Origin of the sequence: Sphingomonas arabinosi (assembly GCF_036663715.1) — a bacterium.
Classification (GTDB): Bacteria; Pseudomonadota; Alphaproteobacteria; order Sphingomonadales; family Sphingomonadaceae; genus Sphingomonas.
In genome coordinates this window covers 115344-173014 of record NZ_JAXOJN010000006.1, presented here as the reverse complement: position 1 = coordinate 173014, position 57671 = coordinate 115344, and the positions used below count along the sequence as shown (strand labels likewise).

At 65.1% G+C, this 57671-nt stretch carries 52 protein-coding genes and 1 tRNA gene (2 of these 53 cut by a window edge); 23 read left to right on the top strand and 30 right to left on the bottom strand.

Going from position 1 to position 57671, the window contains the following annotated elements; all coding sequences use genetic code 11:
* A protein-coding gene (locus U1708_RS12110; RefSeq protein ID WP_332746021.1) for a carboxylesterase/lipase family protein crosses the window boundary here: on the bottom strand, positions 1 to 240 show its 5' end (the start). Its footprint begins 1422 nt before the window's first position; the window shows 240 of its 1662 coding nt (coding positions 1–240); it begins with the start codon at positions 238 to 240; the stop codon falls past the left edge of the window.
* 219 nt (positions 241 to 459) lie between these two features.
* On the opposite strand from U1708_RS12110, the gene U1708_RS12105 reads away from it, so the two are divergent.
* The 6 genes from U1708_RS12105 to U1708_RS12080 all read left to right on the top strand — a co-directional run bounded on the left by U1708_RS12105 (position 460) and on the right by U1708_RS12080 (position 9975).
* Positions 460 to 3021 (top strand): glycoside hydrolase family 9 protein, encoded by a 2562-nt coding sequence (locus U1708_RS12105; RefSeq protein ID WP_332746019.1) that lies wholly within the window; start codon positions 460 to 462, stop codon positions 3019 to 3021.
* Between the two features lie 8 nt (positions 3022 to 3029).
* Positions 3030 to 4697, top strand: coding sequence for a glycoside hydrolase family 43 protein (locus U1708_RS12100; protein WP_332746017.1), 1668 nt, complete (start codon positions 3030 to 3032; stop codon positions 4695 to 4697).
* A 159-nt stretch (positions 4698 to 4856) separates the two neighbouring features.
* Positions 4857 to 6005, top strand: coding sequence for a glycoside hydrolase family 43 protein (locus U1708_RS12095; protein ID WP_332746015.1), 1149 nt, complete (start codon positions 4857 to 4859; stop codon positions 6003 to 6005).
* Positions 6005 to 7450 (top strand): xylulokinase, encoded by a 1446-nt coding sequence (xylB, locus tag U1708_RS12090; RefSeq protein ID WP_332746013.1) that lies wholly within the window; start codon positions 6005 to 6007, stop codon positions 7448 to 7450. Before U1708_RS12095 ends, xylB begins: the two co-directional genes overlap by 1 nt.
* A gap of 8 nt (positions 7451 to 7458) precedes the next feature.
* Complete coding sequence (gene xylA / locus U1708_RS12085) at positions 7459 to 8766, top strand: xylose isomerase (protein ID WP_307088980.1); 1308 nt, start codon at positions 7459 to 7461, stop codon at positions 8764 to 8766.
* A gap of 360 nt (positions 8767 to 9126) precedes the next feature.
* Positions 9127 to 9975 carry a FadR/GntR family transcriptional regulator gene (locus U1708_RS12080; protein WP_332746010.1) on the top strand — a complete coding sequence of 283 codons (849 nt, stop codon included), beginning with the start codon at positions 9127 to 9129 and terminating at the stop codon, positions 9973 to 9975.
* A 19-nt stretch (positions 9976 to 9994) separates the two neighbouring features.
* On the opposite strand, the gene uxuA is transcribed toward U1708_RS12080, so the two are convergent.
* From uxuA to U1708_RS12055, 5 genes are all read right to left on the bottom strand, one after another.
* The gene (gene uxuA, locus U1708_RS12075; protein WP_332746008.1) at positions 9995 to 11167 is read right to left on the bottom strand and encodes a mannonate dehydratase; all 1173 of its coding nucleotides are present in this window, start codon (positions 11165 to 11167) and stop codon (positions 9995 to 9997) included.
* 121 nt (positions 11168 to 11288) lie between these two features.
* Positions 11289 to 12059 carry a FadR/GntR family transcriptional regulator gene (locus U1708_RS12070; protein ID WP_332746224.1) on the bottom strand — a complete coding sequence of 257 codons (771 nt, stop codon included), beginning with the start codon at positions 12057 to 12059 and terminating at the stop codon, positions 11289 to 11291.
* Positions 12060 to 12204: 145 nt separating this feature from the next.
* Positions 12205 to 14829, bottom strand: a complete 2625-nt coding sequence (locus tag U1708_RS12065; protein WP_332746006.1) for a glycosyl hydrolase 115 family protein — start codon at positions 14827 to 14829, stop codon at positions 12205 to 12207.
* Positions 14799 to 15161, bottom strand: coding sequence for a hypothetical protein (locus U1708_RS12060; protein ID WP_332746004.1), 363 nt, complete (start codon positions 15159 to 15161; stop codon positions 14799 to 14801). The genes U1708_RS12065 and U1708_RS12060 overlap by 31 nt, the downstream gene beginning before the upstream one ends.
* Before the next feature lies 1 nt (position 15162).
* On the bottom strand, positions 15163 to 18363 hold the full coding sequence (locus tag U1708_RS12055; RefSeq protein ID WP_332746002.1) for a TonB-dependent receptor: 3201 nt from the start codon (positions 18361 to 18363) through the stop codon (positions 15163 to 15165).
* Between the two features lie 673 nt (positions 18364 to 19036).
* Here U1708_RS12055 and U1708_RS12050 point away from each other — a divergent pair.
* The 11 genes from U1708_RS12050 (at position 19037) to arsH (ending at position 27602) form a co-directional block, all read left to right on the top strand.
* On the top strand, positions 19037 to 19336 hold the full coding sequence (locus U1708_RS12050; RefSeq protein WP_307088970.1) for a hypothetical protein: 300 nt from the start codon (positions 19037 to 19039) through the stop codon (positions 19334 to 19336).
* 34 nt (positions 19337 to 19370) lie between these two features.
* Complete coding sequence (locus U1708_RS12045; protein ID WP_332745999.1) at positions 19371 to 20231, top strand: hypothetical protein; 861 nt, start codon at positions 19371 to 19373, stop codon at positions 20229 to 20231.
* Positions 20232 to 20303: 72 nt separating this feature from the next.
* Positions 20304 to 20630 carry a Rap1a/Tai family immunity protein gene (locus U1708_RS12040; RefSeq protein ID WP_307088968.1) on the top strand — a complete coding sequence of 109 codons (327 nt, stop codon included), beginning with the start codon at positions 20304 to 20306 and terminating at the stop codon, positions 20628 to 20630.
* A 195-nt stretch (positions 20631 to 20825) separates the two neighbouring features.
* Positions 20826 to 22016, top strand: a complete 1191-nt coding sequence (gene nhaA / locus U1708_RS12035; protein ID WP_332745995.1) for a Na+/H+ antiporter NhaA — start codon at positions 20826 to 20828, stop codon at positions 22014 to 22016.
* A 111-nt stretch (positions 22017 to 22127) separates the two neighbouring features.
* Positions 22128 to 23195 carry a rod shape-determining protein RodA gene (gene rodA, locus U1708_RS12030; RefSeq protein ID WP_332746223.1) on the top strand — a complete coding sequence of 356 codons (1068 nt, stop codon included), beginning with the start codon at positions 22128 to 22130 and terminating at the stop codon, positions 23193 to 23195.
* Positions 23196 to 23281: 86 nt separating this feature from the next.
* The gene (locus U1708_RS12025; protein ID WP_332745993.1) at positions 23282 to 24316 is read left to right on the top strand and encodes a potassium channel family protein; all 1035 of its coding nucleotides are present in this window, start codon (positions 23282 to 23284) and stop codon (positions 24314 to 24316) included.
* Positions 24317 to 24492: 176 nt separating this feature from the next.
* Entirely contained in the window at positions 24493 to 24825 is a 333-nt protein-coding gene (locus U1708_RS12020) for an ArsR/SmtB family transcription factor (protein WP_332745991.1), read from the top strand.
* 26 nt (positions 24826 to 24851) lie between these two features.
* Positions 24852 to 25280, top strand: coding sequence for an arsenate reductase (glutaredoxin) (gene arsC / locus U1708_RS12015; RefSeq protein ID WP_332746222.1), 429 nt, complete (start codon positions 24852 to 24854; stop codon positions 25278 to 25280).
* Positions 25280 to 26566 carry an arsenic transporter gene (locus U1708_RS12010; protein WP_332745989.1) on the top strand — a complete coding sequence of 429 codons (1287 nt, stop codon included), beginning with the start codon at positions 25280 to 25282 and terminating at the stop codon, positions 26564 to 26566. The genes arsC and U1708_RS12010 overlap by 1 nt, the downstream gene beginning before the upstream one ends.
* Positions 26563 to 26886, top strand: coding sequence for a YnfA family protein (locus U1708_RS12005; protein ID WP_332745987.1), 324 nt, complete (start codon positions 26563 to 26565; stop codon positions 26884 to 26886). The genes U1708_RS12010 and U1708_RS12005 overlap by 4 nt, the downstream gene beginning before the upstream one ends.
* Complete coding sequence (gene arsH / locus U1708_RS12000) at positions 26886 to 27602, top strand: arsenical resistance protein ArsH (protein WP_332745985.1); 717 nt, start codon at positions 26886 to 26888, stop codon at positions 27600 to 27602. Before U1708_RS12005 ends, arsH begins: the two co-directional genes overlap by 1 nt.
* A 42-nt stretch (positions 27603 to 27644) precedes the next feature.
* On the opposite strand, the gene U1708_RS11995 is transcribed toward arsH, so the two are convergent.
* On the bottom strand, positions 27645 to 29402 hold the full coding sequence (locus U1708_RS11995) for a chloride channel protein (protein ID WP_332745983.1): 1758 nt from the start codon (positions 29400 to 29402) through the stop codon (positions 27645 to 27647).
* Between the two features lie 268 nt (positions 29403 to 29670).
* Here U1708_RS11995 and U1708_RS11990 point away from each other — a divergent pair, with 268 nt between their 5' ends.
* Positions 29671 to 30786, top strand: a complete 1116-nt coding sequence (locus U1708_RS11990) for a serine hydrolase (RefSeq protein ID WP_332745981.1) — start codon at positions 29671 to 29673, stop codon at positions 30784 to 30786.
* 42 nt (positions 30787 to 30828) lie between these two features.
* On the opposite strand, the gene U1708_RS11985 is transcribed toward U1708_RS11990, so the two are convergent.
* The gene (locus tag U1708_RS11985) at positions 30829 to 31551 is read right to left on the bottom strand and encodes a hypothetical protein (protein WP_332745978.1); all 723 of its coding nucleotides are present in this window, start codon (positions 31549 to 31551) and stop codon (positions 30829 to 30831) included.
* A gap of 353 nt (positions 31552 to 31904) precedes the next feature.
* Between U1708_RS11985 and U1708_RS11980 the strand changes: the two genes are divergently transcribed.
* Positions 31905 to 33212: an SLC13 family permease gene (locus tag U1708_RS11980; RefSeq protein WP_332745976.1), complete on the top strand. Its 1308-nt coding sequence runs from the start codon at positions 31905 to 31907 to the stop codon at positions 33210 to 33212.
* A 249-nt stretch (positions 33213 to 33461) separates the two neighbouring features.
* Here the strand turns inward: U1708_RS11980 and U1708_RS11975 are convergent, their stop codons facing one another.
* The 3 genes from U1708_RS11975 to U1708_RS11965 form a co-directional block, all read right to left on the bottom strand.
* A complete protein-coding gene (locus U1708_RS11975; protein WP_332745974.1) occupies positions 33462 to 34061 on the bottom strand; it encodes a hypothetical protein in 600 nt (199 codons plus the stop codon).
* Positions 34058 to 35248 carry an AAA family ATPase gene (locus U1708_RS11970; protein ID WP_332745972.1) on the bottom strand — a complete coding sequence of 397 codons (1191 nt, stop codon included), beginning with the start codon at positions 35246 to 35248 and terminating at the stop codon, positions 34058 to 34060. The genes U1708_RS11975 and U1708_RS11970 overlap by 4 nt, the downstream gene beginning before the upstream one ends.
* 179 nt (positions 35249 to 35427) lie before the next feature.
* A tRNA-Ser gene (locus U1708_RS11965) sits at positions 35428 to 35520 on the bottom strand.
* 347 nt (positions 35521 to 35867) lie between these two features.
* Between U1708_RS11965 and U1708_RS11960 the strand changes: the two genes are divergently transcribed.
* Entirely contained in the window at positions 35868 to 36644 is a 777-nt protein-coding gene (locus U1708_RS11960; RefSeq protein ID WP_332745970.1) for a DUF1134 domain-containing protein, read from the top strand.
* A 181-nt stretch (positions 36645 to 36825) separates the two neighbouring features.
* On the top strand, positions 36826 to 37170 hold the full coding sequence (locus U1708_RS11955) for a hypothetical protein (protein ID WP_332745968.1): 345 nt from the start codon (positions 36826 to 36828) through the stop codon (positions 37168 to 37170).
* Between the two features lie 30 nt (positions 37171 to 37200).
* On the opposite strand, the gene pyrC is transcribed toward U1708_RS11955, so the two are convergent.
* On the bottom strand, positions 37201 to 38238 hold the full coding sequence (gene pyrC, locus U1708_RS11950; RefSeq protein ID WP_332745965.1) for a dihydroorotase: 1038 nt from the start codon (positions 38236 to 38238) through the stop codon (positions 37201 to 37203).
* Between the two features lie 116 nt (positions 38239 to 38354).
* Here pyrC and ygfZ point away from each other — a divergent pair, with 116 nt between their 5' ends.
* Positions 38355 to 39092, top strand: coding sequence for a CAF17-like 4Fe-4S cluster assembly/insertion protein YgfZ (ygfZ, locus tag U1708_RS11945; RefSeq protein WP_332745963.1), 738 nt, complete (start codon positions 38355 to 38357; stop codon positions 39090 to 39092).
* A 5-nt stretch (positions 39093 to 39097) separates the two neighbouring features.
* Here ygfZ and U1708_RS11940 read toward each other — a convergent pair whose 3' ends face one another.
* The 18 genes from U1708_RS11940 to U1708_RS11855 all read right to left on the bottom strand — a co-directional run bounded on the left by U1708_RS11940 (position 39098) and on the right by U1708_RS11855 (position 56518).
* Positions 39098 to 39916, bottom strand: a complete 819-nt coding sequence (locus tag U1708_RS11940; RefSeq protein ID WP_332745961.1) for a shikimate 5-dehydrogenase — start codon at positions 39914 to 39916, stop codon at positions 39098 to 39100.
* A 616-nt stretch (positions 39917 to 40532) separates the two neighbouring features.
* A complete protein-coding gene (locus U1708_RS11935) occupies positions 40533 to 41624 on the bottom strand; it encodes an OmpA family protein (protein ID WP_307088938.1) in 1092 nt (363 codons plus the stop codon).
* Positions 41625 to 41743: 119 nt separating this feature from the next.
* Entirely contained in the window at positions 41744 to 42247 is a 504-nt protein-coding gene (locus tag U1708_RS11930) for a DUF2793 domain-containing protein (protein WP_332745957.1), read from the bottom strand.
* Positions 42248 to 42269: 22 nt separating this feature from the next.
* Positions 42270 to 44786 carry a phage tail protein gene (locus U1708_RS11925; RefSeq protein WP_332745954.1) on the bottom strand — a complete coding sequence of 839 codons (2517 nt, stop codon included), beginning with the start codon at positions 44784 to 44786 and terminating at the stop codon, positions 42270 to 42272.
* Complete coding sequence (locus tag U1708_RS11920; RefSeq protein WP_332745952.1) at positions 44783 to 45580, bottom strand: phage/gene transfer agent baseplate hub protein; 798 nt, start codon at positions 45578 to 45580, stop codon at positions 44783 to 44785. Before U1708_RS11920 ends, U1708_RS11925 begins: the two co-directional genes overlap by 4 nt.
* Positions 45581 to 45754: 174 nt before the next feature.
* Positions 45755 to 48031: a DUF2460 domain-containing protein gene (locus U1708_RS11915; RefSeq protein ID WP_332745950.1), complete on the bottom strand. Its 2277-nt coding sequence runs from the start codon at positions 48029 to 48031 to the stop codon at positions 45755 to 45757.
* Positions 48032 to 48202: 171 nt separating this feature from the next.
* Complete coding sequence (locus tag U1708_RS11910; protein ID WP_332746221.1) at positions 48203 to 48754, bottom strand: tail tape measure protein; 552 nt, start codon at positions 48752 to 48754, stop codon at positions 48203 to 48205.
* Positions 48744 to 48935 carry a phage tail assembly chaperone gene (locus tag U1708_RS11905; protein WP_332745948.1) on the bottom strand — a complete coding sequence of 64 codons (192 nt, stop codon included), beginning with the start codon at positions 48933 to 48935 and terminating at the stop codon, positions 48744 to 48746. The genes U1708_RS11910 and U1708_RS11905 overlap by 11 nt, the downstream gene beginning before the upstream one ends.
* On the bottom strand, positions 48932 to 49246 hold the full coding sequence (locus tag U1708_RS11900) for a gene transfer agent family protein (protein WP_332745946.1): 315 nt from the start codon (positions 49244 to 49246) through the stop codon (positions 48932 to 48934). The genes U1708_RS11905 and U1708_RS11900 overlap by 4 nt, the downstream gene beginning before the upstream one ends.
* Positions 49247 to 49419: 173 nt before the next feature.
* Positions 49420 to 49827: a phage major tail protein, TP901-1 family gene (locus tag U1708_RS11895; RefSeq protein ID WP_128453819.1), complete on the bottom strand. Its 408-nt coding sequence runs from the start codon at positions 49825 to 49827 to the stop codon at positions 49420 to 49422.
* Positions 49828 to 49925: 98 nt separating this feature from the next.
* Entirely contained in the window at positions 49926 to 50276 is a 351-nt protein-coding gene (locus U1708_RS11890; RefSeq protein WP_332745940.1) for a DUF3168 domain-containing protein, read from the bottom strand.
* Between the two features lie 29 nt (positions 50277 to 50305).
* Positions 50306 to 50659 carry a head-tail connector protein gene (locus U1708_RS11885; RefSeq protein WP_332745938.1) on the bottom strand — a complete coding sequence of 118 codons (354 nt, stop codon included), beginning with the start codon at positions 50657 to 50659 and terminating at the stop codon, positions 50306 to 50308.
* Positions 50660 to 50770: 111 nt separating this feature from the next.
* Complete coding sequence (locus U1708_RS11880; protein WP_332745935.1) at positions 50771 to 51772, bottom strand: phage major capsid protein; 1002 nt, start codon at positions 51770 to 51772, stop codon at positions 50771 to 50773.
* Positions 51773 to 51998: 226 nt separating this feature from the next.
* Complete coding sequence (locus U1708_RS11875; protein WP_332745933.1) at positions 51999 to 52379, bottom strand: HK97 family phage prohead protease; 381 nt, start codon at positions 52377 to 52379, stop codon at positions 51999 to 52001.
* On the bottom strand, positions 52367 to 52672 hold the full coding sequence (locus U1708_RS11870; RefSeq protein WP_183129183.1) for a DUF6127 family protein: 306 nt from the start codon (positions 52670 to 52672) through the stop codon (positions 52367 to 52369). The genes U1708_RS11875 and U1708_RS11870 overlap by 13 nt, the downstream gene beginning before the upstream one ends.
* Complete coding sequence (locus U1708_RS11865; RefSeq protein ID WP_332745930.1) at positions 52672 to 53793, bottom strand: phage portal protein; 1122 nt, start codon at positions 53791 to 53793, stop codon at positions 52672 to 52674. The genes U1708_RS11870 and U1708_RS11865 overlap by 1 nt, the downstream gene beginning before the upstream one ends.
* A gap of 476 nt (positions 53794 to 54269) precedes the next feature.
* Positions 54270 to 55739, bottom strand: a complete 1470-nt coding sequence (locus U1708_RS11860; protein ID WP_332745927.1) for a DNA-packaging protein — start codon at positions 55737 to 55739, stop codon at positions 54270 to 54272.
* Complete coding sequence (locus U1708_RS11855) at positions 55736 to 56518, bottom strand: hypothetical protein (RefSeq protein ID WP_332745925.1); 783 nt, start codon at positions 56516 to 56518, stop codon at positions 55736 to 55738. Before U1708_RS11855 ends, U1708_RS11860 begins: the two co-directional genes overlap by 4 nt.
* Before the next feature lie 557 nt (positions 56519 to 57075).
* Here U1708_RS11855 and U1708_RS11850 point away from each other — a divergent pair.
* Positions 57076 to 57671, top strand: the 5' portion of a protein-coding gene (locus U1708_RS11850) for a glycosyltransferase (protein ID WP_443030043.1). The gene runs 424 nt beyond the window's last position; the window shows 596 of its 1020 coding nt (coding positions 1–596); its start codon is at positions 57076 to 57078; its stop codon lies off the right edge, out of view.

The window sequence follows — 57671 nt, the reverse complement described above, 5'->3', positions numbered from 1 at the left end:
ATCCGCGCCGTAGGGCACGCCTTTGAAAGTGTAGACGCCGTCCGAGACATAGCCGCGAACCGGTCCGTATTGCGTGCGCGCGATCGCCGATTGCGGCGTGGAACAAGTGCCGGTGCCGGTGCGCGATGTGGATGACGCAGGAGCAGCACGCGCGCTACCGATCGCGGGCAGCATCAGCCCCGCTCCGGTGGCGAGCGATGCAAGCATCGCACGACGACGATCGACGGTTGGCCCGGTCATCCTCTTCTCCCTATCGGACTGCGTGCAGGCTGTTCTCCGACGTTCCGAAACCGGAATCGTCGCGTGCCCTTTGCGTCCTTGTATGAGTATTACGGTGATACCGCTACCCTGTCCATACGAGAACGGCGGCAACGGGTGGCGTCTGCCATTGTTAGCGCTATAGTCGCGGGAATAGCAGGCGAATCCAACGCTGCATGACGATACCGGAGAGGAAAAACCATGGCGGCCAAATCCGCATTCTGCCTGATCGCAACCCTGCTCGCGAGCGCCGCACCCGTGATCGCTCAGACAAACCCGCACGCCGCGCCGACTGACCTGACGCTTAATGCTGCAGGGTATTACGAGGCGCCGGCTGCCAACGTGCTGGTCTTTTCCAACTGGTATGACGGCCTGTTCGCCGACTCGAAGATCAGCGGCGTAGAGATCATTCAGCAGGGCGAACGGATCGCCACCAATGGCGACGTCCGTCTTTCCTCGACACCCGGCCAATGGGACGCGATCGGACGCCTCATCGATCGCAAGGTCGATGCCGCGACCGGCGCGATCACCGTCACGCTCGAATATCCCGACTATAAATGGCAATACCGCGTCCGCTCGGAAAAGCGCGGCGGCGCGGTTGCCGTGTCGGTGATCCTCGACCAACCCGTGCCGGCCGCGCTCGCCGGCAAGGCCGGGTTCAATCTCGAATTCCTCCCCGCCGCCTATTTCCACCACAGCTATATGGCGGACGGCGTCAGCGGCGCGTTCCCGGTCTATCCGGCCGATGCCATGATCCAGACGCCGCAGCGCAACGCGGCGAGCGGTCGCGCCGAGGGTCCCGGTGCCGAACCGACTGCGATCGCCAAGGGCAGCCGCTTCGTGCTCGCACCCGAGGACCCGGCACGCCGCGTGACGATCCGCTCGACCGCCGAAGTGCAGCTGTTCGACGGTCGCAACCAAGCGCAGAATGGCTGGTTCGTGCTCCGCTCGATGCTGCCGGCCGGGCGCACCGGCACCGTCCTCGAATGGACGATCCAGCCGAACAGCGTGCCGGGCTGGCTCCGTGCCCCGGTGATCGCGCATTCGCAGCTCGGCTACACGCCGGACGCGCGGAAGGTCGCGACGATCGAACTCGACCGCAATGATCGCCGCGCGCTGCCCGCGCGCCTCCTGCGCGTCGGCGAGGACGGCAGCATGACGCCAATGCCGACCGCCCCCGCCAAGCGCTGGGGCGACTATCTCCGCTACAGTTATCTGCAACTCGATTTCAGCGCGGTCCGCCAGCCTGGCACCTATGTGCTCGAATACGGCACCAAGCGCACCGCGCCCTTCCGCATCGCCGCCAATGCCTATGCCGGCGCCTGGCACCCGACGCTCGACGTCTATTTTCCGGTCGCGATGGACCATATGTTCGTCAACGAAGGCTACCGCGTCTGGCACGGCGACGCGCACCGCGACGATGCGCGTCAGGCGCCGGTGAACCACGAACATATCGATCTCTACGCGCAGGGGCCGACCACCGACACGAAGTTCAAGCCGGGCGAGCACATCCCCGGCCTCGCGGTCGGCGGCTGGTTCGACGCCGGCGATTACGACATCCGCACCCAGTCGCAATATCAGGTGATCCGCTCGCTGGTCGACAGCTGGGAGCGCTGGCGCCCGATGCGCGACACCACCGCAATCGACTGGACGCGGCGCAAGACCGAGATGCACGTTCCCGACGGCACGCCCGATCTCGTCCAGCAAATCCGCCACGGCACGCTGCAACTCGTCGCGCAGTTCGATGCGGTCGGCCATGCGATCCACGGCATCGTCGAGCCCGATGTCGCGCAATACACGCATCTCGGCGACGGCTCGACCAAGACCGACGGGCTGATCTACGACGCCGCCCTGAAGCTTGGTGAGGAAAAGAACGGACGCAGCGGGATGCCCGACGATCGCTGGGCGTTCACGACCAAGGCTTCTGCGCTGAACTACGGCTCGATCGCAGGGTTGGCGGCGGCATCGCGCGCGCTTGCGGAGGCCGATCCGGCACTGTCGAAGAAAGCGCTGGGGATCGCGACGCGGACCTGGGCGGAGGAACAGTCGCACGCGCCCGATCTGTACCAGCACGGCAACACCACCGGCGGACCGCTGGACGCGGAGCGCTTCTCCGCTGCGGTCGAACTGCTGCGGACGACGCGCGATCCTCGCTACGTCGCCGCGGTCCAGTCGCTTTGGCCGGCGATGGAAAAGACCTTCGCCTTCAATCTGCGCGACGCGGTGGCGGCGATCCCGTTCATGCCACCAGCTTACCGTGCAGCCATGGTCCCGGCGGTACGCGCCTATGCCACCGCCACCGAGACTGCGGCCAAGGCCAATCCGTTCGGCGTGCCGATCACGACCGGCGGCTGGGCGGGCAGCGGCACCGTGCTCGGCACTGCGTTGAACGCGTACACGCTACACAAGGCGTTTCCGGAGATCATGCCCGCCGACGCGGTGTTCCGCGGACTGGAGTTCCTGGTAGGCCACCATCCCGGATCCGACATATCGTTCGTATCGGCCGTTGGCACCGTCTCGAAGGAAGTCGCCTATGGCAACAACCGCGCCGACTTCTCGTTCATCGCCGGCGGCGTCGTGCCGGGCGTGCTGATCATCAAGCCGGACTTCCCCGAAAACCATGAGGACTGGCCGTTCTTCTGGGGCGAGAACGAATACGTCATCCCCGAAGGCGCGATGTGGATCGAACTCGCGCAGGCCGCGCAGGAGCTCGCCGCGGCGGCTGGGTCCAAGCCAACCCAGACAGCGAGCGCAACCAAGTGAGAATTGCCATGAAAATCCAGACGTTCGCACTGCTCGCCGGTCTTACCCTTGGAACGCCCGCCTTCGCCAGCGACGCACCGCGGTTCAGCAGCTTCAGCTATGACGGCCAAACGCAGGAAAAGGTCACCGTCGGCCCCGGCCAATATCGCAACCCGATCCTGTCGGGCTATTATCCCGACCCGTCGGTGACGCGCGTCGGCGACGACTATTACCTCGTCCTGTCCTCGTTCGCGCATTACCCAGGCCTGCCGATCTTCAAGTCGAAGGACCTGGTGAACTGGACGCAGATCGGCAACGCGATCGACCGGCCGGAGCAACTCGACTTCACCGGCATGCGGACGTCGCAGGCGGTATTCGCCCCCGACATCTCGTTCCACGACGGCGTGTTCTACATCGTCAACACCTGCGTCGAGTGCAAAGGCAATTTCGTCATCACGGCGAAGGACCCGGCGGGGCCGTGGTCGAACCCGATTTGGCTGCCGTTCGAAGGCATCGACCCGTCGATCTACTGGGAAGGCGACAAGGCCTATATCGTCAACAACCGCGCCCCCGCCGAGCCGCCGCGCTACGACGGCCACCGTGCGATCTGGATCCAGGAATATGACTGGCGCGCGGGCAAGATGGTCGGCGACAGCACGCAACTGATCAACGGCGGCGTCGACATCTCGAAGAAGCCGGTCTGGATCGAAGGGCCGCATATCTTCCGCAAGGACGGCTATTATTACCTGACCGCGGCCGAGGGCGGTACCAGCGTCAACCATTCGCAGGTCGCACTTCGCTCGAAGTCACTCCGGGGGCCTTATATCCCGTTCGCAGGCAATCCGATCCTGACGCAGCGCGATCTCGACCCCGCGCGTCCCAACCCGATCACGTCGACCGGCCATGCCAAGCTGGTCCAGACGCAGAACGGCGACTGGTACGCGACCTTCCTCGGCGTCCGCCCGTACGAGGGAGACTATTACAACATCGGCCGCGAAACGTTCTTGTTACCGGTAACATGGAAGGATGGCTGGCCGATCATCCTGCCGAAGGGCCAGCCGGTTCCGTTCGCCGCCACCAAGCCGAAACTACCCGCAAGCCCGCCGAGCCGGATCCCGACGAGCGGCAATTTCCGCTATGTCGACAGCTTCGACGGCAGCAAGCTGGCGATGCAATGGGTCGGCGTGCGCACGCCCAAGGCGCCCTTTTATCGGCTCGAAGGCGGTGACCTGGTCCTCGACCGTGGCGGACGTATCGGCGACCTGTCGCGCGTGCCTTCGTTCGTCGGGCGCCGGCAGCAACATCACGTCGCCACGATGTCGACGACGGTCCGCTTCGCCCCCGATACCGATGGCGATCGCGCAGGCTTGGTCGCAATGCAGAGCGACGCCAACTTCCTGTTTTTTGGCATTACCCGGGTCACCGGCAAGCCCGTCGTCGCACTTTATACCACCGACAAGGGCACGGAACGGTTGGTCGCCTCGGCACCCGTCACGGGCACGGGTCCCGTCACGCTGACGATCCGTGCGGACGGCGGTACGATGGCGTTCGACTATGAAGGTGCCGGCGACGGTGCGGGCGACAGTGCCGGCAGCAAGCGCACGCTGGCGCGCGACGTCGATGCCCGCTTCCTCAGCACCAAGACCGCGGGCGGCTTCGTCGGCACGCTGGTCGGTCCCTATGCGTGGATGAAATGAGCCACCCGAGCGCGAAACACGTCGCATGCGACCGGGTGTTGTCGACAGTCGCATGCGCCGCGTGCTAAGTGTTGACACGTTTCCTACGGTAGCGCTACCGGGGCACATAGACGTTCGACACCACATCAGATGGTGAACATTAGGAAGGACCACGCACCGATGCGTTTTAGCCTCGCGCCCACGCTCGTCATTGCCGCACTTGCCGCAACAGGGACGATCGCCCTCGCCCAGACCAATGGGGTCAACGCGCCGTCCAAACCCGCGGCGAAACCCGCGTCCGCCGGCAAGGAACCGCGCAGCCCCGACGGCAAGCGCTATCTGTCGCAGCCCCTGGTCACCAGCATCTACACCGCCGATCCGTCGGCGCATGTCTTCAACGGCAAGATCTACGTCTATCCGAGCCACGACATCGACGTGACGATCGCCGACGACGATCTCGGCAACCAATATGCGATGCGCGACTACCGCGTGCTGTCGATGGATCGCATCGGCGGCCCAGTGAAGATCAACGACGTCGCGCTCGACGTGAAGGACGTGCCCTGGGCGTCGCAGCAGATGTGGGCCCCCGATGCCGCCTACAAGAACGGCACCTATTATCTGTATTTCCCGGCGCGCGACAAACAGCTCGACAAGAACGGCCTCGGCACGTTCCGCATCGGCGTCGCCACCTCGAAGAGCCCGGTTGGCCCGTTCAAGGCCGACCCGAAGCCGATCGAGGGCAGCTTCTCGATGGACCCCGCGGTGTTCACCGACGCGAACGGCGCCAGCTACATGTATTTCGGCGGCATCTGGGGTGGCCAGCTCCAGCGCTGGAAGGACGGCAAGTTCGACCCCAACGGCTCGGACACCGATCTCGGCAAGGACGATCAGCCCGCGCTGTCGGGCAAGATCGCCCGCATGAACCCCGACATGAAGAGCTTCGCCGAGACCCCGCGCGACGTCCAGATCCTCGACGAAGCCGGCAAGCCCGTGCTCGGCGGCGACCATGAACGCCGCTTTTTCGAGGCGTCCTGGGTCTTCAAGCGCGGCGGCAAATATTACTACACCTACTCGACCGGCGACACGCACTTCCTGAACTACGCGACCGGCGACAACCCCTATGGTCCGTTCACGTACAAGGGGCATATCCTCAAGCCGGTACAGGGCTGGACGAGCCACCACTCGATCATCGAATGGAACAAGAAATGGTGGCTGTTCTATGCGGATACGCAGCTGAGCAACAAGAACCACCTGCGCAACGTCAAGGTGACCGAACTGAAGTTCGCCGCCGACGGATCGATCCCGACCATCGATCCGTTCGTCAACTGATGTTCCTCGGAATCGATATCGGCACCTCGGGTGTCAAGGCCGTGGTGCTCGACGAGCATGGCAGCGTGGTGGGTCAAGGTACCGCCGCGCTGACCGTGCAGCGACCGCATCCGCTATGGTCCGAACAGGATCCAGACGCATGGTGGAAGGCGACGATCGCCGCCGTACAGGCGATCGACCCGAGCGTCCGCCGCTCGGTGCGCGGCGTCGGGCTCGCCGGCCAGATGCACGGCGCGACGTTGCTCGACGCCGACGACAAGCCGCTGCGCCCCGCGATCCTGTGGAACGACGGCCGCTGCTTCGCCGAATGCGAGGCACTGGAACGCGCCGTCCCCGACCTGCGGAAAATCTCGGGCAACATCGCGATGCCCGGCTTCACCGCGCCGAAACTGCTCTGGGTCCGCGAGCATGAGCCCGAGGTCTTCGCGAAGATCGCCACGGTGTTGCTGCCCAAGGACTATGTCCGGCTGCTGATGACCGGCGACAAGGCGTCGGACCTGTCCGACAGCGCCGGCACGCTGTGGCTCGACGTCGGCGGACGCTGCTGGAGCGACGAGATTCTCGCCGCCTGTGGACTGACGCAGGCGCAGATGCCGGCGCTGTTCGAGGGGTCGGCAATCACCGGCACGCTCACTGCCGAAGTCGCCGAGCTCTGGGGCATGCCCCGGGTGCCGGTCGCGGCAGGCGGCAGCGACAATGCGGCGGGCGCGGTCGGCGTCGGCGTCGTCAAGGACGGCGATGCGCTGCTGTCGCTCGGCACGTCGGGCGTGATCTTCGTTGCCACCAACGACTTCCGCCCCAACCCGGCGCGCGCGGTCCACGCCTTCTGTCACGCGCTTCCGGGCATGTGGCACCAGATGTCGGTCCACCTTTCGGCGGCGTCGTGCATCGACTGGGTTGCGCGGATCACCGGAGCCGCCGGTGCCGCCGACCTGTTCGCACGTGCCGAGGCAGCGGGTCCCGCCAGTGGCCCCGAGATCTTCCTCCCCTATCTCTCGGGCGAACGCACGCCGCACAACGATGCGGAGGTTCGCGGCGCGTTCCTGCGCCTCGACAACGACACCGACGCCGGCCGTCTCTCGCAGGCGGTACTCGAGGGCGTTGCGTTCGCGCTCGCTGACGGTCTCGACGTCTTGCGTGAGGCCGGCACGACCGTCGAACGCCTCGCGGTGATCGGCGGCGGTGCCCGCTCGCGCTATTGGGGCCAGGTGATCGCTGCCGCGATGGAGGTCGAACTCGTCTACCTCCAGGGCGGCGAAGTCGGCCCCGCTCTCGGTGCCGCACGGCTAGCCCAGCTCGGCGTAGATGGCGGCGATCCCGCCGACATCTGCGTCGCGCCTCCCGTCTCGCACACCATCGTCCCGGACCCTGCCCTCGTCTCGGCGCTCGCCGAGAAGAAGGCCGCGTTCCGCCAAGCCTATTCCCGCATCACCCCCAAATCGTAGGAATCCCGATGTCCGACTTCTTCGCCGATATCCCCCAAATCAAGTATGAGGGTCCCGACAGCACCAACGAGCTGGCCTACCGGTTCTACGACAAGGACAAGATGGTCCTCGGCAAGCGCATGGAGGATCACCTCCGCTTTGCCGCATGCTTCTGGCACACCTTCTGCTGGCCCGGCTCCGACGTCTTCGGCGGCGGCACGTTCGATCGCCCGTGGCACCGCGGCGCCAACGACAGCGCAGCGGCTGCGATGAAGCGCGAGGTCGCGTTTGAGTTCTTCAAGACGCTCGACGTGCCTTATTACTGCTTCCACGACGTCGACGTGATGGCCGACGCCAACGACATCACCGAGCATCGCAAGTTCTTTGCCGAAGCCGTCGATCATCTCGAACAGCTCCAGGCCGCATCGGGCCGCAAGCTCCTCTGGGGCACCGCCAACCTGTTCAGCCACCCGCGCTTTGCCGCCGGTGGCGCGACCAACCCCGATCCGGAAGTTTTCGCGTTCGGCGCGATGCAGGTCCGCGACGCGCTCGAGGCGACGCATCGTCTCGGTGGCCAGAACTACGTGCTCTGGGGCGGTCGCGAGGGTTACGAGACGCTGCTCAACACCGACATGAAGCGCGAGCTGGACAATTTCGGCCGCTTCTTGAGCCTGGTCGTCGAGCACAAGCACAAGATCGGCTTCACCGGCACGATCTTGATCGAGCCGAAGCCGTTCGAGCCGACCAAGCACCAGTACGACTTCGACACCGCGACCGTGTACGGCTTCCTCAAGCGCTATGGCCTGGAGAACGAGGTCAAGGTGAACATCGAGGCGAACCACGCGACGCTCGCCAGCCACACGTTCGAGCATGAGATCGCGACCGCCGCAGCGCTCGGTATCTTCGGCTCGATCGACGCCAATCGCGGCGATCCGCAGAACGGCTGGGACACCGATCAATTCCCGAATTCGGTCGAGGAACTGACGCTCGCCAATCTCGAGATCATTCGCGCAGGCGGGTTCACCACCGGCGGCTTCAACTTCGATGCCAAGGTTCGGCGCCAGAGCATGGACCCGGCCGACCTGTTCTACGGTCATGTCGGCGCGATCGACGTCGTCGCGAAGGGCCTGCTCAACGCGGCCAAGCTGATCGAAGACGGCCGCATCGATGCGATCAAGACCAAGCGCTATGCTGGTTGGGACGGCGAATTCGGCGGCGCGATCGGCGGGCTCGACCTTGCAGGCATCGCCGACCTCGCGATCGAGCGTGGCATCGATCCGAAGCCGGTCTCGGGCCAGCAGGAGCGGATCGAGAACCTCATCAACCGCGTCCTCTAATCTACGACCGCCCGATCTCGCGCTCCGGCGCGGGATCGGGCACTTACGACATCGGCAACGCATGTGGCTAACGGCACTCGCGGCGCGATGGATCATTTGCCCGCTGATCCGGGTCCCCTGATCGAATGCAGCTGCGTTGCGATGCCGAGCGCAATGACTGGCCAGCCGCCCCTCATCGACCGCAGCGGCGTCGGGCCGAAAAACAAGCAGCCCTGACGATCACTGCCGCTGCCGCACGCCAGACATTACCGCGACGCATCGTTTGCAGCCCGTATCGGGGCGTTCCGAGCCCCATCACCGAAAATCTCTTATCGTCTCGCGATTGTCACGCGGCTATCACCTTGCGATGGGAGCTTGCCAATGACGAACATCAATCCGGACCAGACGAGCACGTCGTCGGATACGCCCGCGGAATCGGCTCCTGCGACACAGTCGGATGCCGCCACTTCTTCGGACAGCCTACCTGCGGATACCCCCCCTGCCGATAACACGCCGGCTCCTCGCCTGCCGCGCGGTACGGGGCGACGCCTGCACGGTGCGATCGCGCACAAGCTGGGCACCGCTATCCTTTCGGGGGAATATCTGCCGGGCGACACATTGTCGGGCGAAGTCGCGTTTTCGGAGGCGCTGGACGTGTCGCGCAGCGCCTACCGCGAGGCGGTACAGGTGCTGATGGCAAAGGGATTGGTCGAAAGTCGACCCAAAACCGGCACCCGAGTCCTGCCCCGCAGCCGCTGGAATCTGCTCGATCCCGACGTGCTCGCCTGGGCCTTTGCCGGCGAACCCGACATCGACTTCGTCCGCGGACTATTCGAGTTGCGCGCCATCGTCGAGCCTGCCGCCGCAGCGTTGGCCGCCGAGCGTCGCGATCGTGCCGACCTGACCGTGATGAAGGAATCGCTCGCTGCGATGCGCCGCCATACGCTCGCCACCGAAGCCGGCCGCGCCGCCGACCGCGAGTTCCATAACGCGGTGTTGCAGGCGACTCGCAACGATGCGCTCGTCGTCCTCAGCGCGAGCATCGGCGCGGCGGTAAGCTGGACGACTCAGTTCAAGCAACGCACCCGTTCGTTGCCGCGCAACCCGATCCCCGACCACGTCCGCGTCTACGAGGCGATCGCCGCGGGCGATCCCGTCGCCGCCAACGCCGCGATGCGCAAGCTGGTGGATCTGGCGCTGGACGATACGCAAGTGGCGATGACGCGGTAGGCTTGGCTCTACGCCGTGGTCAAACGGCACCCCGGCCGTGTGCGATACCCGTTTCCAGCCCGCGCAGTTCGGCCAGCCCGCGCAGCCGCCCGATCAGCGAATAGCCGGGGTTGGTGCGCTTGTTGAGGTCGTCCACCATCTGGTGTCCGTGATCGGGACGCATCGGCAGCGATCGCCCGGTGCGCGCCTGCAGCGCGACCAGCTCGGCCATGATTGCGGGCATGTTCGCATCGCCCTCCAGATGCGCCGCCTCGTGAAACGCGCCACCGGGCTCACGCTGGACCGAGCGCAGATGCACGAAGCCGATACGCTCGCCGAGCCGTCGGACCATCCCCGGCAGGTCGTTGTCCGCGCGCACGCCGAACGATCCGCTGCAAAAACACAGCCCGTTGGCGGCCGACGGCACGGCGGCGAACAGCGCGCTCACGTCCGCCTCGGTGCTGACCACACGTGGCAGGCCGAAGATCGGGAACGGCGGATCGTCGGGATGCACCACCAGCCGAATACCCTCGGCCTCCGCGACCGGACACACCGCCTCCAGAAACGCGACGTGGTTCGCGCGCAACTGGCCTGCGTCGATGTCGGCATAGGTTCCGATCTGTTCGAGCAACTGTGGCGAGCTGAAGCTTTCCTCGCTCCCCGGCAGACCGGCGATGATCGTCCGCTCCAGCGTCGCTCGCGCCGCGTCGTCCATCGCCGCGAACCGCTCGGCCGCGATCGTGACGACATCGGGCGCGTAATCCTGCTCGGCACCGGGGCGGCGCAGGATATGGATGTCGTAGGCCGCCAGCGCATGAAGCTCGAACCGCAGCGCCCGCGCACCGTCCGGCAACGCCCAACTCAAGTCGGTCCGCGTCCAGTCGAGCAACGGCATGAAATTATAGGTCACTACCTCGATGCCCTGACCCGCCAAATTCCGCAGGCTGGCGACATAGGCCTCGATCAGCCGATCCCAGTCGCCCGAGCGCCGCTTCAGGTCCTCGACGACCGGCAGGCTCTCGACCACTTTCCAGTCTAGCCCGGCCTCTTCGATCATGATGCGACGCGCGGCGATGGCGTCTGCGGTCCAGACATCGCCATTGGCGACCTCGTGCAGCGCCGTGACGATCCCGGTCGCGCCGGCCTGGCGGATGGCGTTGAGCGGCACCGGGTCGTTCGGGCCAAACCAGCGCATGGTCTGGGTCATCTTCATCAACCGGTCATCCCCGTTTTAGCGCGGCGGTGCGGCCACGTCCTTTCAGTATCGATAGCAACGATCGAATTGGTCTGACAACCTAGAAGCGTCCGGTGTGCCGGTCCGGGTGCTGAATCGTTCAGGCGCTCGGCGGCCCACCGTAACGCTGGCGAGTCGTTGCCAGCGCCAACCGCGCCTGCTCCATCGCCATCTCCTCGGTCTTGAACAGCAAATGGTCCATCACCGACGTCAGGTGCGCGCGCATCGCGCCACGCGCCGCCGCGGCGTCGCGCGCACGCAAAGCGTCAACGATTGCAGCATGTTCGGCGACGACCGGCCGCACCTTGGCGTTGCGCGCCTTGGCATGGAGAAGCGCGCACTCCGGCGAGGTCGAGCGCAGATGCCACAGGTCCTCGATCGTCCGGACGACCCCGGCATTCCGCGTCGCCTTGGCGATCGCCATGTGGAAATCGCGGTCCGCGTTCTCCGTCACCTCGGCGAGCAAGTTCTCGGTGGTCATCGCCTCGACCAGTCCGTCGAGCAGTTCGATCTCGGCGTCGCTGATCTGTACCGCTGCCAGCGCCGCGGCCTCGCCCTCGAACATGATCCGCGCTTCGGTAAGCTCGAACGCAGTGATCGCGAACCCCGGCTCTTCACCTTGCCCCGGCAATCGACAGACATAGGCCCCGGAGCCAACCCGAACCTCGATAAAACCCTGCACTTCCAGCGCGATGAGCGCTTCCCGCACGGCCGGCCGACTGGCGCCGTACTCGATCGCCAGTTCGCGTTCGGCGGGCAACCGATCACCGATCGCGTAGGTGCCCGCAACCAGCTCCTCGAACAGCCGCCGCGCCAACCGCTGGTACAAGCGATCGTTCGCGGGCGCGTCGTATCTACCGACCACGAACAACGCATTCTGGGAGGCGGGCTGGGAGGCGGGCTTTGCCACTGGACTTACCAATCTAATGTCTGCGTATTGATGCTACTACGCACACGCCGGGAGGGAAACGGGTATCGACGATTAAGTTGCGGTGCCTCTCCCCCGGCAGGTCGCATCATACGGCGGGAACGGGCCCGAGATAGGATGGCGGTACCGGTATGGTGGCGAGTACCAGCTTCTGTAGCACCATGTTGTCGTCGAGCCGCCAGATCTTGATCGTGTGACGCCCCGCAGCGATACTGCCCAGGCCGACCGACATAACTACGCCATTGTCGCGCACCGCGTCCGCCCATCGCGCCTTGCCGGCATTGTCCGTATCGCCGCCGGTAGGCTCCAGCGCGGCACGCACGACCTGGACGGCACCGCCGTCGATCGACACGCCGATGCGCGATCCCTCATGGCCGAACGTGTCCAGTGTCGGGACGAGGTACAGTGTCGCCGTCGCCGGCCCCGCCTTCGCCACGGTGACGTCGTATTCCAGGCAGACGCCGTCCTCTGCCCGCGTTGCCGGTCGCCCCTGCGGCATCGCGATCATCGCGCCCGCGGTACGGCCGAGATGCGGGATCGTCGTCCAGCGCAACCCCTTGCCGTCGCGCGCACGACTGAACGCCGGTGCTTCGACGGCAACGATACCCGCCTGCGTCGCGAGCGTCGGAACGAAGACCGGCTGCTGCCGGCGCTTTGCTTCGGGCGTATCGGCGCCGACCCGGACGATGCTCGGCATGGTCTGTTTGGTGGGGTCGTTCCAGATGACATAGCTCATATGGACCTGCCCCATCATGCCGTCCCACTTGCCGCCGTTGATACTATGGTACCGCTGCGTCAGTTCGCCATCGCGACGGAACGCGGTTTCCACCTGGTCGGCGAAGTAATTGGCGCGCGCGTCGTTCTTGGACGCCAGCCGCCGGTTCCACGCCGTGCCGTAATACATGCGGTACAGGTTCGCGACCGCCGCCACGGGGAACTCGATCAGCTGATAATAGGCGTCCCGCTGATCCGGCCGCAGCGTGGCGCGAACCGTGAGCATCCGTGCCTCCAGCGCGTCCCACTGCGCAACCATCGTACCGAACTCGCCGCCGTCGAGGCCCTTGGGCGTGACTCCGCCCAGCGGGAAACTATCCTGGTCGATCAACTCGGGTTTTCGGCGTGCCACATACTGGCTGTACTGCGTGACGATCTCGCCGATCGCGCGCGCCTGTTCGGGCCCGAACGTCGCCGTCGCCCATACCCGCGGATAGTCGGCAACCGCCGCCGGAGTCATCGCATCCGGGTTCCAGGCCTGCGCCAGGAAGAAGCCGAGCGGATACTCCATCGGCTTGATATCGCCGACGTTGACGATCCAGATCTGCGCCGCACCGCGCCGGTACGCCAGGTCCATCTGCTGCCAGGTCTTTTCGATCTGGTTGGTATTGAGCCATTTGTAGTTGCGCGGCGCGCCGACGTAATCGAAGTGGTAATAGATGCCGTACCCACCTTTGCGCGGCGGTGCGGCGGGATCGGGCAAGCGCCTGATCTGGCCCCAATTATCGTCCGAGAACAGCAACGTGACGTCGTCGGGCACCTTCATGCCGTGATCGTAATAATCCTGCACTTCCTTGTAGAGCGCCCAGACCTGCGGCGTCTCGCCCGCGGGTTTGCCGGTAACGTCGGCGATGATCTTGCGCTGTTCCGCGACCACGCGTTCCAGCAGCCCGGTCGCGGTTCCCTCGGCCATCGCCTCGTCGCCGTCACCGCGCATGCCGACGGTCACCACCGAATCGTAATGCCGGCCGCCGCCCTTGGCCATCATGCGCTCGATGCCGCCACGCCAGAATTTCCGCAAATTGGCGCCGTTCTTGTCGTAATCCCATGCGCCGCCGGTCACGCCCTGGTCCGCGTGCCGGTGCCATTCGGCCTGCGCACGCAGCATCGGCTCGTGGTGAGAATTACCCATCACGACGCCCATCGCGTCGGCCAGAACCATGCTTTTGGGATCGTCGTCGGCGAACGCCTTGCCCCACATTGCGGGCCACAGATAATTGCCCTTCATCCGCAGCAGCAGTTCGAAGACGTGCACGTACATCGCCGCGTTCACACCGCCGAACGCCTTCTTCGCCCAGCCGCTCAGACACGGATCCTCGTCGTTGATGAAGAACCCGCGATAGCGGACCTTGGGCTGGTCGCGCCTCGAGCCGGCCGGGATCAGCACGTCGCGCTGGCGACGGACGGGCACGTCCGCGAACCAGTGCCAAGGCGAAACGCCGATCTTCTCGGATACGTCATAGGTGCCGAACACCGCGCCGCGCCGGTCCGACCCGACGATCACCAGCGCCCGCGCCACGCCCGGCATCGGATCGTCGACGACGATCTGGCGAAACGCCTCCCATTCGCCGCGCAGGTCGGCGGCGGCGATCTTGCCCGCCGCGATCAGGCGATCGATCACGGCACTGTGGCCGAGCACGCCGATGATTACCACCGGCCCCTGCACGATACCGCTCGCGCCATCGATCAGTCGCGCCGCGGCACCGCTGACCCGCTCCAGATCCTTGGCGAAATTGGTCGCGACGTGCCGGACTGCGCTATCGGCGTCGGCATCGATCAGGACCGCGGCAGGAATAGCCTTCGCGATCAGGGGAAACGCAGTCCGGGGGTCGGGCGCCGTGCGCGGGTCGGCACCGAACAGCGGCGCGGGTAGAGTCGCAAGCGCAGCGCCACAGGCGGCACCGCCCATCAGCGTGCGGCGTGATACGGCGTGTGACATCGTCGTCTCTCCTGTGCTTGCAGCTTGCGAGCCACCCTAGGGCAAAGCTGGCTGGCAATGTTCGCCGACCCTGCGCCGAGGGTCGACCGCATCATATGCGACGCCATCGCCCGTCGTTCGAAGTCGAAAAAATATTGAGAAATCGACTTGCCTGATCGTCGCCGGGTACCGCCAAGTCGATCGACGTCGACCGCGACAGCTATCGTCCGCACGGTGGCGGGATCGGCTGCGTGCCTTACCGTGATCGCGGTTCGGCCTGCGTGGGCGGTCACGCCCACGTCTTCGCCCAATGCCGGCAGTGCGATCGCATCACGACCGCACTGCCGAGCCATACTAGAAGGTACCGCGCAGACCGACGAGGAACTGGCGACCCGGCTTGTACTGGGTGAAGGTCGCGTTCTCGAACTGGAAGTACGAGCGCAGCGTCGCGTCGGTGAAGTTCGCGACGTTGATCGTCAGCTGCGGTGCGCCGGCCAGACCGAAGATCTTGTCCAGGTCGAACGAGGACGAGAAATCGTACGTCGTATAGTCCGTGCCGAACAACGCCGCTGCCGGAATGCCGTTCTGCGCCGCGCCGCTGTTCTGCGACCCTTCGCGCGAGGTGGTCGATACCCGCAGCATCACGCCGTGCTTTTCGTAATAGCCGGTGATGTTGTAGGTGAACGGCGCCACGCCGAACGCGGTGGCCGCACCCTTGCTGGTCTGATCGACGACCGTCGCATTGGCGTTGAAGCCGAACCCGGTGATGCCGATATTCTTGGTCAGGAAGTCGAGCGGCTGGACCCACTGGAATTCGAGCCCGTTGATGGTCAGCTTGTCGGGCACGTTGACCTGCGACGTGACCTGAACCTGCGCGGCGCTAGGTCCGCCACGCGAGTTGAGCGCGATCTGCTGCGTCGGGTTCAGCGTGTCGTAGGTGATGCCGTATTGGGCCAGCTCCCCGAACGCCACGGTGCTGATCGCGGTGTTCGTAAAGCCCTTGATCGACTTGCGGAACGCGTTGAAGCTCACCACGCCTTCGCGGCCGGTATAATATTCGAAGCCCAGATCGATGTTCGTCGACATGTACGGCTCGAGCGCTGGGTTGCCGATCGACGCCTGATCCGCCGATGGCGCACCGAAGTTCACGCCCGGCAACTGCGCCGACGGATCTGGACGCGTCATCGTCCGCGACCCGGCGACGCGAACCACCGCATGCTCGCTGACGTCGTATGCGAACGTCGCCGCCGGCAGCCACTTCGAATAGACGTTGCGCGTCGACACGATGCTGACGAGGTTCGGATAGCGGCTGCCATCCGGCAGCGCGACGCCGGTCGCGGTCGTATTGCGGGGATCGGGCAACGAGACGCGACCCGTGATCGTCTGGATCGTGTTGACGTAGCGCATGCCGACGTTGAACCGCAGCATGTTGCCGCCGAGGTTCTGCTCGCCGTTCACCGTGGCGAACGCGGACTTCACCACTTCGCGGATCCCGCCGCCGCTTGCACCCGTGGTCGAAGCACCGCTCTCCGGCGAGGTGTCATGATAGAAATCGTAATTGGTCGCGGCCGCGAACTTCGGCCAATCGACCGTCACGAAACCCGCCGGCCCCGGCGTCAGATAGCTCGGCGCCGCCGCATTGGGAACGAGCGAGCCACCATAGGACGCTGGTCCAGCCATGCCGGCGGTCGATCCGGTACCATAACCCGGATAGGTCGGGTAACCTGCCGGTATCACGCCCGGCGCGTTCAGGCCTTCGCAGGGCGGCTGCGAGTTCGGCGAGGGGACGAACACGCTGGGATTATTGCCGCAGACCGCATTCTGGTACGCCTGACTGTTGTCGGTGCTGCTGATCCGGCGCGACACATCGTCGAACGCGCCGCCGATCTTCAGGTTGAGCGCGGTATTGCCCCAGGTCAGGTCGCCGCGAGCGCCCTTGCTCTTGTTGAGGCGACGCTCGTCCGAGATGTTGACGCGGCTGCCGGCGTTCCAGCCGAAGTTCGCCGGGTCGTTCAGGTCCAGCGCGCTCTGGATCGTCGGGATGCCACTACCGTCGTTGGAATAGGTGACCGTGTTGCCGACGCCCAGCGGGGTCGTCATGCCGACCGACGGGTTCTCGCGGTGGAAGGTCGAGCGCGCGTAATTGCCCTGCAGGTTCAGCTTGAGCGTGTTGGAAATCTCCCACTCGCCACCGGGGTTGACGCTGAACAGCTTCGTCGTCTCGGTATAGGGACGGAATTCGTTGAAGAATTGCGCGTTGGCGAACGTCCCACCGGTGACGACGCAGCCGATCGTGCAATCCGGCTTGTCGAACGTCAGGTTGGTCGGGATGACTGCGCCGTTGCGGACGATCCACGCCATGTTCTCGCGCGTCAGTTCGTTCTTCTTGTAGCCGTACAGGCCATCCACGTAGAAATGCAGCGTGTCGGTCGGCTGCCACTCGGCGCTGACGATCGCGTTGATACGATCGCGCGGACCGCGAATGCTTGTGAAGCGCCCGAGCCGCGGCAGCAACGCATTGTCGATCTGCTGGATCGTCGCGCCGGGATTGTTGGCGAGCAGGAACGCGCTGGTGATCGGCGTACCCGCCACCAGGCCCGCACCGGCGCCGACCGGCACCACAGCCGGGATCGTCCAGTTGCCGCCACCCGTCGTGTTGCAGCCCGACGCAGCACCGCACTGCGCCGCCGTCAGGGCGGGATTGGTATAGCCAATCGTCTCGAACCCGCGCGTGTCGGTGAACAGGCGCTGGGCGGACACACCCGCCAGGATACCGACCTTGTCGCCACGCCAGCTGCCGATTAGCGAACCGCGGGCACCGATCCGGTCTTCCGGTGACTGCTTCGTGCCCTGGACGTTATACGCCAGGAACGAGGTCGAGCGATCGAACGGCCGTGCCGAGCGGAGATCGATATTACCGGCCGCACCACCTTCAAGAAGGTCGGCGGTATAGCTCTTGTTCACGGTCAGCTTGGTGAACAGGTCGGTCGGGAAGAAGCTCAGATCGACCGAACGATCGGTGCCCTGCGCGTCGGTCGCGCCCGACGACGCCACTGCGATCGTCGCGCCGTTGAGCGTGACGTTCGTGAAGTTCGACCCGAGACCGCGTATCGCGACGTTCGTGCCTTCGCCGGTCACGTCGCGCGTGATCGTGATGCCGGGGATGCGGTTGAAGGATTCGGCGATGTTCGTATCGGGGAACTTGCCGATGTCTTCCGCGAAGATGGAATCGGTAAAGCCGGTCGACGCACGCTTGGCGTTCGTCGACTTGGCGAGGCTCGAACGATAGCCGGTGACGACGATGTCGCCGGTATCGGCTGCGTCGATCGTGCCTGGGGTCTGGTCCGAATCCGGCAGGGCTGCGGCCGGCGAAGCGGGATCGGCCGTGGCGGGTGCAGCCGGGGCGGGTGCAGCGCTCTGCGGCGCGGCAGGTGCCGGGTCCTGCGTCGGCGGAATGGTCTGAGCTGCGGCCATGGTCGCGGACAGCGCTACCATCGTCGTCGCGCACAAAAGCGCAGCGCGCGTAAGACGAGGGGCCATTTTGAAAGGCGTCATGTTCAGGATCCTCTTGGAACCTCGCTGTCCGACTGGCGGCAGGAAGCGTCTCGTTGTTATGAATGCTTGAAGAAAGTCAGGTGTCAGGCGCTAGGTACTGCGCGAAGCAGTCCACAATCTCGACCGACCGGCCGATGGGCATGCGACATCAATAGCGTTAAAAGCCATCCCCGTTCCCCGTCACGCCTGTCTGATGCAGGTCAATTGATAGCGCTATCTCGCCGCTATTGGTCAGCGAGTCAACCCTGTTCGGTTAGGCCAATTTGGTCATAACCTTCCGATGAAGCCGTGGTTTTGGTCTTTCGGCTATGATCGCGGAACGTTCTCGGTCGATACAGCCATCGTATCGACGCCCACGGTAGCGCAAACTGCGAGCTCTTTCAGATGCTTAGGCCAGTAGCACCTTGCTGAATTATCACGCCCCAGACTGCCGTACTTTGTGGAGAACCGTATTACGGGCCAGGCCCCCGCATGTCTGTCCACCGGAGATCATAGCCCGCAAAAGGCCAAGTCCTGGCAATCGATACAGAGAGTTCATCGAACCTTCCTCCGCATTTCGCCGAACAGCGGGCAACGAACTCCACCGCAGAACGCGCACGCCTTGGCTATAATCGATTGTCGCGTCGTCGAACCTGGGATGAGTGGTGGCATCCACGTTTGGAAAGGTGAGTAAATGCGTCCCAATCTTCCTAAATATTGTACGGCAGCCCTGATCATCGTCGGCGCGACCGGACTCGGCGGCTGCGCGACGAAGGGTTTCGTTCGCGAGCAGATCGCAACGGTTAATACCCGCATCGACGGCATGGACGGCCGCTTGCGCACCGTCGAAGGCACCTCCGGTCAGGCTCTCGCCCAGGCTCAAGCTGCCGCCGGTCAGGCCCAGCAGAACGGCCAGCGCATCGACCAGATCAACGGTCGCGTCGACGGCATGGAACAGCAGATGCAGCAGCGCCAGCGTAAGCCCCGCGGCTAAGCCCCGCGGTAATACATAGCATTACGCATTTCGATTGGCTGGCCGGACAACTCTGCTGAACAAGACCGCGATCATTCACCGGCCGTGCCGCCGTGCCTTGCGCATGGGCACGGTCGCGGCATTGGCGTTGGGATTGCTCGCGCCGCGGCCAAGTCTGGCCACGCCTACGACTGCGCAGACGCGTGCCAAGTCGACCGTGCCTGCGCGCGCAGCTTCGAAAGCCCCCGCGCGCAAAGGCTCACCGGCACGCAAACGCAAGACACCGGCGGCGGCGGCCGTACGTCCGCCCGTCATCTCGGCCGCGGACGCAGCCGAGATTCTCGAACCCGTGCGATCGGAAGCGGCCAGCCGTATGGTCGCATGGGTCGCGGCCGCGCACGACAATGGTACGCTTCCCTATATCGTCATCGACAAACAGGCCGCGGCGCTTCTTCTCTTCAATGCGAAGGGCGACTTTCTAGGGCAGACACCCGTGCTGCTCGGCGTCGGCATCGGCGACGATTCGACTCCCGGCATCGGCGCCAAGAGCCTGGCGGAGATCGGACCGGCCGAGCGGACCACGCCGGCGGGTCGCTACATCGCCAAGTTCGGCCGTGCGGTGGGGCGCCAACGCGTTCTATGGGTCGACTATACCAACTCGGTCGCGATCCATGCGGTGATCACCACCAACAAGGCCGAGCATCGTGTCCAGCGACTGCTCTCCCCGACACCGGACGACAACCGGATCAGCTTCGGCTGCATCAATGTCGGCACGAGTTTCTACAGCAAGAAGCTGCGCCCGCTGTTCCAGAAAAAGGGCGGCATGGTCTACATCCTGCCCGACACCAAATCGCTCGACGAGGTGTTCCCACGTGTACGCCTGCTGCCGTATCTCCAAACGGTCGCGAGCAGATAGACCGATCCGCCGCTGCCGGTTCCGGAACCGATCGCGGATTTCGCGTGCATACCGACCTGAAGGGGGAAGCTTATGATGATGTTGATGGCCGCGCTGCTAGCCGCAGCGGACCGGCCCGTCGTGGTGAGTTCCGTGACGACCGCGCAACTGCTCGAGCTGTGTCGTGGCAAGGATACGGATCCCACACCGAATTTCTGCACCGGCTATATCATCGCGGCATTCGACACCTTGTCGCTGTCCGGTCAGATCTGCCCGTCACAGACCCGCGCCTCCAACATCGAAGTGGTATCCTCCACGCGCAAATATCTGCGCAAACGTGCCAAGCCGACGGGCACCGGCGCGCCCTCGTTCGTCGTGCGCGATGCCCTGCAACAGGCCTTTCCCTGCAAACGTAAATAGCACCCGCTTTTCGAAGACACGCGCTTTTCGAAGACACGCGCTCTTCTAAGAATAGCCGACGCTGTTCGATATCGTCCGTTGTTCGGCGGACGATCGGCTGTCATAGGGCTCGTCGGGTGTTCGTTCGATGAAGCGGGCAGGTTTTGTGCTGGTCGGGCCGCCAGCGCCGAAAATCTGTGTCCGGAGACCGTCACGATGGGCCACTCGCGCCTCCTGCAGCCAAGCGCTATTCGCCGCTTTCTCGAAAGCCAGTCCTCGGCCGGTCTGGTGCTGATGGGCGCGGCGGTGTTGGCGCTCATAGTGGCGAATTCTCCGCTCGGACCGAACTACGAGACCATTCTTCACGCCTATGTCGGACCGTTGTCGGTCGGGCACTGGATCAACGACGCGCTGATGGCGGTATTTTTCCTGTTCGTTGGCTTGGAGATCAAGCGCGAGATGCTGGATGGCCAGCTTTCGACGTGGTCGCGTCGCATCTTGCCCGGGATCGCCGCCGCTGGCGGCATGATGGTCCCGGCCCTGGTGTATCTCGCGTTCAATCGTGGTCCGACCGCTGCAGGCTGGGCAATTCCCGCGGCCACCGACATTGCGTTCGCACTCGGTGTGATCGCGCTTCTCGGCAACCGCGTTCCGGCATCCTTGAGAGTGTTTCTGGCGGCACTGGCGATCATCGACGACCTTGGCGCCGTGATGATCATCGCCTTGTTCTACACGGCGAAGCTGTCGATACCGGATCTCGCCGGAGCGGCCGTAGCGATCATGGTTCTGATAGGCCTCAACCGCTTCGGCGTACGTCGACTCACGCCGTATCTGCTGGTGGGCGCGATCCTGTGGGTATTGGTGTTCCGTTCGGGTATTCACGCGACGCTCGCGGGGGTCGTTCTCGCCTTCACCATCCCCATGCAGTGTACGCCCGGTCGTCCCGACAACGACTCGGACAGCCCGCTGCATAAGCTGGAGCACGCCCTGCACCTTCCCGTCGGCTTTCTCGTCGTGCCCATCTTCGGTCTCGCCAACGCCGGGGTGCCCGTGCTGACGCTACCTGCCGAGGCACTGGTTGCGCCCGTGACGCTCGGCGTTGCCTTGGGGTTGCTGATCGGGAAAATCACAGGTGTGTTCGGCTTTTCCATGCTCGCCGTTCGTCTCGGCCTGGCCGACATGCCGGCACACGCGGGAAAGCGGCAGTTGCTCGGTGTCGCATTGCTCTGCGGGATCGGCTTTACGATGAGCATCTTCATCACCTTGCTAGCTTTCCCCGGTAGCCAGCTTTTGCAGGCGGAAGCCAAGCTGGGCGTCCTCGCCGGCTCCTTCGTGTCCGGACTTCTCGGCTACGCACTGCTGCGCAGCGTGAAATCCGGCCGGACGGAACCTGATCCCGGCCTCTGAGCGACTACCCGGCGCGCTAAACCTGCCCGTCATTGTTCCGACACTCGATACGGAGATAGAATCTTGAGGGCTGGCACACTGCCTGCGCCGATCCGCGCATTGCCTTGGTCGATGCTCGTGACGGTGATGGCGATCACCACATTTGGTCTGGTGACGCTCTACTCGGCTGCCGGGGGGCATCTTGCGCCCTGGGCGACGAACCAGGCGGTGCGTTTCGCGGTGCTGTTCGCAGGGATGCTCGTGCTCTCGCGCGTTTCCGTCGCGACGTGGAAGCGCCATGCCTACACCTTCTACGCCGTCACGCTCGCGTTGCTCCTGCTCGTCGAGTTGTTCGGGCATATCGGCATGGGCGCGCAACGCTGGATCGATCTGGGCATCATCCGGCTGCAGCCCTCCGAGTTCATGAAGCTCGCGGTCGTGCTCAGCGTGGCCCGCTTCTACGACACGGTACCGCCCGGTTTCATCAGCCGCCCCGGCGTATTGATCATCCCGGTTGCGCTTGTCGCGGTTCCGGCCGGGCTGGTGATGCTGCAACCCGATCTCGGTACGGCGATGATGATCACCATCGCGGGGACGACGATGATCTTCCTCGCGGGTACGAAAATGCGGTGGTTTATCGGCGCCGGCGCGATCGTAGGCGCCCTGCTGCCGGTCGCATGGGGGTTGCTCCACGACTATCAGAAGAACCGCATCTTGATCTTCATGGATCCGGAGAGCGATCCGCTCGGCACAGGCTACCATTTGTCGCAGTCCAAGATTGCGATCGGATCCGGAGGCGTTTTCGGCAAGGGGTTCCTCCAGGGCACGCAAAGCCACCTCGAATATCTGCCCGAAACGCACACTGACTTCATCTTCTCGACGATGATGGAGGAATGGGGGATGATGGGCGGCCTGTTCGTCCTTTTGGCCTATGGCTACCTTATCAGGTGGGCCTTGAACCTGGGGTTCGACGGCAAGTCGATGTTTGCGCGTCTGGTCGCCGCCGGTCTTGCGATGACGCTGTTTCTGTACGTCAGCATCAACATCGCGATGGTCATGGGTCTGGCACCGGTCGTCGGTATCCCGCTGCCGCTGCTATCCTATGGCGGGTCGGCGATGATGACCGTCCTGATCCTGCTCGGGATCCTCATGTCGATCCACCGGGAGCGGTTCCAGACACGCCAACTCGGGGGGCTATGATCCCGCCGAATGTCACCGCCTTGAGAGTCGATCCCCGACCGACTGACAGAGCTTCACAGCGGCGTCCCGGCGATGCAAGAGACGGCATGCACGCCGACGATGCAGACACGGTGCACTATCGCCTGCGCCGCCAGAGCCGAACCCCGGCGTGGCTGGCCTTGTCCTGGCGGGCGCTGGTCGCGCTGGCGCTGATCGGCATCGCGCTCGCGGTCCACTGGTTCGACCGCGATGGCCTGCGACAGAACTCGGGCGCGCCCGTGACGTTCGCCGACATCCTGTATTTCACGATGATTACCGTGACGACGGTCGGCTATGGCGACATCGTGCCTGTGACTCAGCAGGCGCGGATGTTCGATACCTTCGTCGTGACGCCGATCCGGCTCTTCGTATGGCTCATCTTTCTGGGAACCGCGTATGATTTTCTGCTCAAGGGCGTGTGGGAGAAATGGCGTATGTCGGTGATCCAGCGGCACCTCGAAGGCCATGTCGTGGTCGCCGGTTTCGGCACGAGCGGGTCCGAGGCCGTAAGCGAGCTCATCCGTCGCGGTGCCGATCCGGGCACGATCGTGGTCGTCGACGAGCGCGCCGCGGCGTTACGCACGGCGGAGAGTTGCGGCACGACGGTGATGGAGGGGAACGCCACGCGCAACGCAGCGCTGGAGGCGGCCCGTCTTTCCAAGGCCCGCGCGCTCATCGTCTCCGCCGGTCGCGACGATACCTCGATCCTGATCGTGCTGACGGCGCGGCGGATCGCGCCCGATCTACCGATCAGCGTGGTGATCCGATCGGAGGACAATGAAGCGATCGCGCATCAGGCCGGCGCCAACGTGGTCATCAACCCGGCCAGCTTCGCCGGTCTCCTGCTCGCCGGCTCCACGCACGGCGCGCATACCGCCGAATACATGGCCGATCTTGCCGCATCCGGCGGGCGCGTCGTCCTGCGCGAACGCGAAGTCTCCGCGGACGAAGTAGGCAAGCCGCTTGCCGACATCGCCACCGGGCTCGGTCACCGCATCTATCGTGGGCATCAGGACTTTTGCTTCTGGGAACCCGAGGCCGCCCGGCTGGAAGCGGGCGACATCATCGTCGAGGTCGTTCCCCGCACTGACGCCAGGAACTGACGCTCTCCACCGACACCCGCCGCTAGGGACAGGGCCGTCCTCGAGAGGCGATGACGTCACAGCGCTAGTACAAGCATACCCGCGTCGAACCGTGTAGCCGAACGACACCCGCGCCCCTTCACGATACGAAAGGGCACACAGCTAACCATCACAATTATATCCGTTATGCTGGATATATGGATAACGATTCGGCAATCGTCGCGCTGGGCGCGCTCGCGCAAGGCACGCGTCTCGACGTGTTCCGGCTACTCGTTCGCCACGAACCGGACGGACTGGCGGCAGGCGAAATCGCCCGCCAGCTCGACGTACCCCAGAACACGATGTCCGCGCACCTCGGGATCCTGTCTCGTGCCGGCATCGTCCGCTTCGAACGGCATAGTCGCTCGATCATCTACCGCGCCGATTTGAGCGGCCTGCGCGCGCTGACGCTGTTCCTGGTCAAGGATTGCTGCGCCGGCTCTCCCGAACTGTGCACGCCGCTGCTCGCCGAACTCACCCCCTGCTGCTGAAAGGACGCGCAATGACCACCGAGAGCATGGCCGTCGATATCGTGATCTATCACAACCCCGAATGCGGCACGTCGCGCAACACGCTGGCGATGATCCGCAACGCCGGCATCGAGCCGCACGTCGTCGAATATCTGAAGACGCCGCCCTCTCGCGCGCTGCTGGTCGAACTGATCGACCGCGCCGGGATCACGCCCCGCAACCTTCTTCGCGAGAAGGGAACGCCCTTCGCAGAACTCGACCTCGGCGACGTTTTGCTCTCCGACGACGCACTGGTCGACGCGATGATGGCGCATCCGGTCCTCATCAACCGGCCGCTCGTCGTCTCGCCGCTCGGCGTGAAGCTGTGCCGGCCATCCGAAGCCGTGCTCGATCTGCTGCCCGACCCGCAACAGGGCGCGTTTGCCAAGGAAGACGGCGAAAAGGTCGTGGACGCCTCGGGCCAGCGCATCGCCTGATGCTGCTCGCGCTTGCCATCTTCATCGTCACGATCGCGCTGGTCATCTGGCAGCCCAAGGGCCTCGGCATTGGGTGGAGCGCGCTGGGCGGCGCGGCTATCGCGCTGCTCGTCGGGGTCGTCTCGCTCTCCGACGTGCCGGTGGTGTGGGGCATCGTCTGGAATACGACTGCGACCTTCGTTGCGATCATCATCGTCAGCCTGTTGCTCGATGAAGCCGGGTTCTTCGAATGGGCGGCGCTTCATGTAGCGCGCTGGGGCAACGGGCATGGCCGTCGGCTGTTCGTGCTGATCGTCCTGCTCGGCGCGGCGGTGTCGGCGCTGTTCGCCAACGATGGCGCGGCGCTGATCCTGACGCCGATCGTCATCGCGATGCTGCGTGCGCTGGGATACAAGGACAAGGCGACGCTGGCGTTCGTCATGGCGGCGGGGTTTATTGCAGATACCGCCAGCCTGCCCCTGATCGTCTCCAACCTCGTCAACATCGTGTCGGCCGACTTCTTCGCGATCGGTTTCGCCGAGTATGCGTCGGTGATGGTGCCGGTCGATCTGGCGTCGATCGCCACGACGCTGGTCGTGCTCCTGCTGTTCTTCCGCCGCGACATACCGACCAGTTATGACGTGGCGCAGCTCCGTGCGCCTGCGGAAGCGATCCGCGACCCTGCCACGTTCAAGGCGGGCTGGGTCGTCCTCGCCCTGCTGCTCGCCGGTTTCTTTCTGCTCGAACCCATCGGCGTACCGGTCAGCGCCGTCGCCGCCGGCGGCGCAGTCCTCCTGCTGGTCATCGCCGCGCGCGGCCATGTCATCCAGACTCGCAAGGTGCTGGCCGGCGCGCCGTGGCAAGTCGTGATCTTCTCGCTCGGTATGTACCTGGTCGTCTACGGCCTGCGAAATGCCGGCCTTACCGATTACCTTGCCGCCCTGCTCGATCGCACTGCGCAAGGCGGTGTATGGGGCGCGGCGTTCGGCACCGGCATCATCGCCGCGCTGCTGTCGTCGGTGATGAACAACATGCCGACCGTCCTGGTCGGCGCGCTGTCGATCGATGCGACGCATGCGACGGGCGCGGTCAGGGAAGCGATGATCTACGCCAACGTGATCGGTTGCGACCTCGGGCCGAAGATCACGCCGATCGGCTCGCTCGCCACGCTGCTGTGGCTGCACGTCCTCGGCCAAAAGGGCATCCGCATCGGCTGGGGCTATTACTTCAAGGTCGGTGCGACGCTGACGATTCCCGTTCTGCTGGTAACGCTCGCGGCACTCGCGATCAGGATCGGCATGGCGTGACGGCACTCGTATATCTGGCGGCTGCGCTCGCGGAAATTGCAGGCTGCTTTGCCTTTTGGGCTTGGTTGCGGCTGGACAGATCGCCTTTGTGGCTAGTTCCGGGCCTCGTTTCGCTGATGCTGTTCGCCTGGCTGCTGACGCGTGTCGACAGCGACGCAGCGGGGCGGGCCTATGCTGCCTATGGCGGCGTCTACATCTGCGCATCGCTGATCTGGCTCTGGGCCGTCGAAGGGGTGAGGCCGGATCGCTGGGACGCTGGCGGGGCGGCACTCTGCCTGATCGGCACCTGTATCATTCTACTTGGCCCAAGGACTGCCTGATGCCGCTCCGCACGCTCTCCGATCCCCATCATCTCCCAGCGCTCGATCGACGCTATGCGCTCGAGCGGCCCGCCCTCGGGCTTGGCCCCGGTGATCCACCCCCGCGCATCCTGCTGCTCTACGGCTCCTTGCGCGAACGATCCTATTCGCGCCTTTGCATCGAGGAAGCCGCTCGCCTGCTGCAATTCTTCGGCTGCGAGACGCGCATTTTCGACCCCGCCACGCTGCCGCTCCCCGATCAGGTGACGGCGGACGACCACCCCGCCGTCCACGAGTTGCGCGAACTGTCGATGTGGTCTGAGGGGCATGTATGGTGCAGCCCCGAGCGGCATGGCCAGATTACCGGCATCATGAAGCTGCAAGTCGATCACCTGCCGCTGTCGATGGGCGGAATGCGCCCGACGCAGGGGCGCACGCTCGCCGTCATGCAGGTGTCCGCCGGATCGCAGTCGTTCAACAGCGTCAACACGTTGCGCGTGCTTGGCCGCTGGATGCGGATGGTCACGATCCCCAATCAGTCGAGTGTCGCCAAGGCGTTCGACGAATTCGACGACGCCGGTCGGATGAAACCCTCCAGCTACTACGACCGGATCGTCGATGTGATGGAGGAACTGGTCCGCTTCACGGTCCTGCTGCGACCGCACACCGCGCAGCTCGTCGATCGCTACTCCGAGCGCAAGGAAGCGAAGACCCCGATCAACCCGGTCGACCTGTAGGTTGCAGGCGTCCCGAACCGGCGGGGCTTGGACGGGCGAACGCTAAGCTTCGCCGAATATCTCTCTCTGGGACTTGTCCAGTTCCTCGGCATAGCGCCGTCGGACATAGGATTCCGACAAGATCCCGAGCACCTTGCCGTCTGCGCCGACGACGGCCATTTCGTCTGCACCCGCGGCATCGAAAATAGCCATCACCGCCTTTATGTCGGCGTCGGGCAACAGCACCTGCTCCCGGTGGATCGCGAGCGTGCCGACGGCGTCAGTCGACGTAACCCCCTCGGCGAAGGCGCTGGCGGTCTGGACTATGCCGGCATAGCGATCCTGATCGTCGACCACGACGACCCGGCTGGTCGACCCGAGCGGAAACAGGCGGCGAAACTCGGCAACGGTAATCCGCCCGGGCGTTGCCCGTTCGACCTTCCGCATCATCCGTCCGGCCGTCAGCGTCCGAACCCAACCGACATCGCGCGCGCTCTTGATCGTTTCGCCACGAAGGTGAAGCCGCCATGTCGAGAACGAATACCCGAACGTCTCGCGGACGATGGTCGAGGACACCAGCGCGGCGGCGATCGTCGCGCCGGCAAGCGAGAAGTCGTGCGTCGCCTCGAGAACCAGCATGGCCATCGTCATCGGCCCGCCGACGACCGCGACGGCCAACGCCGCCATCCCTACCAATGCCGCATTCTCCGGATCGATCACCGATTGTCCCGCGATCCAACCCAATCCACCCGCGTAGAGCTGGCCCAGCAGACTGCCCAGGAACAACGACGCGAAGAACAGGCCGCCCCGGAACCCGAAGCCGAGCGACACCACCGACGCGGCACTCTTCATGATGAAGATGGCGGCAAGGACCGTGAGCGGCACGCCATATTCCAGGTCGAGGTGAAGCGCGCCGTGCCCCGCCGACAGAACCTGCGGCGTCAGCCAGGCCATCGGGATCAGCAGAGCGCCCCCGACGACCGGTCGCCACGACGTGCGGAGCGGCAGGCGGCGTGTCAGTGCCTCGACCTCGGCGACAGCGCGCATCAGCAGGATTCCGGTCCCCGCGGCGATCGCGCCCAACCCGGCATAGATCAGGTAATGGTGCGTCTGCACCTGCTCGGCGACGGTGACATTGACCAGATACGGCTGCGCCCCGAACAGCTGGGCGACGAGCACGCCCGACAGCGATGCCGCGGCGACGGGCGCGATCGCGGCTGGTGTGTACGCACCGATGACGATCTCGAACGCATAGAATGCGCCTGCCAGCGGCGCACCGAACGCGCCCGCGATGGCGGCGCCCGTGCCTGCGCCGACCAGGACCCGCAGGTCGGCGCGCCGAAGCCTGAACCACCCGCCCGCGATCGAGGCGACGACCCCGCCGAGCTGCGCATAGGCCGCTTCCAGTCCGACCGACGCGCCAAACCCATTCGAGATGATCGTCTGTCCGGAGATGACGAGGCTGTCGCTCCACGACATGCGACCGCCGTGCAGCGCATTGGCTTCGACGGCATCGACCATATGCCGTGCCCGCGCCTTCGTGATCCAGGAGAAGAGCGCGAGTACGAGCCCGCCGATCGGCAAGGCGATCAGCGCCAGCAACGGGATCGCCGGTGTCGCGCTCAGCCGCTGGCCGCTCGGCAGGGCGAACAACAGGTGTTGCATCGTCCGCGCAACCACGCCCTGCACGACGCTCAGCAAACCCGCAGCACCACCGATCGCGACGGCCAGCAGGATCAGGACCGCTTCGCTCGCGCGCAGGCGCTGGCGCACCCATGACGTGGCCGACCGTATGGCCCCGACGCCCCCGCTCACGCTCACGCGCCCTTGATCCGACACACGGCGCGCCGCTTCATTCGGGATCGCGCCGGAGCGCGACGGTGGGCAATGGCGCAAAGACGGGAGAGCGAGGTACGCGCATGGCGCCGGTTAAACCCAAGTCCCCCTCCCGGCTATACCGATCTCCGCGGTAGCACGTTGCGACTGCTATCATCACTGCGCCGAGCCGAGCGTGCCGCGGGGCGAAGCCGATGCGATCCTGTTCCGCTTCGGGAACGATCCGTTACAAGACATGAAAAGGGAAGCCTCGTTGCCATTCGAATTTCTGTCTCGTCGTATCCGGGCCGTTGCCGGTCTGTCCTTCCTTGTGGCCTGCGTTCCTGCGGCCTGCGTTCCTGCGGGACGACAGCCCGTACCGCCCGCGCGGGTGCCGATCACCGTGCAGACGACCACACCCGCCCGAACGCCGCCAAGGCCGGTGCCGGTGCGGGTGCGCGCCCAGCCATCGGCCGACCTGCTCAACGCCGTTCAGGCGCTGGGCGCCAGCTTCAAGGGCGACGCCGGCATCAGCGTCCGCGATATCGACGAGGGTTGGGTCGTTGCCTGGGAGGGCGATAGTCCCCGCCCGCAACAGAGCGTGAGCAAGTTCTGGGTCGCCATCGCGGTCATGGATGCGGTCGATCGGGGCCGGTTGTCGCTCAGCGATCCGGTAACGGTCACGCGATCCGATCTCACATTGTTTCACCAACCCATTCGGGCGCTCGTCGGGAAAGACGGGTACAGGACGACGATCGGCGAGTTGCTGCGCGGGGCGATGACGCGCAGCGACAACACCTGCAACGACGTGCTGCTCTGGCGCGTCGGTGGCCCCGCCGCCATCAACCGCATGCTCAGCGAAAAGGGTGTCGCGGGCGTCAAGTTCGGCCCCGGAGAACGGCAGTTGCAGGCTCGTACCGCCGGGTTGGAATGGCGGCCGGAATGGGCGGGTGGCTGGGGATTCCTTCAGGCCCGTGCAGCCATGACCTACGAAGCGCGCGACAAGGCACTGCGCCGTTATCTCGCCGATCCGATCGACGGTGCCTCCGCCAATGGTGTGACGCTCGGGCTGTCCCTTCTCGCCCAGGGCAAGCTCCTGAGCGCGCGCTCCACCGCGTCGCTGCTGACGTTGATGCGGTCCAGCAAGACCGGCCCGCTTCGCCTCAAGTCCGGTCTTCGGCCCGGTTGGACGCTCGCGCACAAGACGGGAACCGGCCAGGACCTCGGCACTCTGTCGACCGGCTATAATGACGTAGGGTTGCTCGTCGCCCCTGACGGGCATCGCTATGCGGTCTCCGTGATGATCGCGAGCACCCGTCAACCGATCCCGGTACGCATGCGACTGATGGGCGACGTCACCCGTGCCGTCATAGCCGCGGCTGGCCGGTAATCGGAGGCGCCGTCGGCCTGCTTCTCCTGAACCAACCGATGCTTAGCGATCAGCAACCCGCGCCGTCGTGACGTCCCAGGTCGCCAGCGTCTTGCCCGTCGCGGGATTGTCGATCGCCACATGGTCCATCGTGATGGCGACGATGCAGATCGGGCGTTGCTCGGCCCCGGCCGGCTGGCGGCACGAAACCGGACCCTGCCCCGGTATGTCGGCGATCCGGCCGTCGATCCGCAGCTGAAACCCGCGTTCGGCACGAACCTCGTCGGGTACCATGCGGACGACCGTTTCATACGGCTTCCCATTACGCTGGCCCTGTCGCGCACCATCGCCGTCGAAGAACTGGGCGATCGCCAGCGTCTGCCCCGGCAGCGTCACGGGATCCGCTCCAGCTGGCGCCGGACTGTCCTGCGCCGCAGGACACGACTCGCTGGCCGTCCAAGGTCGTGGGATCCAGAACCCCTCGGCGATATCGCCAGCGACATCCCCGGCGACATTCCCGCCGATCGCCTGGTCCGGAGCATCCAGGATATCGGCTCTGGTCCAGGCTACGGGGGAGACATGCACGCGGAGGACCTTCGCCTCTTCGTCATAGCGCCACCGCATGGCGGCATCGCTTCCAGCCTCCGCCGGCCCCTGACACCCGAACGGCAGCCGCAATTCGAAGCGCTGTCCTGCGGCATCGCCTATCGTCTTGGGCAAGGCTTGCCCCGCCGCGACCGCATCTGCAGCCTGTGCGGCCAACGCGATCAGATCGGCACGGGTCATTACCGCGTTTCCTGGCGCGGAGGGGGCGGCTGGTGTCCGCGTATCGGCAGGCGCGGCCGCTACCGGTCTTGCGGCAACGGGCTCCACACTGCGCGGGGACGTCCCCCGCCCGATCAAAAACCCGGTTCCACCGACCGCTAAAGCCGCTGCAATACCGCCAGCCAGGGCAAGACGACTTTTCCGCAAGGTTGGCTCGTTCATTCCGCACCGATAGCAAAACCAGTCAAATTCGCATACCCGGTGGCTATGACTACGCTCCCTACCGAGATGGCCATGTTGCTCGGCTGTTGCATCGTCCCCCGCCTGGTCCCGTGCATCGTCCCCGGCATCGTACCTGCCCTGCAGACGCAAGCATGACGATCGATCAAGTCCTGACGCTCGTCGTTCTGGTCGTGGTCGTCGCGGCGCTGATCTGGGACAAGGTTCGCTCGGACGTCGTAGCGCTGAGCGGGGCCGCCGTGCTCCTGATCACCGGGGTCGTCCGTCCGATCGAGGTGCAGGGCGCCTTTGCGAGTCCCGCGATCATCGCGCTCGCCTCGTTGTTCGTCATTGCCTACGCGCTCGAACTGTCGGGCCTGCTCGATCGGGCGATCGAAGCCGCGGTAAAGATGTGCAAGCGACTGGGATCGATCGGCATATGGCTGATGCTGGGCGCGATCGGTGTGGTGTCCTGCTTTCTCAACAGCACGCCCATCGTGGTTCTCGGCGCACCGGTCGTGCGCGACGTCGCCGCCGCGTTGAAGCTGCCACCCAAACGCTACCTGATGCCGCTCTCGTATATCACGGTCCTGACCGGCTGCTGCACCTTGATCGGCACGTCCACCAACCTGCTGGTCGATGACATGGCGCGCGTCGCGGGACAGCCGCGCTTCGGCATGTTCGAAATCACGCCTGTCGGACTGCCGATGGCACTCGCCGGCGCGATCTACCTTTTCCTGTTCAGCGGCAGACTGATGCGCGGGAGCATCTCCGATCCGGCCCCCGTCACGGCTGCACGCGAGATCGAGATCGAGGTACCGGGCGCGCAGATCGGGGACTCGTCGCTGTTCGAAAAGCACCGTCCGTTCCAACCCGTAAAGGCGGCCATCGCCTTCGCCGTGTTCGTCGCTGCGATCGCCGTCGCGGCAGCGGGGATCGCGCCGATCGCCGCGTCTGCCTTTGCAGGGGCCGTACTGCTGATCCTGTTGCGCGTCATCACGGCGGACGAGGCCTATGGTGGCCTGCGCCCGCAGATCCTGATCCTCATCGCCGGCATGGTCGTGATCGGCATGGCGATGGAACAAAGCGGTCTCGCGGCCGAGGCGACTGGCGCTCTCGTCGGATCGATGCAGGAGTTTGGCCCGCTGACCGCGCTGATCGTGCTCTACGGCATCACCATGGTGCTGACCGAATTGCTGTCGAATGCCACGGTCGCCGTACTGGTCACACCGATCGCGGTAGCCCTGGCGGAAAGCCTGGGCGTAAGCCCAAGGCCGTTCCTGGTCGCGGTCATGATGGCAGGCAGTGCAGCCTTCGCAACGCCGTTCGGCTATCAGACGAACGTGATCGTCTACCAGATGGGCGGCTACCGCTACATGGACTTCGTAAAGGTCGGCCTGCCGCTCAATCTCATCACCTATGCCGTCGCAATCCTGGCGATCCAGACCTTCTTCCCGTTTTGATCGAAGCGGATCGTGGCGTGGTGAAGGACCGGCTACATCCTTGACGCCGACGACGCTCCGATCGGCCCGCCGAACACACCAACCGCCGAGCTTTCACGAACGCCAAGTCGGCTTCGATCACCAAAGCCCGCCAACCGCGATAACGCCATAAAGCGCCAACGCCCCCGCGCTCGGGCAACGCCTGCTCTGGCTTGATGTAGCGATCTTATTAGTGACAGCAGCGGGACAGGTAACGTAAACGACCGTTCGTTAAGGTGCGACAATACCGAAGTGAGGGTTTAATTCATTATAGGGCATACCCGAGACAGCCTTACACATTCGACGAAAAGGACGAGACTCACGGTATAGAATGTTCATATCGAGCTTAGCCGTAAACGCTTTTTGGTCCTGCGTTTCTCGGTAACGGCGACCGATAAGATCACGGATGCGCTCCTTAGCACCCCTAATATTATTAGGCTGTGCAGGTATCGCAGCGGGATCAAAATGTCCCAAGGAGACGGGGCAGTGCAGAAACATTGTCTCATATTCCCTCGTCAGAAATACCGACGCAACCGGGATCATTCGTCCTGCGAGCCAAGCATCAACCCGACCTTGAAATTGCACGCCCTCATTGACGGGGCAACCGTCGTCTAGGTCTAAAGCAACTAATATTACATCGGGCTCTCTTGAAGCCGCTAAATCTAGACACCTTTCAAGCTTGCCGATTTTTTTTAATATAGGCCATTCACCGGCACGAATTGGATCGGAGGATACGATAGTCTTACCAAGTTTGCCGCCAATTTTCCCGATCAGAACCGGCATCGCTTGTACATCGCCGTACCCTTCAACGACGACAGCAATACGGATCATGCCAAGATACCTTCGGCGACAAGAAGCTCGCCAGCCGTAAACAATCTTTCTCTTACAAGTTTTAGCTGACGACTAGATATCGAATTAAACTTGGTAACCCCATCTTCAAATTTAGTGCCAATTATGTTTCTGGCATCAAACATGTCGAGTAAATTTGGACTATGGGTTGTAAAAAAACACTGACGCCCTTTTTTTCCATCATCTAAATAGTCTCTTGCGGCATCTACTAGTATAGGCAAAAGACCGGGATGGATCATTTGCTCGGGCTCTTCTAAGGTTATACGCCTTGGAGCCTTTGGTTGATAGAATGCAGTGAGCATCCCGAGCATTCTCAATGTTCCATCAGATATTTGCGACATATTTAGGTCGTGAGCATATCCATCAGCCGTTTCCTTCACCCTGAAAACTGGAACAAAAAATCCACCAGCGGATTCTATCCTAATCTCGGAAACGATAGGTATCACCTGTTGTATTGCAGAAGTAAGAGACTCTCGATTACTTCTAAACGTTGTCACCCTCATCTGCCTAATAATAGACGCAAGATTTGTTCCGTCATCAGCCAATACATCTGAGTTCGATATGGTTTGCGGCTCTCTAATTTTATTTGGATATATTGAGTAAGCGCCGCAAGACGCTATCTGCTCATGCAACTGTCGGAAAAAGAAGGAGTATGGCGAAAATCCCCCTGGACCAAACTGCGACAAGATGATTTCCGACGGTGGCATGACTGCGCCAGGAACATCTTTGAAGGGATCATTTGATACCGATAATTCAACCGGCCCCTTAGCCAACCTTTTAAAACTACTTAACTGGGGCTCCTCGTCAGGCGCTCTGGCAAACGGGTGCTTGCCAAACCAACTCCCCTCCTCTTCCAAGACGGAAAACTCTCCACCAGCAGAAGCTATTGTGATCTTATACTCCCCAGTTCCAGTTCCTGTAACAAACTCCATCTTTATAACGATATTGTAAGGACGGGTTTTACTCCAGCGACGGATACTTATAATACCATGTCGCTTAGTTACCGCATGGTCTAAACCGTCATTTGCAGCATCGCGGAGAAAGTTTATAGCATCCAAAAGATTGCTTTTGCCCGCACCGTTGGGGCCGACAATCACATTCTCAATACCAAATAAAAGACTTGTATGAGCAATACTTTTGTAATTGCTGATTTCAATTCGGGCGAGCATGTTCCGACTCCGAGTAACCCCGATCGTTCATCGTAGGTAGATGATTGTCGTATTTGTCTAGTACCCGCTTATTGACCGTTCGCAAACGAGGCGCTCAACTCGGATGTTGGGCAACATGCTACTCGCAGATCAAAACCGCAGAGAACAACGTAGTTTTTTTAGAGCCTTATTCAGGCGGCTGGCGGAGACGGAGGGATTCGAACCCTCGGTACCAGTAAACCCGGTACGGCGGTTTAGCAAACCGCTGGTTTCAGCCACTCACCCACGTCTCCGGCTGCAGCAGATGCGGGGCTATAGCGAGGGTCGGCGCGAGGGGCAACGCCTGTAATCGCGTCCGGCGCTTTATTCGCGGCCGCCCGTGATCGCAGTTCTGCCCGACGCGCTCCCGCCACTGTAACACCCCGCGCCGCCGCCCCCCCGTCCACTCCTACGCCCATGCTCACGCCCGCCAACCCGTTCACCGCGAATTCGCCCGAATTCGACAGGCTCGGCGCGTTCGTTCATTGCGCGGCAAGCCCGACGCTGGTTAACTCCGGCCTCAGGGGTTAACTCGTGGCTCAGCGGTTGACCGCCCTGCTTCGGGGCGCCTCCCGTGTTTTCGACGAGTTTGGGGATCGACATGCGTAGCTTCTGGCTTGGCCTAGGTGCCATTGCGACTGCCCTTTGCGGGAGTGCCGTGGGTGGCGCGGCGCGTGCGTCGGCGCAGGTGCAGACGATCGACCCCAACCAGGCGATCGACGGGGATCTGTCCCCGCAGGCGTATTCCGCCCCGCCGCGCGCGCAGGCGAACACCCAGCCGTCGCGCCCCGCCTATCCGGAGACGCCGGTCCAGGATGCGGCGCCCCCGCCCCCCGCCGCCACGACCAACACGCCGACGCCCGAGACGCGGGCGGAGGCGACGATGCAGGCGGCCGACACGTACCAGCGCGACGACCTGCTCGCGGCCGGCGAAGGCGTGTTCGGCAAGGGCGCGGCAGGGCTTGGCGGCATTCTCGAGAACATCCTCAAGGACCAGGGCCAGCCCAACGCCTACATCGCCGGACGCGAAGCCTCGGGCGCGTTCATCCTCGGCGTCCGCTACGGATCGGGGATAATGAGCCACAAGGTCGAGGGGCAACAGCCGGTCTACTGGACCGGGCCGTCGGTCGGTTTCGACATCGGCGGCGACGCGAACAAGGTCTTCGTACTGGTCTACAACCTCTACGACACCGAGGAACTCTACAAACGCTTTCCCGCCGTCGAAGGCCGCCTGTACCTGGTCGGCGGTTTCGCCGCGACCTATCTCCGCCGCGGCAACGTGGTCCTGATCCCGATCCGCCTAGGCGTCGGCTGGCGCGCGGGGGTCAACGTTGGGTATATGAACATCACGCACAAGAGCAGGTGGCTGCCGTTTTAGGCGCAGTCGGGCAGCCGGCCACGTCCGGCTGACTCCGACAAGCCCGGCCGGCGGGCTTCAGCCCGTCCGACGACGTGGGCTTCGCCCACGGCGCGCGCCCAAACCGCAACTCCAGCGTATACCCCCACCCCAGAGCCAGCCCACGAGTTGACGCCCCCACTCCAACCGCTACCCCCGGCAGATGGCAAAACCCGACCGCCTCGCCCGTCTCGACGCCCAGCGCGAAGACCTCGAAACAGAATACCGCGAAACCCTTCTCGCCGCGCTTGAAAAGACCGCGTCCGGATCGCTAGGCCTGTTCGACCGCACCGCAGACCGCCGCGTCCGCGCCGCGATCGCCCCGACCATCGACGCGCTCTCGGAGATGGGAGCAGACATCGACGCAATGCGCGACCGCCTGATGCTGGAACCCTTCGCGCTCCACCATGACTTCTTCGCCGCGCGCGGCCCAGTCAGCGCGAGTGCGGTCGGCGAGCAGAAGGAAGCGCGCCTGTGGCTCGATCAGCTCAAGACCCCGTCATCCTGACGGAGAATACGAGAAACCGATAAGCGCGCGCTACCCCTCGAACCGCCACCCCACATTGGTCCCCGCGAGAAACGGCACCACCGCCGTCTCCCCCGTACCGATCGCCCCCGGCACCTCGGCATCGCCACGCACCAGCGTCACGGTGCCCTCGTTCAGCGGCAACCCATAGAACCGCGCGCCATGCTCGGACGCGAACCCCTCGAACTTGTCGAGCGCACCCTCCTCGTCGAACACGCGCAGATACGCCTCCAGCGCGAACGGCGCGTTGAAGATCCCCGCGCACCCGCACCCGGACTCCTTCGCCCCAACCACATGCGGCGCACTGTCGGTACCCAGGAAGAACCGCGGCGACCCCGATACCGCCGCCCGCCGCACCGCCACCCGGTGCGTCTCGCGCTTCAGCACCGGCAGGCAGTACGCATGCGGCCTGAGCCCCCCGTCGAACAGCGCGTTGCGGTTGATCAACAGATGCTGCGGCGTGATCGTCGCGGCGATCGGATGATCCGCCTCCGCCACGAACGCGGCGGCCTCGGCCGTCGTGATATGCTCCAGCACGATCTTCAAGCCCGGATAATCGCGCACCAGCGGCGTCAGCACGCGCTCGACGAACACCGCCTCGCGGTCGAAGATGTCGATCGACTTGTCGGTCACCTCGCCGTGGATCAGCAGCGGCATGCCGATCCGCTGCAACGTCTCGAGCACGCCGGTCAGCGCGCGGATATCGGTGACGCCGTGCGCGGAATTGGTCGTCGCATGCGCGGGGTACAGCTTGCACGCGGTGAACACGCCCTCGGCATAGCCGCGTTCGAGCTCCACCGGATCGGTCCCGTCGGTGAGGTAACACGTCATCAGCGGCGTGAAGTTAGCCCCTTCACCCAACGCCGCCATGATCCGCCCCCGATACGCCTTGGCCGCCTCGATGGAGGTCACCGGCGGGGTCAGGTTCGGCATGATGATCGCACGCGCGAACTGCCGCGCGGTATGCCCCGCGACCGCCTCCAGCATCGCGCCATCGCGCAGGTGGACGTGCCAGTCATCGGGGCGGCGGATCGTGAGGCTGTCGGTCATGCCGCCTTCCTATCGGCGCACGTCCCGCGACGCCAGACGGCCAAGCCCGGGTTTTCGTCGCATCGACGGATGCGGGCTTCGGTTGGAAATCGCCGCGCACGCACTAGGTGGTACGCATGGACACTGATCTTCCCGGAACGATGCTCGCCGACCGCAGCGTGATCCGCGTCGCCGGCGAAGACGTACGCGGCTTCCTGCAGGGGCTGGTCACCGCCGACACCGCCTTGCTTACGCCGGACGCGCCCGCCTGGGCGGCGTTGCTGTCGCCGCAGGGCAAGGTGCTTTTCGACTTCATCCTGTGGGCGGACGGCACCGACGTGCTGATCGACGTAGAGGCCGCGCAAGCCGAAGCGTTGACCAAGCGCCTCTCGCTCTACCGCCTGCGCCGCGCGATCACGCTCGTGCCCGACGATCTTGCCGTGCACTGGGCCGCCAAAGGCGACCGCGGCGTTCCCGATCCTCGGCTCGCTGAGCTGGGCCGCCGCTGGCTCGGACCACCAGCCGAACCGGCAATCGGCTGGCACGCCCACCGCCTGTCGCTCGGCGTGACCGAGGGCGTCGGCGAACTCGGCGCCGGCGAGACGCTGTGGCTCGAATGCAACGCGCGCGAACTGAACGGCGTCAGCTTCACCAAGGGCTGTTACGTCGGCCAGGAGAACACCGCGCGGATGCACCACCGCGCGAAGGTCAACCGCCGGCTGGTCGTCGCGCCGTTCACCGAACCCAGCGGACGGACACGCGTAACCTATCCCGAACTCGGCGTGATGGTCGAACACCGCCGCATCGGGTCACTTGGCGACGCCATCGTTCCGCGCTGGCTGGCCACGGCGCTAACGGAAACGCCGACCGACTGACTCACTCAGGGATGCGCGCGAGCCCAGTCCGCAGCGTCCGTTACCTGAGCCGATGACGGCGTCACGCCCGTATACAGCACGAACTGCTGCAACGCCTGGAGCGTGGCCACCTCCGCCCCGGTAACGCACCGCTTGCCCGCCACGGCCGCGGCGCGCAAAAATGGCGTCTCGACCGGATATTGCACCACGTCGAACGCTACGGCGCAGGCCGCGATCATCGCCTCGGGAAAAGCCAGCACATCGGCATCCGACCCGGTCATCCCGCGCGGCGTGGCATTGACCAGCAATGCCGCCTCGCCCGCGGGTTCCGCCGCCCAGGCAAACCCGTACCGATCCGCGATCGCGCGTCCGGCCGCTTCGTTCCGCGCGACGATCGTCCCGTCCCGAAAACCGCTGTCGCCGAGTGCCGCCGCCACCGCCTTCGCCATTCCGCCAGATCCTCGCACCACGAACGGCATCGCCCGATCGAGATCCGCGACCAGATCGACGACCGCGCCGTAATCGGTGTTGTGCCCGGTCAGAACGCCGTCGTCGTTGACGATCGTATTCACGCTGTCGATCGCGCTGGCCGACTGCCCCAACCCGTCGAGCAGCGGGATCACCGCCTCCTTGAACGGCATCGAGATCGCGCACCCGCGAATGTCGAGCGCCCTGATCCCGCCGACCGCACCGTCCAGGTCCGTGGTCGAGAACGACTTGTAGACGAAATCGAGCCCGGTCAGCTCGTACAGCCGGTTATGAAACCACGACCCGAAATTCCCCGGTCGCGCCGACAACGACATGCACAACCGCGTGTCTCGTCCAATCAGCGGTTTCATCGACATCTCCTCGTTCGCTCCGCCCCAGTATAGCTTCGATACGCCAGGGTGAAGGCGCGAGCGTCGCAACGACGCTCCCTCACGGTATCCAGGCAGCAGATATGCTCACGCGAAGGCGGAAAGGCGCGAAGATGTCCGACTCCGGGCCAGGCGCTGCGACCTGACGGCACAGGCGCGATAGCACTGAAAAGATTCAAGAAGCAGGAAACCCCGCCCCACGCGAACCCTCTTCGCGCCTTTGCGCCTTCGCGTGAAGACATCGGCGTTCTGCCAAACGCCGCCCTCGCGAAAGGCCCGAACGTTGATTTTGTTCGCGCGGAGGCGCGGAGCCGCGGAGAGTAAGAAGACGGTTTGGACAGCGCTTCCCGCCATGGCCCCGCCCCGGCGAAGCCAATCGTCAAAAGCCGCGTTCGCGGACGACCTTCGCCAAGAAAGATCCATCTCCGCTCTTACTCTCCGCGCCTCCGCGCCTCCGCGTGAACCAAATCAACGCCAGCCGAAGCCGCCGCCCTCGCGACCGGCCAGCCCCGCGCAAAAAGCACAAAAGAAAAGGGAGGCCAGCTTGCGCTGACCTCCCCGATCTTCATTCCGTAACCGACCCGAAAGCCGGTTGGCGAAAGTCTTACTGGCCCGAACCCGGACCGTAGGTGACTTCCACGCGACGGTTCTGCACTTCGCGAACGCCATCGGCGGTCTCGACGCGCGGACGGCTCTCGCCGAATGCTTCCGTCGAGATGACGCTGTCCGGGATGGCATGCGAAGACAGATATGCCTTCACGCCATCTGCGCGGCGCTGCGACAGACCGACGTTGTACGATGCCGAACCCGACTTATCGGCGTGACCTGCCAGCATGACCTGTGCGTTGCCGCACGACTGGTACTGCGTGACGGCGTTGTCGAGGATCGACGCTGCCTCAGGCGTGATGTCCGACTTGTCCCATTCGAAGAACACGATGAACGGACCAGGCGAGCAGACGACTTCAACCGGAGCTGGCGGCGGCGGCGGTGCCATCGGCTCAGGCGGCGGCGGCGGCGGCGGCGGCGGCGGAGCAGCAGGCTCGCCGAAGTTGTACGTCACACCACCAAGGATGCTGTGCGAACGGAAGCGACCGTCGAACACGCGGTTCGAGTTGTCGACCAGCTTGACGTTCTCGGCGTTGAAGAAACGATACTTCAGCGTCGCGTCGATGTGGTCGGTCAGTGGTGCACGGATACCGGCCAGGCCCTGATACGCGAACACGGTGTCCGAGTCGTTCAGGAAGTCTGCGTTGGTGATGCCATACTGCGCCTTGACGCGAGCGACACCGACGCCGCCGCCGACGAAGCCCTGGATGCCATCGTCCGGACCGAAGTCCAGAAGGCCGTTCAGCATGAAGCTGAGAGCCGACGACGAACCACCAGCACCGCTGTAGTTGCCGGCTGCAAAGCCGCCAACCGGCGTGGTCGACGAGAAGCCGTCCACGGTTGCCTTACGGTAGCCGACTTCGGTTTCGAGGCGGAAACCGCCAAAGTCGTAGCCCATTACGGCGTCGACATCGTAACCATAGTCATGATCGACCGAACCGGCATTGTTCAATGCGCCGATATCATAGTCGATGTCTTCAACGATCATCGCACCGCCTTCTACGCCTACGTACCACGACTTGTCGCGGGCGAGGGCGGGAGTGGCGAGTGCGGTGGAGGCGAGTGCCAGAACGACGGCAAGCTTCCGCATATAAATCCCCTTTCATGAGTGTCACACGGACATCGCAAACTCCCTATCCTCGGGCTTGTTTCCACGCAAGCTGACAAAAGTTAGAAGTGTTGCTGGAACGACACAGTTTTATGGGTGTTTTAGACGGAAATCAGTCCATGACCCCGCAACACGGCCAATATGGCACCAATCGTCGCTCTCGACTGGATGTCGACGATGGTTCCGCCCGTCGGGTCCGAAACCGCCGCGCGACGCGCGCCCACGACGTCGACCCCGCCGATCGAGACCTTGCTGCCGGCCAGTACGCCCAGCGTCCAGGTGCCCGCACCGAACCGCGCCGGCTGGCCGTCGGCGATGCTCCACACGGTCATGCCCTCCCGACCCACTAGAAACCGCCAGCCGCTGCTCGTCCACCCGGCGATCGCCCGCGCCTGCCCGGCCCAGCCGCCGGTCGGTGCGGTACCTACGATCCACGCGCTCCCGGGCGTCGGCGCTACCGGCGGCACGTTGGTTCCCACCGCCACCACGCTCGCCTGCACCGCGAAATCGAGCAACGTCAGCGCTTCGTTATGCGTCGTTTCCTTCTGTGCCTGTCCCGGTTGCAGCAACGGCAATGCCAGCCGCGAAGTGCTGTCGTCGCTCATCATTCGTTCTCCCGTTCGATTATCAGGCCGGTACGATCAGTTCCGTCGCCAGGGACTCGCCGAAGATCCCGCGTTGCCGAACCACGACGCTGACGGGCCCGACGCGCTCGACCGCAAGCACCGACACCGAAGGTTCCGCCACCTCGACGTCGCGCGCGGTTGCGCCGGCCGTGATCGTCACGCGGTACGCCTCGGTCTCCTCGGCCAGCGGCGCGTCGACCCCGTCGATCCACCGCCACCCCGCCCTGCTCCGCCGTGTCCACCGCACCGTCGCGCCGCCATCCGCCTCGGTCGCGAACCGCAGATGCACCGGCGAAGGCGGCACCACCGAAGCGCCGCGCATCACGCACCGCGTCTCGCCCGGCGTATCGTCGCCCACGCCCGACGCGATCACCCGAACCTCGCGTCCCAGCACCGACACGGGCAAGTCGAACGCCCGCGCCGTATCCGCTTCGATCAGCACGAACCGATCCCCGACCACTTGTATGCCCGCCGCAGCCTCGGTGCCGCGCCGCCCACGCAGCAACTGGCTCAACCGCCACCGCGCGCCACCAAGCGGTTCCGCCCGCCCGAATTGCACCAGCTCGTCCCCCAGCAACGCAAGATTCACCCCCCGATCGAGCGCCGCCGCATCCGCATCGCCGAGGTCCATGTCCGCATGCGCCAGCACAACCTCGAACGCCCCCCGCAGATCGACCAGCGCAGCCGGAGCCCCCGGCGCAACGACCGCGATCGTCCCCAGCACCGCCGGCGCTGCCGTCGCGCCGGCCGCCACCCAACTCACCCCGTCATCGAGGCTGTATAGTAACGCCGCCTGGCGCCATGCCGCGCCCGCACCGGCTGCAGCGACCAGCATCCGCGGCGCGCTCAACGACGCGTCCTCCAGCCCGGGAACCTCGAACGCCCGCACGATCGTCGCCCCGACGACCGCGTCCACCGCCCCCGAAACCCGCCCGCTGGTGGCACTCGCTGGCAACGATGCGCTCACCAGCGGCACCAGCCCCAGCGTCGTCACCATCCCGTCGATACTGACATCGGCCACCCGCCAGACACCGCCCTCGCCGGAAATCGTCACGCAAGCCCCAGGAGCGAGTCCCATCGCCCCGAACCCGGCGGCAACGGTTCGCCGAACCCGCCCGGCCTCGGCCCGCGCCAGCATAGCCTCCGCCACCGTCTTCGCCGCGCCCGCGTCGAGCACCGCCGGCACCTCGACCCGCTCGTCGCGCATACCAGCCCCCGGCCGCCGCGCCCGCTGCACCCCCGCCTGGTAATCCCGCGCCGCGTCATAATACCCAACGGTCACCGTCCGCGGCACCGTCTCGATCGCCGCCACCGCCCGAGCCCGCCGCACGCCCTTCCCCTCAACCGCAAACCCCTCGTCGGCGACGGCAACAATCACCCCAGCCGCATCCCGCATCACCAACCCAGCTCCGGAGGGCGCAAACCAGGCCCCGCCAGCCTGCCCCAACATCTCCAGCACCGCCCGAACGCTCCCGCCAGACGCCGCAAACCCACCCACCGCCAGCGCACCCGTCCCCGAAACCTCCCCCGCCAGCGCCTTCGCGATCGTCGAAACCAGCACCGGCCCCTCGTCCGCAATCACCTCGAACGTCAGCGAAGGAATGCGATTCCCGAAATCCGCCAGCTGCAACATCTCGAACACAGCGTAGGCGCACCCGCGATACGCCGGCGACGCCCCCTCCGCAGATGCGATCAAAGGATCCACCGCCTGATCCTCACCCCCCAGATGCAACCGAAACCCGGTCGCCGTCTTGAAGTCCCCAGCCGCCCCCCGCAGCAACTTCCCCTCAGCCCAGATCCGCCCCACGCCGCGGATAGCCCGAGCCGACAACAGCACCGCAAAAGACGCCGCATAAGAGTAGGTCGAGACACTGGGCTGCCCCTTCCCACTCCGAGACGAGGCCCGCGTCTCGATCAGGTCGGTCGCCCAGATCACTGTCCCCGCCACGCGCATCGTCCCGAACAGCTTCGGAATCTGCGCTCCATAGGACGACGTCTGCACCGCCAGCTCGACCAGTCGCGGCCCCTCCCGCCGCTTCGGCGCAAATACCGCGCCGTCCACCGACCGCCCGATCAGCGCCCCGATCGCGCCCCCGATCGGCCCGCCCACCGCGCTCCCCACGGCCGTCAATACCAAGGTCGCCATGTCACACCCCATCCGCCAAACGCCAAGGATCGGCCAAGGCGGCATCCCCGGCCGCTCCACCACGCGCCGCAACCCCGCGTCCGCATGCACGAAGCCTGTCGCGGTCCTGATCCCCAGATGAACCTGCCCCGGCCCCGCCGCCATCAGCAGCACGTCGCCCGGCTCGGCCTCGGCAACCCGCACCAGCACCCGATCGAGCAAACCCCAATCGCCACCTCGCAGCGAATACCCGCTCGGAACTTCGCCAGAATACCCCCCAGCCCGCAAAGCCAGCGCAACCAGCCCGACACAATCGAGCCCGTCCAGCCCCCGCCCATGCAACCGAAACCGCGTCCCCACCGCCGCAAGCGCAGCCTCCGCGATCCGGCTCAAGCCCCAGGATACCGGGTCAGCAGATCGATCCCCGGCAGATACGGCTCCCCCCGAAAGTTCACCGCATTCCCAAACCGCCCCGCACAGGTGGCGAGACTCTTGTCACACCCCTCGACGACCTCGACGAGAGCACCGGCCTCCACGGCGAACGAAGGCACCGCCCGCAACGTAACCGTCACCCCCGCACCCCGAGCGACAGCATTCTCCAAGCCACAATTCGCGCCCCCGAACCAGCGCAACAGCCCACCCCCAAGCCCGTCAGCGCTCGAATCCAGCGTCACCACCGCCCCCTCGCACGCCACGACCCGAGCAAACCGCCGCCGCCCCGCCATCGCCACCCGACACCGCCGATCCCCCAGCTCCGCGCGACACTCCGGCGAAGTCTCCTCCACCACCGCCCGATCCAGCGCCGCACTCGCCCCCCGCAACTCCGCGGTGAACCCGCCATCCCCCAGCTCGACCGCCCCGATCACGCCCTCCCCGAGCTCCACCCGAGACGCCGGATCGGTCCAGTCCACCGCAAACAGCACCACCCGAGCCCCATCCCAGCGCCCCGCCAACAAATCCCGCTCCCCAATCGCGGCGCTCGTCAGAGCCCCCGCCACATCCATGGTATCCGCCTCCAGCCCATCCGCCCGCTGGATCGCCGAAGGCGTCATCCCCGGCGCAGCCCGGTGCACCAGCCCATCCACCACCAGATCCCGATCATGCGCGGTCAAGCCCACCGCCACCCCATCCCGCCGCTCAATCCGCCAGCACAACGCGATCGTAGCCAGCTCGACATCCAGAAACATGAGCGTCTCCTCTTCAAGAGAACCCTCTCCCTTCAGGGGAGAGGGAGGGGCCCGCGCGCCCTTGCGCGTGGGAGGGTGAGGGGAGTGAGGCTCAGGACGACAATCCCAACCGCCCCTCACCCTCCCGTCGCCAAGAGGCTCCTCCTTCCCTCTCCCCAACGGGGAGAGGGAAAATCACGCCTCCCGAACCTCGACCAGCGGCACACTCGCCGCCACCCCAGCCAGAAACGTAGCTCTCGCCACGCTCAACCGATCTTCCGCAAACCGAACCGGCACATCGAAAGCAAACCCCGCCGTCACCACCGCCCCCGGAGCAGGCGCCACATCCAGCACCACCCACCCCCCAGCCTCCACGGAGAACGCCGCAGTCCCAACGCCCCCCAAAGCCACCGAAACACTGCCAGCAACCGGCCGAGTAATCCGCCGCTCCATCGCACCATACGACTTCACCAGAGCAAACCGCCGCAAGACCCCATCGCCAACCCCAACAACCTCCCCGACCGCGTCGAAATCGAAAGGATCCCGCAACCGAAACCCCCGCGCCGCCCCCATCCGCGCCCGAAAGAACGCGAGCAAAACCCCGATATCCGCCTCGCTCCGCAACCCCGGCCCGACATCATACGACGTCCGAGCCTCCGCCCACGCCGCATTCCGCGCCTCCCGCCCCCCCGAACTCGTCAGAATCGCAGTAGAAAACCCAGGCGCCACCTCGGCCTCGCGCCCCAGCTCCAACGGAAACAGCACGTCATCGAACGCATCCGCGACCTCGTCTCCTTCAGAGCGATCAAAATGCACGAACCCATCCCGCATCACCTGCGGCAGCGCCCAGAGGAACGTCTCCGCCACCCCCCGAGCCCGAGCCACCTCGGCCGCAGCCTCGATCAGCCCCCACTCCGCCGCCTGGTCAGGACGCAACACGAACCCGGATAAGTAATGCTGCCTCTCCACCGGATACCCCAGCCGCGCGAACGCCACCGCCACGCCCTCCGCAGAGGACGCAGAATCCCCCGCCGTCACCCAGTCGTAATCCTCCAGCTGCAGCACATCGAACGCAGGACTAGCCCACCCCACCGGCATGTTCGCGCGCTTCGCCTCCGGCGCCTTCGCATCCAGCACTGTCGGCAGATACGTCAGCAGATGCGACACGCAGCCCGGTGCGACCGTCTTGACCGCCGCCACCAGCGCCGCCGTAGACGCCGCCAGGCAAACCCCCGCCGCATCCAGCGTCACGATCTGCGCAGGCGTCTTCGACCGTCGGATATTCGGGATCGCCACCGGCGCAAACGCCGCCACCGCGCTAGCGTCATAGAAGCACGGCCGCCCGTCGCTCATCACCCACCACCAGGGCTCGCCCACCTGAAACTTCGGCGCCAACCCCGCCGCCACCGCGATCCCGATAAAAGCCCGCGCGACCGCCTGAAGATACCCCATCGCCCCGCCATGCGCCGGCGACAGCAACGTAGACGGCGGCTCCCACCCCGTCAGCGCCGGCGACCCATCGGCGGTCCGCTGCTTCCAGTCGCCCCAGCAATGCGCGTCGAACAGCTCGTAACTCAGCGACCAGATGACATCGAAGCCCAGCGCCCGCGCGCGCGCGGCGAAGTCCCGATGCCAGGCCGCACAGGCAACGTTCAAAACGCCCCCCGTCGCCGAAACGTAAAACCCGCCGCCTGCCCCCTCGAGCCGGAAATAATGGCTCATCCCGACATAATGCGTGATGCTCCCCCGATACCCGAGATGCAGCGCATTGCGCAGCAACCGCGCCGGCGTCAGGTTATAGCTGTCGTCATACCCACCAGCGATCCGAACCCCGTGCTCCGGCACCACCGCATCGCCGATCGCCAGCACCGCCCCCGGCCCCTCGCAGACGAGATCGGTCCACTCGACCCACCCCTCGCGCGGCGCGCTCAGTGAAACATCCGCCCCCGAATAGTCCGGCGGCACCACCGACACGAACATCCGGTCGATATCCCCCGCCCACACCGGATCGCTATCCTCGGGCAGTTCGAACCCGCCAACCATCGCCGCGAAATCGAGCGAGACCACCGCATCCGCCGGCGCCCCCACCGCATAATTCCACAACCGCACATACCAGGACCGAGCCACCCCCGCCGCGTCCCGCCCCTCGATCGTGAGTGTCGGGCCGTTAATGGCATCCAACGCCATCACCCCCGAAGACCGCCACCGAAACCGCAGCCGACAGTCCCGAAAATCCCGAGACGTCTCATACTTCAGCAGCGGATGATCGAAGCGATCCACCGCCTCCCAGATCACCCCCGCCAGATCATCCGCCTTATAAAACACCGCATCCACTCGCAGCGCGTCAGGACCGGTAGTCACTACGCAAGCCATCATCGGCCGAGGAAAATCCACCGTCCAAAACCGAGGATCAAACCGAGACACACCCCCCTCGACCTGCACAGTCCGAGCCGAGCAAAGCCAATGCGCCATAATATCCTCCTACTGTCCCTCTCCCCTCCGGGGAGAGGGAGGGGCCCGCGCGCCCTTGCGCGTGGGAGGGAGAGGGGAGTGAGGCTAGGAACATCAATCCCAACCGCCCCTCACCCTCCCGTCGCCTACGGCTCCTCCTTCCCTCTCCCCGAAGGGGCGAGGGAAAAGCGATCACTCCACCGCCAAAGCCGCCTTCACCGCCCGAGCCACCTGCCGCCCCGACTGCGCCAAAACCCCAGCAGCACTCCCCCCGGCAGCATTCACCGTAATATCCACCCTAACCTCCCGAACCCCGCCCCCCGGCGCCCCAACCTCAACCCGCCCGCTGGAAGTAGGCACGAAAACCTCCGCCCCCCGCTCCCCAACGACATAAGCCCGCCCCGGCGACACCGGCCCGCCGGTCGCCCGCCCAGGCAACCCACCAACCAACCCAGCAAGCGCCCCACTCAAACCCCCACCACTCAACACGGACTGCACCCCAGCCTTAAGCGCCGCCGAAGCAATCGCATCCAGCGCCGACAGAGCCACCCCCTTCAGCTCCTCGAACCCCAGCTTCCCCGACCGAACCGCCCGCAACAGCCCCGCCTCCAGCCGAAGCGCAGCCCGCTCCGCCCCGCTCCCGAGCACCCCCTCCAACTCCCCCCGCATCGCCTCGACATCACGCGAAAACCCGTTCGTATCCGCCCGCACGCTCACCAAAGCCGCATCAAGATCATCCATCAGGAAAAGCCCCCCTCAACCGCGCGATCGTCGAAGCATCCGGCGGCGCCGTAACGTCGCCCACCAAAGCCCCCACGACCCCCGCCAATTCCGCCGGCGTAGCCCGCCAGAACACCTCCGGCCCCCACCCCAGCACCGCCCCCGCAAACCCGGCGAGCCGCGCAGCGCTGTCGGAAAACGTCACTTCCCCGCCAGGATCTGCCGCAACAACACCCGCAACACCGGCGTGACCGCCGCCAGCCCCGCCTCGACGACAGCCTCCCCCAACCGCTCCCGAGTAACCCCCTCGGGACACTCGCGAAGGCAATGCCAGAACAGCCCCACCATCTCCCCAATCCCAAGCTTCCCCTCCGCCGCGCGCTCCACCAGCGCAAACAAAGGCCCCAACTCCCCCTCGGCCGCGACCAGCGCAGCAAAGCTAGGCCGCAAAACAAGAGTCTCCCCCCCGACCCGAAGAGCACCCTCCCCCCGAACCGAATTCGCCAGATCGTTCATAAGATATCTCCAAAATTTCCCTCGCCCCTCCGGGGAGAGGGAGGGGCCCGCGCGCCCTTGCGCGTGGGAGGGAGAGGGGAGTGAGGCTAAGAACCCAAATCCCAACCACCCCTCACCCTCCCGTCGCCAAGCGGCTCCTCCTTCCCTCTCCCCGAAGGGGCGAGGGAAAGCCGCTAACCCACGACAACAGCCCCGGAACTCTCGAGGCTAAGCGTATAAGACCGCTCCCCATTGAAATCCCCGGCATAGTCCAGCCGAGAAACCAGGAATTTCCCCGTCATCGTATCGCCCCCCTCGAACGCCAGCCGATAATCATCCAGCACGCCCGACAGCGCACTAGCCTTCACCCGCAACTCCGCCACCGACCCGGTAAAGACCCCAGCCCCCGAAACCGAAACGCTCCGAACCCCAGCCCCCGAAAGCAACTGCCGCCACCCCCCGGAATCCTTCGTGGTGACAACGATAGCCTCCCCGTTCACCGACATCTGCGTAGTCCGCAGCCCGGCCACGGTCGCGTAAACGACAGGCGCCGCCCCGTTCCCCACCTTCAGCAGGAACGCACTCCCCTTCTCCACCGCCATGTCAGCTCCTTTTCAAAGCGTGTTCCCCCGCGAAGGCCGGGGCCCAGTCTGGACTCCCGCCTTCGCGGGAGAACAATCTTGCCCAGTTCCCGAAACCCTCAACTCTCCCGGTACATCCGCACCAGAAACTCAGCCGTCCCCCGCCACCGATCCCCAACCCGCAGCACGCGAGACCGAACCAGCGCCAACCGAACCACCCGCCACCCCTCACCAAGATCAGGCGCCAGACCCTCCAACCCCTCCTCGGCAGCAGCCAGCAAAGCGCGAACCCGAACCGGCCGCTCCCCCCCATCGAACAGCGTCAGCAGAACGCGCCCCTCCCGCCCGACCCAGGTCTTCGTGCTCCAGTCCGACAACACCGGCTCGTCGACCACCGCATAAGGCAGCCCACCCCGAACCGGCGGCGCATCGAACACACTCACGTCCAGCACAGCGTTCAGCCGAGCCACGACGGCCGCCTGCAAGACCACCCGCGCACTCACGCCAAGGCTCCGGGTTGCACCCCAACACCCAACCGCATCCGCCGATAAGGCCGCCACAAAGCCGCCACCGCCGCCGGCGGCGCCACATCGCTCTCCCGGTGATCGAACAGATGCGCGACCAGCATCGCCACCCCCTGCGCGATCGGGGCAGGCACGGTATCCCAGTCCTGCGGCGGATCGCCGTCCGCCCGCGCGACGATCGCCGCGCCGACGAACGCCTCGCACAACAGGACCGCGGTCTGCGCCAACCGCCCCAGCAGCGCGTCCTCCCCCGTCTCCACCCGCAACACATCCCGTGCCGAAGCGACCACGTCCGCGATCACCCCGGCAGCAATCGCCGCCAAAGCCATGTCAGATCTCCAAAAACTACCCCTCTCCCTTCAGGGGAGAGGGAGGGGCCCGCGCAAGGCGTGGGAGGGTGAGGGCACGCGCGTAAGAAACACGCACGCCCCCCCCGTCCCTCAAGCCACCGAGAACTTCATCAACTTGATAGCCTCGGAATTCGTCACGCACCCACCGACCCGCTTGGTCGCGTAGAAATTGACGAAAGGCTTGTTCGTATAAGGATCGCGCAGGATCCCAGTCTCGGTCCGCTCGGCGATAATATACCCAGCCCGGAAATTCCCGAACGCGATCGCCAGTGCATTGGCGCCGATATCCGGCATGTCCTCGGCCTCCACCACCGGATAGCCGAGCAGCGTAGCCGGCACCCCAGCCGCCAGGCTCGGCGCCCAGACGAACGCGCCATCCGTCGTCTTGAACTTCCGAATCCGCGCCAAGGTCGCCGCATTCATCACGAAGCTCGCGCCCTGCCGATAAGGCCCCCGCAAGGACTGAACCAGATCGATCAACCGCTCCTGCGGGTTCGCCGAAAAGTCCCCCGCCGTACCGCTAGCCAGATACTGCAAGGTCCCGAAAGCCCGAACCCCATCCGCAGTCGCCGCGGTCGCCGACGTCAAAAACCCCTTGGGCCGCGACACGCCCGACCCGGACACGAAAGCCGCACCTTCAGCCTTCGCAAACTCCATAGCGATCTCGCCCGCCAGCCACTCCTCGACATCGAACGCGGCATCGTCGAGCATCGCCTGGCTCGCCGAGGGATTGGCATACAGCTCCCCCGTAGGCGGCGCGATCTCGACGAACACCGGCGAAGCCGTCTGCGGCCGCGCCGCATCCTCCGCCGCCCACCCGGACGGCGTACCCCCAGTCGTAACCAACTTCCGATACCCAGCCGAGCCAACCTTCACCACGTTCGCAATCGACCGGATCGGCGAAATGCCCTTCAGCAAAGTATCGATCTGGGCATCGATCTCCCGCGGCACCGCAAACCCGCCAGAGTCCCCCGTGACGCCCGTAAAAGCCTTCATCTCCAACGTAGCGCCAGTCCGCACGAACCCCGCAAACGCCGCACTGACACCCAGAGGCGCCGCCCCCTCCAGAACCGGCCGGTCAACAACACCCATCAGTCATCTCCTCGCAAGAAACAAAAAAAGGCGCCCCGCAGGACGCCCAATGAAACTTCAAAATCCCCTCGCCCCTCCGGGGAGAGGGAGGGGCCCGCGCGCCCTTGCGCGTGGGAGGGAGAGGGGCGTGAGGCTAGGAACACCCACCCCAAAGCCCCTCACCCTCCCGTCGCCTACGGCTCCTCCGTCCCTCTCCCCGACGGGGAGAGGGTTTTAGGGCACGCCGCTAAGCCACCACCTCAACCCGCGCCAAAGCCTGCATCGGCACCGCCACCAAACTAACCTCCACCAACGCCACGGACAGCAACTCCCGCCGCACCCCCTGCCGCACAGACAAAGCCCGATACCCAACGGACAACCCAGCCACCGCCCCACCCCGCACCAACCGAGCCAACTCCGGATCCTCAACCACCCCCTCGACCCGCAACCCCCGCACGTCCTCCGCGACCACGGACAGAGAACCAACCGCCCCCCCACGATGCTGCCACAACAAAGGCACCACCCGAGCGTCGGCAAAAGCCCCCCGCCGCACCACATCCCCCGCCCGATCGACGACATCGAATACCGCCGCATACCCCGAGAACGCCACCGGCCTCACTTCAACCACGCGGCAAACCCTAGCTTCACCGCCAGCCCCGCCAACATCAGCGCCATCGCCAACCGAGCGATCCACCCCACCACCGCCTTCCACACCGACCGCTTCGCATCCCGCCAAGCGGCCAGCAGCTCGCGCAACTCCGCCACATCCTCCCGAGCCCGCTCGTCGCTCAAAGCCACCCGCGCCAAGGCCCGAGCCGCCCCCAGTTCCCCAGCCTCCTCAACGATCGCCCGCAGCGTCACCAGGTCCACACCCCGCTCAGCCCCCTGCCGCATCAACTGCGCCAAAACCGCCCCGTCCATCACGCCACCTCCGATATGTCCAAGAGAGCCCGCTTCTCGCCGTCACTAAGAAACGAAGCCCCCGAAACCATCCCCCAAAGCCGCTCCCGATCCTCGACCAGCGCCGGCACCCGATCGAGATCGACCGAGATCGCCGCCCCCTCGAACCACCCAGCCAACCCCTGCGCGATCCCCGTCAGCACCGAAGACGCCAGCGGCAACACCCCCAGCCGCCACAGCGCCCGGTTAGCCTCGCGGTAGTTCGCATAGGAATTATCCCCCGGCAGCCCGAGCAACATCGGCGGCACCCCGAACGCCAGCGCGATCTCCCGCGCCGCCGCCGCCTTCGTCCCCACGAAATCCATGTCGGCGGGCGACAGACTCAAGGCCTGCCACCGCAAGCCACCTTCAAGAAGCATCGGCCGCCCAGCATTCCCCGCCCCCGAGAACGAAGCCTCCAGCTCCCCCCGCAACCGCTCGAACTGCTCGGTCGACAGCACCGCGCCATCCTTCGGATCGTACATCAGCGCCCCCGAAGGCCGCGCCGCGTTATCCAGCAAAGCCTTGTTCCACCGCGCCGCCGCATTGTGGATCGCCACCGCGCCCGACGCCGCCCCCAAACACCCCAGCCCATAATGGTCATCCACCGGATTGAAGCTCTTCAGGTGGATCACCTCCGGCCGAACCGCATCCGCGTGCAGCCGCGTAACCCGCTCCCCGACCCGATACCGATACGCCGCCGGCCACCCATTGGAGTCCGCCTCGACGGCAACCCGCTCGGGCCGAAGCGCAAACAACTCCGCCGCGCCCCCGTCGACGTCGCGCAACACCTGCACATACGCATTCCCATGCAACAGCATCTGCGCCGCCACCGTCTCGACCAGCGACTGCCCCCCGGACCGCGCCGTCACCAGTGCGACCAGAGCCGGATCCGAAGCCACCAACGGCGCCGACCCGACGCACTCCACCACCAGCTTCACCGCCCGCTGGACGATCGCATTCCCCAGATACCCCGCCCGCACCTGCGCCTCGTAAGAGTACGGCACATCCCCAAACGCGCCCTGAAACCCAGGCGCGCTGAGCGCACGCGACAACACCGGCCGCGACTCATCGCGCCCGGATTTCCACCCGAACAATTTCATGATGATCTCCTGTAACGAAAACCCCTCTCCCTTCAGGGGAGAGGGAGGGGCCCGCGCGAAGCGTGGGAGGGTGAGGGCACGTTCACCAAAGCGCGTGCCCTCACCCTCCCGTCGCCCACGGCTCCTCCTTCCCTCTCCCCTGAAGGGAGAGGGCAAAAACCTCTCTTCCCCCCTCCCCGAAAGGGAGGGGTCGGGGGTGGGTCGGCATCCGCATATCCAGACCCCAGCGGCAAAAACCAGCCAACCCACCCCCAGCCCCTCCCTTCCAGGGAGGGGAGGAAACAACCCCCAGCCCCCCCCCAACGGGGAGCAAAACCCTCTCTTCCCCCCTCCCTGGAAGGGAGGGGTCGGGGGTGGGTCGGCATCCGCATATCCAGACCCCCGCGGCAAAAACCAGCCGACCCACCCCCAGCCCCTCCCTTCCAGGGAGGGGAGGAAATAAGCCGCCGCCCCTCACCACCAAGAGGGGAACAAACCTAAAGCACCCGCACCGAAACCCGCGCCCGCGGCCCCAGCATCACCTCCGTCATCGCCCAAACCAGCGCATCCGCCCGATCCGGCGACCGCCCCGGCCCCTCATACCCGCCGCCCGCGATCAACCCGCAAAGCTCGTCCTCCAGATCCGGAAACGCCCCCACATGCCAGGCCCGCCCGGACTCATACAAAGCCACCACCGGCTCCGCCCGCGCCACCTTCCCCAGCGCCGCATGCACCAACTTCACCGGCATCGCCCGGTCGGCACCAGAGAGAACGCTCCCCACCATCTTCCCCCCCTGGTTGGCCTCCGCGATCACCCGGTCCGCCCCGTGCCGCTCGGCACACTCGGCAACAGCTCGAGCCCATCCCTCCGGACTGGCCCCGGACACGCTCGCATCCTCCAGCACATACGCAAACCCATCGACCCCGAGCGCCACGACCACGATCCCGCAAGCATCCCCCGGCCCCCCGGAAACACTCCCGGCCGGCGGATCGACCCCGACGACCACCCGCGTCACCTCGGGCGCAAACGCCTTCCGCCGAGACTCCACCAACGCCCGAGTCCAAAGCGCGCCCACGACATCCTCGATCAACTCGCCATCCAGCTCCTGCCGCCCCAGCCGCGTCCCCCCATAGGACGCCGTCATCGACTCCACGAAGCTCACCGGCAGATGCAGGTTATCCACGGTCCGCCCCTGCGACCGCACCACCCCCGGCAAAGCCAGGATCCGCCGCAACAGCGCCACCGGCCGAGGCGTCGTCGTCACCACGATCCGCGGCAGCGTCCCCAGCCGAAGCCCCATCATCAGATTGTCCCACGTCGCATTCCCGTTACGCCATTTCGCCACCTCGTCGCACCACGCCATGTGATGCTCCGGCCCGCGCAACCCCTCCGGCGCCTCCGCGGAATAGGCCGAAGCCAACGCCCCGTTCGCAAACCGCAGTTCGCCCAGCCCAGCCCGCCAGACCGGCTCCTCGTCGTCCCGCGCCACCGCGAGCAGCCCGCTCTCCCCCTCGATCATGACCCGCCGCACGTCCTCGATCGTCGCCCCGACCAGAGCGATGCGGGCCCCCGGATTATCCCGAGCCACCTGGCTGACCCACTCCGCCCCGGCGCGGGTCTTCCCGAACCCCCGCCCCGCCAGGATCACCCAGACCCGCCAGTCGTCGCGCGCATCGCCCGTCGCGAGATGCTGCCCCGGATGCGCCCAGATCGCCCACCGGTCATGCAGTTCATGCCGCTCCGCCGACGTCAGCCGCCCGAGCAGCGTAGCCCGCCGCGCCTCCGGCAACACCGCCAGTTCCGCAATGACATCACGGGGCGCCTCACCCTCCACCTCGGCCCCCTCGCCCAGCTTCTCGTTGAGCTCCTCCAGCGGCCCGTCGTCGAGCTCATCATCGTGTCCATCATTCACTGGGGCATCGACTGAAGCATCGATCGCCACCGCGCCCTCCAGATCGTCGCTCATGCCTCGCCCTCGACCGAAGACGCGCGCAACCGCTGCGCCAGCGAATCCAGCTTCTTCGCGATCGAAGCGTTGGTTTCCGACACCGTCGCGCGCCGATGCTGCGGCCGCTTGCCGCCACCGCCGCCCGCCTGCGCCGCCCGAAAGCGCGCCAGCATCGACATCCCGACCTGCACCGCCTGCAACCCCGACAAGTGCATCGCCCCGAATCCCGGCATCGGCCCCGCGAACGCCGCCGCGCCGGACTTCACGGTCGTCACTCCGCCATCTCCCGGCCCGTCTCCCACTGCGCCACCTCCCACTGCGCCACCCCCGACTCCGCCACCTTCCGACTCGTCGTCTTCCACCCCGCCGTCCACGCCAACGTCCCCGCCAACGTCATCGCCCCCAACGTCATCGCCCCCAACGTCACCGACGACAGCAACGGCCACCGCCGCCCCGACCGTCACGCCGCCGGAGTCTCCGTCACCGGCAGCCTCAGCCGGTTCGCCCCGCAGCCCCGCCAGCGTAATCATCAGCAAAGCCTCCTCCAGGCGATCATATCCGCTGACCAAGGCCTCGGCCCAAAGCGCCGCGAACGCCGGCTCCCGCCGCCGCAGCGCATGCGCGCCCGACGGCGTCATCCCGACGCCGATCGCCGCCGTCGTCACGTTCGCCGTCATCGACAGCGCCAGCAGGAACCCCTCGCGCCGCGCCGCGGTCCACCCGTCCTTGCGCACCGTCCGCACCTGCGTGACGCGATTTCGGCCCCCGTTCAGGACCACACCCACCCCGATCGCCATGCTGAGCCCCCACTTCCCGAACCGCCCGAACCAACCGCAGAACGCAAAAAGGCCGGCGACCCCCGAGGCTCTCACCCCGGCCGTCCCGACCTTCCCAGCCGAGCCATCAGCCCGACCTACAATTCTTCAGCGTTCCTGTTATGTACCAAACGAGCGTGACGATGTCAAGCCTTTTAACCGATATGGTTCGCGGTTGATCGTGACGATGGGATTACCGAACGCAATATATCTAGCGTACGAGCACCCCACCCCGTCCACCGGCTTCGCGCCTCGCCCCGAATGCGCCAGCGACGCATTAGGCTTGGTCCTCAAAGGCTTAAACGCAGACGTTTGGTGCGACGGCGACTTGCCTAAATCCGGTCGTTCGGTCAGGTTCGGGACAAGATTGCGCTATCAGCAAGGTGCTATGATCCGCCCGCCCCCTCTAACGCTGCGCGGTAGTCGGGTTCGCCACACTGGCAAGGAACGGGGCAATGGATCGAAACCCCTGATCGCAGTCGGCCGTTCGAATATAAATCAAATCGAAAGAGCCAGGGATGAGGACTATTTCCGTTGCAATGGCGACCTACAATGGTGCGAAGCACCTTGGGGAACAGCTCGCAAGCATCGAGTCTCAAACCAGATTGCCCGATAAAATAGTCATCACCGACGACATGTCGTCCGACGGCACGTGGGACATTCTCGTCGATTTCAAGAACCGATCCAGCCTCGATGTTCATCTTCATAAGAATGAAGCGCGGTTGGGTTACGGCGCGAATTTCATGAAGGCCGCGTCCTTGTGCACCTCCGACCTGATTTCATTCTGCGACCAGGACGACATCTGGGCGGCCGACAAGATCGAGCGATGTATTTCGGTATTCGACGATCCGAGCATCCTGCTGTGTCACCACGACGCGTTCATCATGCGGGGGGAGCCCGTCGAGGCCGACTCGATCGGCAACGAAGGCCTCGAGCGCAACCCGGTTCAATCGAACATGATGCGACGGCTATGGGGGTGCCCGAGAGGCTTCACTCAGGTCTTCAGATCGTCGCTGAACCACTTCTCGTCGTTACGCGAGGGAACGATAGACCATAATTCCGCGTCGCATGCGCCGATGGCACATGACCAATGGATGTATTTTCTCGCGACCAGCCTTGGCGCGACGAAGTTCCT

Excerpts from the sequence above, each read along its gene's own strand:
- U1708_RS12050 (WP_307088970.1), top strand. The coding sequence starts at position 19,037 with ATGCGTCCCAATCTTCCTAAATATTGTACGGCAGCCCTGATCATCGTC.
- U1708_RS11975 (WP_332745974.1), bottom strand. The coding sequence starts at position 34,061 with ATGATCCGTATTGCTGTCGTCGTTGAAGGGTACGGCGATGTACAAGCG.
- U1708_RS11955 (WP_332745968.1), top strand. The coding sequence starts at position 36,826 with ATGGCAAAACCCGACCGCCTCGCCCGTCTCGACGCCCAGCGCGAAGAC.
- U1708_RS12010 (WP_332745989.1), top strand. The coding sequence starts at position 25,280 with ATGCTGCTCGCGCTTGCCATCTTCATCGTCACGATCGCGCTGGTCATC.
- U1708_RS12100 (WP_332746017.1), top strand. The coding sequence starts at position 3,030 with ATGAAAATCCAGACGTTCGCACTGCTCGCCGGTCTTACCCTTGGAACG.
- U1708_RS11985 (WP_332745978.1), bottom strand. The coding sequence starts at position 31,551 with ATGACCCGTGCCGATCTGATCGCGTTGGCCGCACAGGCTGCAGATGCG.
- U1708_RS12055 (WP_332746002.1), bottom strand. The coding sequence starts at position 18,363 with ATGACGCCTTTCAAAATGGCCCCTCGTCTTACGCGCGCTGCGCTTTTG.
- U1708_RS11855 (WP_332745925.1), bottom strand. The coding sequence starts at position 56,518 with ATGGCGATCGGGGTGGGTGTGGTCCTGAACGGGGGCCGAAATCGCGTC.
- pyrC (WP_332745965.1), bottom strand. The coding sequence starts at position 38,238 with ATGACCGACAGCCTCACGATCCGCCGCCCCGATGACTGGCACGTCCAC.
- U1708_RS12025 (WP_332745993.1), top strand. The coding sequence starts at position 23,282 with ATGCACGCCGACGATGCAGACACGGTGCACTATCGCCTGCGCCGCCAG.
- rodA (WP_332746223.1), top strand. The coding sequence starts at position 22,128 with ATGCTCGTGACGGTGATGGCGATCACCACATTTGGTCTGGTGACGCTC.
- U1708_RS11860 (WP_332745927.1), bottom strand. The coding sequence starts at position 55,739 with ATGAGCGACGATCTGGAGGGCGCGGTGGCGATCGATGCTTCAGTCGAT.
- U1708_RS12105 (WP_332746019.1), top strand. The coding sequence starts at position 460 with ATGGCGGCCAAATCCGCATTCTGCCTGATCGCAACCCTGCTCGCGAGC.
- U1708_RS11930 (WP_332745957.1), bottom strand. The coding sequence starts at position 42,247 with ATGAGCGACGACAGCACTTCGCGGCTGGCATTGCCGTTGCTGCAACCG.
- U1708_RS11935 (WP_307088938.1), bottom strand. The coding sequence starts at position 41,624 with ATGCGGAAGCTTGCCGTCGTTCTGGCACTCGCCTCCACCGCACTCGCC.
- U1708_RS12095 (WP_332746015.1), top strand. The coding sequence starts at position 4,857 with ATGCGTTTTAGCCTCGCGCCCACGCTCGTCATTGCCGCACTTGCCGCA.
- U1708_RS12080 (WP_332746010.1), top strand. The coding sequence starts at position 9,127 with ATGACGAACATCAATCCGGACCAGACGAGCACGTCGTCGGATACGCCC.
- uxuA (WP_332746008.1), bottom strand. The coding sequence starts at position 11,167 with ATGAAGATGACCCAGACCATGCGCTGGTTTGGCCCGAACGACCCGGTG.
- U1708_RS11895 (WP_128453819.1), bottom strand. The coding sequence starts at position 49,827 with ATGGCGGTGGAGAAGGGGAGTGCGTTCCTGCTGAAGGTGGGGAACGGG.
- ygfZ (WP_332745963.1), top strand. The coding sequence starts at position 38,355 with ATGGACACTGATCTTCCCGGAACGATGCTCGCCGACCGCAGCGTGATC.
- U1708_RS11980 (WP_332745976.1), top strand. The coding sequence starts at position 31,905 with ATGACGATCGATCAAGTCCTGACGCTCGTCGTTCTGGTCGTGGTCGTC.
- U1708_RS11885 (WP_332745938.1), bottom strand. The coding sequence starts at position 50,659 with ATGGCTTTGGCGGCGATTGCTGCCGGGGTGATCGCGGACGTGGTCGCT.
- nhaA (WP_332745995.1), top strand. The coding sequence starts at position 20,826 with ATGGGCCACTCGCGCCTCCTGCAGCCAAGCGCTATTCGCCGCTTTCTC.
- U1708_RS11880 (WP_332745935.1), bottom strand. The coding sequence starts at position 51,772 with ATGGGTGTTGTTGACCGGCCGGTTCTGGAGGGGGCGGCGCCTCTGGGT.
- U1708_RS12065 (WP_332746006.1), bottom strand. The coding sequence starts at position 14,829 with ATGTCACACGCCGTATCACGCCGCACGCTGATGGGCGGTGCCGCCTGT.
- U1708_RS11960 (WP_332745970.1), top strand. The coding sequence starts at position 35,868 with ATGCGTAGCTTCTGGCTTGGCCTAGGTGCCATTGCGACTGCCCTTTGC.
- U1708_RS11915 (WP_332745950.1), bottom strand. The coding sequence starts at position 48,031 with ATGGCGCATTGGCTTTGCTCGGCTCGGACTGTGCAGGTCGAGGGGGGT.
- U1708_RS12020 (WP_332745991.1), top strand. The coding sequence starts at position 24,493 with ATGGATAACGATTCGGCAATCGTCGCGCTGGGCGCGCTCGCGCAAGGC.
- U1708_RS11940 (WP_332745961.1), bottom strand. The coding sequence starts at position 39,916 with ATGTCGATGAAACCGCTGATTGGACGAGACACGCGGTTGTGCATGTCG.
- U1708_RS12060 (WP_332746004.1), bottom strand. The coding sequence starts at position 15,161 with ATGGCTCGGCAGTGCGGTCGTGATGCGATCGCACTGCCGGCATTGGGC.
- U1708_RS11920 (WP_332745952.1), bottom strand. The coding sequence starts at position 45,580 with ATGTTTCTGGATGTCGAGCTGGCTACGATCGCGTTGTGCTGGCGGATT.
- arsC (WP_332746222.1), top strand. The coding sequence starts at position 24,852 with ATGGCCGTCGATATCGTGATCTATCACAACCCCGAATGCGGCACGTCG.
- U1708_RS11865 (WP_332745930.1), bottom strand. The coding sequence starts at position 53,793 with ATGAAATTGTTCGGGTGGAAATCCGGGCGCGATGAGTCGCGGCCGGTG.
- arsH (WP_332745985.1), top strand. The coding sequence starts at position 26,886 with ATGCCGCTCCGCACGCTCTCCGATCCCCATCATCTCCCAGCGCTCGAT.
- U1708_RS11970 (WP_332745972.1), bottom strand. The coding sequence starts at position 35,248 with ATGCTCGCCCGAATTGAAATCAGCAATTACAAAAGTATTGCTCATACA.
- xylB (WP_332746013.1), top strand. The coding sequence starts at position 6,005 with ATGTTCCTCGGAATCGATATCGGCACCTCGGGTGTCAAGGCCGTGGTG.
- U1708_RS11900 (WP_332745946.1), bottom strand. The coding sequence starts at position 49,246 with ATGAACGATCTGGCGAATTCGGTTCGGGGGGAGGGTGCTCTTCGGGTC.
- U1708_RS12040 (WP_307088968.1), top strand. The coding sequence starts at position 20,304 with ATGATGATGTTGATGGCCGCGCTGCTAGCCGCAGCGGACCGGCCCGTC.
- U1708_RS11870 (WP_183129183.1), bottom strand. The coding sequence starts at position 52,672 with ATGGACGGGGCGGTTTTGGCGCAGTTGATGCGGCAGGGGGCTGAGCGG.
- xylA (WP_307088980.1), top strand. The coding sequence starts at position 7,459 with ATGTCCGACTTCTTCGCCGATATCCCCCAAATCAAGTATGAGGGTCCC.